The organism is Streptomyces sp. SX-6, from assembly GCF_059089585.1.
Window position 1 is genome coordinate 1 of the sequence record NZ_JBTHHU010000031.1, and the last position, 57,671, is coordinate 57,671.

The following is a 57,671-nucleotide window of genomic DNA, read 5'->3' on the forward strand; positions in this document are numbered from 1 at the left end:
CGCTGAAGGAGGCCGTGCGCGGCGCGGACGTCTTCATCGGCGTCTCGGCCCCGAACGTGCTGGGCGCCGAGGACGTGGCCGCGATGGCCGACGGTGCGATCGTCTTCGCGCTGGCCAACCCGGACCCGGAGGTGGACCCGGCGATCGCCCGTCAGACGGCCGCGGTGGTGGCCACGGGGCGTTCGGACTTCCCCAACCAGATCAACAACGTGCTGGTCTTCCCGGGCGTCTTCCGCGGCCTGCTGGACGCCCAGTCCCGTACGGTGAACACCGAGATGATGCTGGCCGCGGCCAGCGCCCTCGCCGACGTGGTCACCGACGACGAGCTCAACGCGAACTACATCATCCCCAGCGTCTTCAACGACAAGGTGGCGGGTGCGGTCGCCGGAGCCGTCCGGGAGGCCGCGAAGGCCGCCGGAGCGGCTGTGACGGGCACCACGACCGTCTGATCACGGCGCGTCGCGTGGCGCGGGGCTCCGGCGCCCCCCATAAGGTGTCGGGCAGAAATCGGGCCGCAAAACGCGGCCGTATCCGAGGCTGTGGCGCTTTCCGTGTGACTCTCCAGGGTGCCGGATTGGCTTTCCCGCCACTGGTGGGGGCAGGATGCGTAACCGGGCGCGAGGGTCCGGCAACGGACCCGGGTCCGGGGACTGTCCGAGGGCCCTGGCAGCATCGGCTTCGATCTCACGCCTCATTGGCAAGAAGAACACGGGAGTACAACATGAACCGCAGTGAGCTGGTGGCCGCTCTGGCCGACCGCGCCGAGGTGACCCGCAAGGACGCCGACGCCGTTCTGGCCGCCTTCGCCGAGACCGTCGGCGAGATCGTCGCCAAGGGCGACGAGAAGGTGACCATCCCCGGCTTCCTGACCTTCGAGCGCACCCACCGTGCCGCTCGCACCGCCCGCAACCCGCAGACGGGTGAGCCGATCCAGATCGCTGCCGGTTACAGCGTGAAGGTCTCCGCGGGCTCCAAGCTCAAGGAAGCCGCGAAGGGCAAGTAAGCCTCCAGCGCATAAGGGCGGCCTCCCCGGGACGGGGGGCCGCCCTTCGCCGTTCCTACGGCCTGTCAGGGGCCGTGTCGGGGCGCCGGTGGATGCTTGCCCCTGCCCCGCCCTTTCACCGTTTCCTCTGGGGCTGCGCCCCAGGCCCCGAAACCGCGCTGTGCGCGGTTGTCCTCAAGCGCCGGACGGGCTGGATTTTCGCGCCCGGCCCGGCACTATCAAGCCCGTCCGGCGATTGAGGACGAGCGGCGGAGCCGCGACAGCGGGGTCTGGGGCGCAGCCCCAGGAAACGGCGAAAGGGCGGGACCGGGGCACCAACACCCCAACCCCGCCCCCACGGACGGACAGACGCGACGCGACGAAACGTCAGACCGCAGACGCCTCGCCCGGCAGCTCCACGTTCGCGCCCAGATCCTTCAGCTTCTGCATGAAGTTCTCGTAACCCCGGTTGATCAGGTCGATGCCGTGCACCCGGGACGTCCCGTCCGCCGCCAGCGCCGCGATCAGGTAGGAGAACCCGCCCCGCAGGTCCGGGATGACCAGATCCGCGCCCTGCAGCTTCGTGGGCCCGGAGACGACCGCCGAGTGCAGGAAGTTCCGCTGTCCGAAGCGGCACGCGGACCCGCCCAGGCACTCGCGGTACAGCTGGATGTGCGCACCCATCTGGTTCAGCGCGGAGGTGAAGCCGAGCCGCGACTCGTAGACCGTCTCGTGGACGATGGACAGGCCCGACGCCTGCGTCAGGGCGACGACGAGCGGCTGCTGCCAGTCCGTCTGGAAGCCCGGGTGGACGTCCGTCTCCAGCGCTATGGCGTTGAGCTCGCCGCCCGGGTGCCAGAAGCGGATGCCCTCGTCGTCGATCTCGAAGGCGCCGCCGACCTTGCGGTAGGTGTTGAGGAAGGTCATCATCTCGCGCTGGCTGGCGCCGCGGACGTAGATGTTGCCCTTGGTCGCGAGCGCCGCGCTCGCCCAGGAGGCGGACTCCAGGCGGTCGGGCAGCGCACGGTGGTTGTAGCCGCCGAGCGAGTCCACACCGGTGATGCGGATCGTGCGGTCGGTGTCCATGGAGATGATGGCGCCCATCTTCTGCAGCACGCAGATGAGGTCCTCGATCTCCGGCTCCACGGCCGCGTTGGACAGCACGGTGACGCCCTCGGCCAGGACGGCCGTCAGCAGCACCTGCTCGGTCGCGCCGACCGACGGGTACGGCAGCTGGATCTTGGTGCCGCGCAGCCGCTGCGGGGCCTCCAGGTACTGGCCGTCCGCCCGCTTCTCGATGGTCGCGCCGAACTGGCGCAGCACCTCGAAGTGGAAGTCGATCGGACGGCCGCCGATGTCACAGCCGCCCAGGCCCGGGATGAAGGCGTGGCCCAGCCGGTGCAGCAGCGGGCCGCAGAAGAGGATCGGGATGCGCGAGGAGCCGGCGTGCGCGTCGATGTCGGCGACGTTGGCGCTCTCCACGTGCGAGGGGTCGAGAACCAGCTCACCGGGCTCGTCACCGGGGCGCACCGTGACACCGTGCAGCTGCAGCAGGCCGCGTACGACGCGGACGTCCCGGATGTCGGGCACATTGCGCAGCCGGCTGGGACCGCTGCCGAGCAGCGCGGCGACCATGGCCTTCGGCACAAGGTTCTTCGCACCGCGGACACGGATCTCGCCCTCGAGCGGGGTACCGCCGTGGACAAGCAGGACATCGTCAGGGCCGGTCATGGATCTCGCGTTCCTGGAGTTGGGCCGGGGGCAAGAAGAAAGGGTAATGCGACCGGAGGCCCCCCGGGCCGCCACAAGGGGGCTTCCGGTACGTCATGGGTTTGTCACAACACGCTCCGCTATCGGAGTGGTCGCTACCGGTTATGTGCGGGACAGCTGCTTCCGTACGCCCCGCCCGCTCCTGCCCGATACCTTCACTTCCGCTCCCCGCTCGGCCCGGAAATGGGGGATCATGTCGCCATGACCGAGGTGTCATCGCTCACAGGGCGGCTGCTCGTCGCGACACCGGCGCTGGCCGACCCGAACTTCGACCGCGCGGTGGTGCTGCTGCTCGACCACGACGAGGACGGCTCGCTCGGCGTCGTCCTCAACCGTCCCACGCCGGTCGGTGTCGGCGACGTCCTCGAGTCCTGGGCCGCGCTGGCCGGGGAACCGGGCGTCGTCTTCCAGGGCGGCCCCGTCTCCCTGGACTCGGCCCTCGGCGTCGCGGTGGTGCCGGGCGAGGCGCCCGAGGAGGATGCCGCGCCGGACGGCGACCGCGCCCCGGGTGACAGGGCGCGTCCCGTCAGAGCGGACCCCATCGGTTGGCGCCGGGTGCACGGCGCGATCGGGCTCGTGGACCTGGAGGCCCCGCCCGAGCTGATCGGCGCCGCCGTCGGCTCGCTGCGGATCTTCGCCGGCTATGCCGGCTGGGGGCCGGGCCAGCTGGAGGAGGAGCTCGTCGAGGGCGCGTGGTACGTGGTCGAGTCCGAGCCCGGCGACGTCTCCTCCCCGGATCCCTCCCGGCTGTGGCGGGCCGTTCTGCGCCGCCAGCGCAACGAACTGGCGATGGTCGCCACCTACCCCGACGACCCGAGTCTCAACTGACGGGTCACGGTCCGTCCCCAGTACCCTTGGGGACCATGAGCACTCTTGAGCCCGAGCGCGGGGCAGGGACCGGCACCCTCGTAGAGCCGACGCCGCAGGTGTCGCACGGCGACGGCGACCACGAGCGCTATGCCCATTACGTCCAGAAGGACAAGATCATGGAGAGCGCGCTCTCCGGTTCCCCGGTGGTCGCCCTGTGCGGCAAGGTCTGGGTGCCGGGGCGCGACCCCAAGAAGTACCCGGTCTGTCCGATGTGCAAGGAGATCTTCGACGGCATGAGCGCCGGCGGAGACGACAAGGGTGGCGACAAGAACAAGAAGTAGCCCCTCCCGGCCCGCTTCCCCGTGACGAACGGCTTCCCGGCGCACTGCCCGCGCCCGGGGAGCCGTTCGCGTTCCGGCCCTCCCCGGCCCTTGCATCCCACCCGAACACGAACTTAGGCTTGCCTAACTTTCGCATCGGGGAGGGCTGTACGGCATGACCGAGAACGAAGACCGCGCCCGCGTCATCCAGTTGCTGTTCGGATCGATGGCCGCCCAAGTGCTCGCATCCGCCGTCCGGTTGGGGATGCTGGACCGGATCGGGGACGGGGAGCGCCGCGCGGACGAGCTCGCGGCGGAGTGCGGCACGCACCCGCAGGCCACCCTCCGGTTGCTGCGCGCGCTGACCGGGCTGGGCCTGCTCACCGAGACCGCGTCCGGCGAGTTCGCCGCGACGGCGACCGGCTCGGTACTGACGACCGGACACCCCGGCTCGCTGGCCGCCATGGCCGGGACGCTCACCGACCCGTCGATGCTGCGCAGCTGGGAGCACCTGGACAACAGCATCCGCACCGGCGAGGACTCCTTCGGCAAGACCTTCGGCACCGACTTCTTCACCTACATCAACAACAACCCCGCGCTGTCGGAGCGGTTCAACCGCGCGATGAGCCAGGGCAGTAGCGCCGCCGCCGAACTCCTGCCCGCCGCCGTCGACTTCGGCCGCTTCGGCACCGTCGCCGACGTCGGCGGAGGCGACGGCACGCTGCTCTTCGCCGTGCTCCGGGCGTACCCGGAGCTGCGCGGCATCGTCTTCGACACCGCCGAGGGGCTCGCCCAGGCCGGTGCCGCCCTCGAGCGGTCGGGGCTCGCCGGGCGCTGTGAGCTCGTCACCGGCGACTTCTTCGCCTCCGTGCCCGCGGGGGCCGACGCCTATCTGCTCAAGAGCGTCCTGCACGACTGGAACGACGACAAATGCGCCGTCATCCTCGGCCATTGCCGCGCCGCGCTGCCTCCGGACGGCCGGGTGCTGGTCGTCGAGCCGGTGCTCCCCGCTGTGGCGGACGACTGGGACGCGGGCCTGACGTACCTGAGCGACCTCAACATGCTGGTGAACCTGGGCGGCCGGGAACGCACCAGGGCCGACTTCACCGACCTGTTCGCCCGCGCGGGGCTGACACTCGTATCGGTCACGCCCCTCGCCCACGGCACCCCGTTCCACGTTCTGGAGGCATCCCGGTGATCCCCGCGCCCCGCAGCATCGACGGCCCCTCGCACGATGGCCCCTCGTCCGGCGCGTTCCGCCCCGGCGAGCGCACCGCACTGGTGACGGCCCCCGGCACCGAGGGCACGGGCAGGTGGCTGCGGGGCACTGTCGGCACGGCACTTGGGCTGCCGCTCCCGCCCGCCGCCGACGGCACGGACAACGCGATCGCGCTGTGCCTCGACAACTCCCTGGAGCCCGAGGGCTACAGGCTGAGCGTCTCGGACCCGGCCGGCGTACGGATCACGGGCGGCAGCCCGGCCGGTGTCTTCTGGGGCGCCCAGACACTGCGTCAACTCCTCGGCCCCGACGCCTTCCGCAGGGCGTGCCTGCGCCCCGGCGACCTGCCCGCCGTGCCCGCGCAGACCATCGAGGACGGCCCCCGCTTCGCCTGGCGCGGCGTACTCCTCGACGTGGCCCGGCACTTCATGCCCAAGGACGGTGTGCTGCGCTACCTCGACCTGCTCGCCGCGCACAAGCTCAACGTGCTGCACCTGCACCTCACCGACGACCAGGGCTGGCGCATCGAGATCGAGCGCTGTCCGAGGCTGACCGAGGTCGGCGCATGGCGTGCGCGGACGAAGCTCGGGCACCGGGCATCGCCCCTCTGGGACGAGCGCCCGCACGGTGGTTACTACACGAAGGACGATATTCGCGAGATCGTGGCATACGCCGCGGAACGGCACATCACCGTCGTGCCCGAGATCGACCTGCCCGGCCACTCGCAGGCCGCCATCGCCGCATACCCCGAACTGGGCAACACGGACGTCATCGACACCGCCTCCCTCACGGTCTGGGACACCTGGGGCATCAACCCGAACGTACTCGCCCCCACTGACAACACGCTTGCCTTCTACGAGAACGTGCTCACCGAGGTCCTCGAACTCTTCCCCTCGCCGTTCGTCCACATCGGCGGCGACGAGTGCCCCAAGGAGCAGTGGAAGGCGTCCCCCACCGCACAGGCCCGGATGGCGGCCGGGCAACTGGCCGACGAGGACGAGCTGCAGAGCTGGTTCATCCGCCACTTCGACCGCTGGCTCACCGGGCGCGGGCGCAGGCTCGTCGGCTGGGACGAGATCCTCGAGGGCGGCCTGGCGGAGGGCGCCGCCGTCTCCTCCTGGCGCGGCTACGCGGGCGGCATCGCCGCCGCACGGGCCGGACACGACGTCATCATGTGCCCGGAACAACACGTTTACCTCGACCACCGGCAGGCGCCCGGCGACGACGAGCCCGTCCCGATCGGCCGCGTCCGCACCCTCGAGGACGTCTACCGCTTCGAGCCCGTACCGTCCGGCCTCACGGGCGAGGAGGCCCGGCACGTCCTCGGCGCCCAGGCCAATCTCTGGACCGAGGTCATGGAGAACCAACAGCGCGTCGACTACCAGGCGTTCCCGCGCCTCGCCGCCTTCGCCGAGACCGTCTGGTCCGTCCTGCCCGCCCCCGCCGAACGCGACTGGACGGCGTTCGAACGCCGGATGACCGCTCATTACGCCCGTCTCGACGCCCTGGGCGTGGACTACCGCCCGCCCTCCGGCCCCCGCCCCTGGCAGCGCCGTCCGGGCATCCTCGGACGCCCGATCGAGGGGCCGCCCCCGATCGTGTGAGGCACGCCGGAAGGTGACGGCCCATGCGCCGCACCCCTGGCACGGTGGACCTCCACACACCGCCGTAAGTCGTACAAGGAATCCCCAACGATGGCAATACGCCCCACAGCGGAGAAGGCACCGGATCCCGGGCCGCCGTCCGGCCGGGGTCCGAAGCCGGCCGGCGACCGGCGGTTCGCGGACCCTCGCGACGGCGGAGGCGGAAGATGTGCCAGAGTTGCCACGTCCAGGCCGTCAGCACGTACCGTACGGCGGGAACGGCCGGGATCACCGGGGAAGGGGCAGCTGGGTTGACCACGCACGCACCGCAGGCGGCGCACACCGTGACGTTGCCGGGCTCGCTCGACGAGGCCGTGGCGGCACTGGCCGCCATGCCCGCTGCCGTGCCGGTCGCGGGCGGCACCGATCTGATGGCCGCCGTCAACTCCGGCCTGCTGCGCCCCGCCGCGCTAGTCGGCCTCGGCCGCATCAGCGAGATCCGCGGCTGGCAGTACCAGGACGGGCACGCCATCCTCGGCGCCGGACTCACCCACGCCCGCATGGGACGGCCCGACTTCGCCGCCCTCATCCCGGCCCTCGCCGCCGCCGCCCGCGTCGCGGGACCGCCGCAGATCCGCAACGCCGGCACCCTCGGCGGCAACATCGTCTCCGCCGCGCCCTCGGGCGACGCCCTGCCCGTGCTCGCCGCCCTCGAGGCCTCCCTCGTCATCGCCGGCCCCGGCGGCGCCCGCCGCGAGATCCCGGTCGGCCGGCTGCTCGCCGGCATCGAGATGCTGGCCCCCGGCGAACTCATCGGCTTCGTACGCGTGCCCCTGCTGCACGCCCCGCAGACCTTCCTCAAGGCCACCGGCCGCACCGGCCCCGGCCGGGCCACCGCCTCCGCGGCCGTCGTCCTCGACCCGGCCCGGCGCATGGTGCGCTGCGCCGTCGGCGCGGTCGCGCCCATGCCGCTGCGCCCGTACGAGGCCGAGCACTGGGTCGCCTCGCTCATCGACTGGGACGGCGAACGCACGCTCGCCCCCGAGGCGTGCAGCGCGTTCGGCGATTACGTCGCCGCCTCCTGCATTCCCGACCCCGCGCCTGTCCAGGAGGACGGCGGCGGGGGCACCGCCCATGCCGTTCAGGCGACGGGGGAGGGTACCCTGCCGCCGGCCGTTCTGCATCTTCGGCGTACGGTGGCCACTCTGGCCCGCCGAGCACTGGGGAGGGCACTCGCGTGAGTGACGATCAGAAGCGACAGGCGCAGGCAACCGGACCGGGCGCCTGGCAGCCGATTCCGCGTGGCGCGGAGCTCGACTCGGAGGGCACGGCGTTCGTGCAGCTCCCGCCCGAGCTGCTCGACCGGCCCGGCAACAGCGGCAGCTGGGCCCCGCTGGCGGCACCCGGCACGGGCTACACCCCGCCCGCGCCCGCCTCCTGGCACCAGCCGCAGCACCCGACGCCCCATCAGCACCAGTCGGCCCACCATCCCGCCGGGCCCGCCGCACCCGTCCCGCCTCCGGTCGACGACTGGCCCGCGGCCGCGTACACGACCGGCGCCACCGCGGAGTGGGCCGCCGTACCGGCCGACACCTACGACCCGGCGCACGGCCACGCCCCCGACGGCGGCGCCGACCCGCACGCCACCGCGCAGTGGTCCTTCCCCGCCGCCGCGGACACGGGCTCGACCGGCCAGTGGAACGTCCCGGCCGCCGGTGACGACCCGGTCGACGAGTCCGGTGAGTACGCCCTGCGCGGCCACGCCGCCCCCGCCGACGACCCGCAGGCGACCGCCGAGTGGCCCGCGCCCTCGGCCGGGGACACCGGAACCGGCGCCTGGCACCGTCCCGCCCCGTCCCAGTCCCCGCCCGCTCCGGCGGGTCAGTGGACCGTCCCGGCCGCGCAGGACGACACGCCCGACGAGTCCGGGGAGTACGTGCTCTCCGCGCAGCCCGCCGCGGACGTCACCGGCGTCATCGGCGTCACCGGTACGGGCGACAAGCAGGCCGACACCTGGACGCCCGTCACCGACGAGCCCGCGCCGGAACCCGCCGCACCGGAACCCGCCGCACCGGAACCCGCCGCACCGGAACCCGCCGCGCCGGCGGAGGAGTCGGAGCCCGAAACACCTGCCGAGGACGAAGCCGGCGCAGTCGGCGCGGCCGAGGACGGCGAACCCGGACAGGACGACGAACTCCCCCCGCACACCGAGCACCCCTGCGCCTCGTACGTCCTGCGCGTCAACGGCACCGACCGGCCCGTCACCGACGCGTGGATCGGCGAGTCCCTGCTCTACGTGCTGCGCGAGCGCCTCGGCCTCGCGGGCGCCAAGGACGGCTGCTCGCAGGGCGAATGCGGTGCCTGCTCCGTCCAGGTCGACGGACGGCTCGTCGCCTCCTGCCTCGTACCGGCCGCGACCACCGCCGGCTGCGAGGTGCGCACGGTCGAGGGCCTGGCCGTCGACGGACAGCCCTCGGACGTCCAGCGGGCACTCGCCGAGTGCGGCGCCGTCCAGTGCGGATTCTGTGTGCCCGGCATGGCCATGACCGTGCACGATCTCCTCGAGGGCAACCACACCCCGACCGAGCTCGAGACCCGGCAGGCGCTCTGCGGCAACCTCTGCCGCTGTTCCGGCTACCGCGGCGCCCTGTCGGCGGTCCGTCAGGTCGTCCAGGAGCGCGTCGAGCGCGCGGAGGCCGCCGCCGCACACGACGAGGCGGCCCAGCAGCCCGGGACGGAAACGGCACGCATCCCGCACCAGGCGGGCCCGCACCACGGCGGCAGCGGCGGCGGAAAGGCAACGGCATGACGGGAATGGGCGGAAATGCCGGGATGGGCGGACAGGGAGGCGCCGACGGCGGCGTCAGCAGTGTGCCCTCCTCCCTCGTCGGCACCCCCGTGGCCGCCGAGCCCCCGCCCCCGCACGGCCTCGGTGTCTCCCTCCCCGCCGTCGACGCGGAGGCCAAGGCCCAGGGCACGTTCCCGTACGCGGCCGACCTGTGGGCCGAGGGCCTGCTGTGGGCGGCCGTCCTGCGGTCCCCGCACCCCCACGCCCGTATCGTCTCGATCGACACCCGTGCGGCCGCCGCCATGCCGGGCGTCCACGCCGTCGTCACGCACGCGGACGTACCGGGCGCCACCGCCCACGGCCGCCGCGTCGCCGACCGGCCCGTCTTCGCGTCCGAGATCGTCCGCCACCACGGCGAGCCGATCGCCGCCGTCGCCGCCGACCACCCCGACACGGCACGGCTGGCCGCCGCGGCCATCGCCGTCGAGTACGAGGTCCTGGAACCCGTCACCGACCCCGAACAGGCCTTCGCCGCCGAACCGTTGCACCCCGACGGCAACCTCATCCGCCACATCCCGCTGCGCTTCGGCGACCCCGAGGTCACCGGCGAGGTCGTGGTCGAGGGCCTCTACCGCATCGGCCGCCAGGACCCCGCCCCCATCGGCGCCGAGGCCGGACTCGCCGTCCCCCGCCCCGACGGCGGCGTCGAGATCTACACCGCCTCCACCGACCCGCACGCCGACCGCGCCCTCGCCGCCGCCAGCTTCGCCCTGGAACCCGAGCGCGTGAAGATCGTCGTCACCGGTGTGCCCGGCGCCATGGGCGACCGCGAGGACTCGGGCGTCCAACTCCCGCTCGGCCTCCTCGCCTTGCGTACCGGCCACCCGGTCAAACTGGCCGCCACCCGCGAGGAATCCTTCCTCAGTCACGCCCACCGCCACCCGACCCTGCTGCGCTACCGCCATCACGCGGACGCGGAGGGCAGGCTGGTCAAGGTGGAGGCCCAGATCCTCATGGACGCGGGCGCGTACGCCGACTCCTCCTCCGACGCCCTGGCCGCAGCCGTCGCGTTCGCCTGCGGCCCGTACGTCGTCCCGCACGCCTTCGTCGAGGGCTGGGCCGTACGCACCAACAACCCGCCCTCCGGCCATGTCCGCGGCGAGGGCGCGCTCCAGGTGTGCGCCGCGTACGAGGGCCAGATGGACAAGCTCGCGGCCAAGCTGGGCCTGGACCCGGCCGAGCTGCGCATGCGCAACGTCATGGCCACCGGCGACATCCTCCCCACCGGCCAGACCGTCACCTGCCCCGCCCCGGTCGCCGAACTCCTCGCCGCCGTACGCGACTTCCCCCTGCCGGCCCTCCCCAAGGACGACCCCGAGGGCGGCTGGCTCCTCCCCGGCGGCCCTGACGGCGCCGGCGAACCGGGCGCCGTCCGGCGCGGCGTCGGCTACGGCCTCGGCATGGTCCACATGCTCGGCGCCGAGGGCGCGGACGAGGTCTCGACGGCCACGGTCAAGGTCAGCGGCTCAGTAGCCACCGTCATCTGCGCCGCCGTCGAAACGGGCCAGGGCTTCTCCACCCTCGCCCGCCAGATCGTCCAGGAGATCCTCGGCATCGAGGACGTCCACATCGCCCCCGTCGACACCGACCAACCCCCCTGCGGCCCCGCCTCCCACAGCCGCCACACCTGGGTCTCGGGCGGCGCCGTGGAACGCGCGGCCCGCATGGTCCGCACCCAGCTCCTCCAGCCCCTGGCCGCCCAATTCGGCATGTCCACCGAGCTGTTGACCATCGCCGACGGCAAGATCACCTCCTACGACGGCGTCCTCAGCACCACCGTCGCCGAGGCCCTCGACGGCAAGGAACTCTGGGCCACCGCCCAGTGCCGCCCCCACCCCACCGAGCCCCTCGACGAGAACGGCCAGGGCGACGCCTTCGTCGGCCTCGCCTTCTGCGCCATCCGCGCCGTCGTCGACGTCGACATCGAGCTCGGCTCCATCCGCGTCGTCGAACTCGCCGCCGCCCAGGACGTCGGCCGCATCCTCAACCCCGCCCAGGCCCACGCCCGCATCGAGGCCGGCCTCACCCAGGGCCTCGGCGCGGCACTGACGGAAAACCTCCGCACCTCGGGCGGCTTCGTCCGCCGCCCCGACCTGACGGGCTACGCCCTCCCGACCGCCCTCGACACGCCGGACATCCACATCGTCAAGCTGGTGGAGGAACGGGACGTCGTCGCGCCGTTCGGCGCGAAGGCCATCAGCGCGGTACCGGTGGTCACTTCACCGGCCGCCATCGCCGCGGCGGTACGGGCGGCGACGGGGCGGCCGGTGAACCGGCTGCCGATCCGGCCGTCTACGGCTGCCGCGGTGGCGTCGTAGGACGCCTGTCCATCCGCGCTTGTACTCATGTGAGTTGAGTAATCCGACGAGGTGCTTGTCAGGGCCAGTCGGTAGGCTGGGTGCGCTTGTTGCAGGACTCACGGGGTTGACTGAGGGGTGGGGTGGACGTGGCTGCGCCTGCTGCGGACGAAACACGCGCGCGGTTGGAGACGCTCAAGACGTTCAAAGGGCACGTCGACGAGGTGCTGAAAGACCTCGGAGGCGACGGAGCACCTTCGACGCACATTGCCGACGCGGCACTTGCCTCGGAGAACCTGGGCAAAGACTTCAATGCGGCGGGTGCCCTGTATTCGGCGTACAACGTCGTGCACTCGGACCTGACTGCGCTCTCGAAGCTGCTGAACGACCAGATCGAAGCACTGAGCCTTGCGGTCCAGCACTCGCACAACGGCTACGAGGGCACGGACTTGGACCAGCGCGACAAGATGTGGGCAGTTCAGAACGAGCTCACGCAGCACTACATCCAGCCGAAGACGCAACAGTCCGGGGACAAGCCCGGTGGCGGCAAGGTGGGTATGTGATGGCAATTCGCTTTATCGCAGCAGCGAGGGGGAACGACTGACATGGCTGACACTGCGAAGGGCAGCGGTCCGAAGGACCCGCGTCCTGGTTTTGCCTTCGCCTTCATCACCCAGGACTTCCACGCCATCCCTCATGAGCAGCTGCAGGCCATGATTGAGCATGCCGACGCGGGCAAGGTCAATGCTGCCGCACGAAAGCTGACGGAAGCCGCCGGGAAGATCAAGAAGGCCGGTGAGGACCTCAAGCGGGACATGGGCCACGTCGATTGGGGCGGCGAAGGCGGCGAGGCGTTCAACAAGTGGGGGTCGGACATGGCTCTCGCCGTGCTTCGGCTGGCCCATTACGGCGAGACCGCAGGCAAGTGGATGGACCAGGCCTCGGTCACACTTGTCGAGGCACAGAACATGCCCAGAGTCTCGAAGGAGGCCAAGGCGACGCTGACCTCGTACCTGAGCAAGCACCCGGGTCCGATCCAGCCGGCTCTTGAGGTTCCCCAGGCGTCCAAGGACATGCCCTTGGTGCTGAACGGTCCGACTCAGGGGCAGGCCTACGCCGCTCAGCAGAAGCTGGAGCAGGACCACAAGCACGCTGCCGAGCTGATGAAGAAGCTCGCCGAGTCGTACAACATGTCCGGGTATCAGATCTCGTACGCGGAGCGGCCGAACTTTCCGCCGATGCCGATGTCGATACTGCCGCCGCAAAGGGTCGAAGGCGTGGAGTACGTACCCGCTCCAGGTGCGCCCGCACATGACGGCTCTGCGACAGGACAAGGGGCCGGGGGAGGAGATGCACGGTCGTCCGTCGGCGAAATTCAGCAGACCTCTCACACGCCGGAGTCGACCGACACCCGCAACCCGTCGCATGCAGACACAGGGCCGAACAGCACGGACAGCACTGTGCCAACCGGGCACACTGAGCAGCCTCCTGCGCACACGCGGGTCGACAGCACTGTGACGCACCCTCCGGCCACGCCGTCTGTCCCGACGCTGCCGCACGGAGGACCGACACAGCCGTCTCACCCAGGAACTCCGAATGGGCTGCCGATTCCGCCGGTGCCGACGCTTCCCCGAAGTGAGGTTCCTAGCCGTGGTCCGGTAAAGCCCGGTCGATTCGAGCCGGGCCGAGTGGGACCCGGCAATACCGGAATTCCGCGGCAGGAGAACGTACCCGGCCTCCCGTCTCAAGGTCCCATCGGCACGGGCAGAGTTGGCGTACCCGTGCCCGGTGTACCCAGCGACGGCGTTGTCGGTGGTCGGCCGATACCGCGCCCGACGGGACAGACATCCCCTACCCAGGTGCCCCGGGGCACGGTCATTGGTACCGAGCCTGGCCAAGGCCAAGCGCGCGGCCCTATGGCTTATGGCCCAGGCGCTGGCGGGGTGTCGCGGGGTGGTACGGCTGGCGGGCGAAGTGTTGGTGGAGCTGCTGGCCGGCGTCTCGCATCTGAATCCGGCGGAGTCGTCGGCGGCCGTCCGTCCCAGCGCTCGGCAGCTGGGGACCGTCCCTTCACGCCCGGTGGCGCTGGCCTGGTACGCGGCTCCGCAGAGCAGAAGCACAAGCAAGACCGCAAGACTGCTCAGCAAGGCACCCGTCCTGACTATCTGGTTGAGGATGAGGAGACCTGGGCGCAGGGCGAGCGACGGGCCGTGCCTCCCGTCATCGACTGATGGCAGCAGAAGGAAGAGGACAACGCATGCATCGCAACAAGGACTGTGCGCGCGGATGGGCCAGCGCGCTCTGTGCTGCTGCGGCCCTCTTCCTTCTGATGGCCACGCCTGGATCAGCGCAGGCGGAAACGATCCGTTCCCAGCAGTGGTATCTGGACTCGATGCACGCTGACGAAATGTGGGAGACGAGTACCGGGTCCGGTGTGACTGTGGCTGTCATTGACACCGGAGTAGAAGCAGATCTTCCTGACCTTCGAGGCCAAGTTCTCCCGGCCAAAGACTTCTCAGGTGTCGCAGGAGACGCCAACTCGGACTATGACGGCCATGGGACGAGGATGTCCGTCATGATTGCCGGAACTGGCAAGGCATTTGGAGGCCAGGGATCGAAGGGGCTCGCACCTGGAGCCAAGATTCTGCCGCTGCGAGTCGTCAGTGATGGGGCTCCCAAGACCCTGGTAACCCCCGACGGATCTCTGACGAGAGCCATCCGGTTCGCGGCCGACTCCGATGCCCGGATCATCAACATCTCCTTGGCTTCCATCGGGGAATCCGAAGAAGAAGCAAAGGCAGTGGACTATGCCCTCTCTAAAGGAAAGCTGATCTTTGCTGGCGCTGGCAACTCTGCCCAGAAGGGCAACCCTGTCATCTACCCGGCTGCACACCCGGGAGTGGTCGGTATCGGGGCCATCAACAAGGACGCCGAGGTAACGGCCGAGTCTGAGCGTGGGCCGTTCGTAACCCTCGTTGCCCCAGGTGAAAACGTAGTGACAACATGCAAGGGCGGGACGGGAGTTTGTACTGGACACGGCACAAGTGACGCCACCGCTCTCGCCTCTGCGTCTGCAGCTCTCCTCTGGTCCAAGCATCCCGACTGGACGGCCAACCAGGTCCTTCGCGTTCTCATCAACACCGCTGGCCGTCCGGAGAGTGGCGAGAAGCGCAACGACAAGGTCGGCTACGGCGCTGTCCGCCCCCGCATTGCCCTGACCGACCCCAGCGACCCCGGCCCGGCCAACATCAGTCCTCTGACGGGCAAGGACATCTCCGGCGCACCCAACTCCCCGTCTCCGGAGCCTTCGCAGAGCAAGGCGGTGGGTGCCAATGAACCCGCACCGAAATCCGCGAGCCAGGACAGTGGCACCGACAGCACCACCATGTGGGTGACCGTGGGGCTCGGGGCAGCGGCCTCTGTCGCCGCAGCAGTGGCCGTGCCCGTCGTCATCGCACGCCGCCGCCGGACCAGGGTTGAAGGATTCGGTCCTCGGCCCTCCGCATACGAACCGTACGACTCTCGGCGCAACTGACCCGGCCGGGCGTTGAGTCGTTGCCGTGTCCGGGGCGGCATCGGCCACCCTCGATCGGGGTATATCAAGATCCGGCAACCTCGTCGGCGAGGATGACGTCGTGGACGATGCACAGACAACTCGCCAGACATATCAACGCAGTTGCAGCGTGAGACCGCTCGCGGCTCAGGTCATCAGCACCAGGCGGCTGGACCTGCTGCCGCTGCACGTCGAGCACGCCGAGGAGATGGCCGCGGCGCTGTCCGATCCGGCCCTGCACACCTTCATCGGCGGTACTCCGGACACCCCGCAAGCCCTGCGGTCGCGCTACCAGCGCATAACCGCAGGTTCTCCCGATCCGGCCGTCTCCTGGCTGAACTGGGTGATCCGGCTTCGCGAGGAGTCCTGCCTGACGGGCACGGTCCAGGCGACGGTCGGTCCGTCCGGCCGTGGTTCCTGCGCCGAGATCGCCTGGGTGGTGGGGACACCGTGGCAGGGAAGAGGCATCGCTACCGAGGCGGCCCGAGGACTCGTCGACTGGCTGAGCCGGCAGCCGGTGCGTACCCTCATCGCCCACATTCACCCCGAACATCGGGCGTCTGTCGCTGTTGCCGCTGCCGTTGGGCTCGTGGCTACCGACGAATGGCACGAGGGTGAGATCCGTTGGCACCGGCGCATCGGGTGAATGACTCCGACGATGGTCCCTGGCAGGTCGGCGTGGGCGCTGGCCCCCGGTGCCCGGCGTCCGGGAATCGCCTGTGGATGTGGGTGGTTGCAGCTGGTTGTGCGGACAGTTGGCCGAGACGGGGTGGCGCGCGTGAAGATCGGTGACATCGAAGTTCTTCCGGTGTGGGACGGGGTGGGGGTCGAGGTCGCGGCGGACATCCTGTCGCGCCCTGGTGTGGACGACCCGTGGGCCTGCCACGGTGGGCACTTGGAAGTCGATGGCAGCCTGCGGTTGCCTCTCGGTGGTTTCTGTGTGCGCACCGGTGACCGGACAGTACTGGTCGATGCCGGCGTGGGCGCATTCGATGACGGCAAGTACACCGGTGGAGATCTGCTTTCGTCCCTGGCCGCCTATGGAATCGGCCCGGCGGAGGTGACCGACGTGGTGTTCACACACCTGCACTTCGACCACATCGGCTGGGCCACGCACAATGGCGCTGTCGTGTTCCCCAAGGCCACCTACCGTGCGCACCGGGCGGACTGGGAGTATTTCGTCACCGGTGAGAACGCATCGCCCGGGGCGGTGGACAAACTCACGCCGCTGGACACGCATCTTGAGCTGTTCGACGCCGACTTCACGGTGGCGCCCGGCATCGATGCCCGCCATGTGCCCGGCCATACGCCTGGCTCCACGATGTACGTGGTCTCCTCCGGCGACCGCCGCGCCATGCTGCTGGGTGACGTGGTGCACTCGGTGGTCCAGTTCAGCGAGCGGGACTGGGAGGTGATCTGGGACGTCGACCCCGCCGCTGCCTCGGCCGTACGCAACCGCATCGCGGACGAGGCCGCCGTCACCGGCGATTTGCTCGTTGCCGCGCACTTCCCGGGCATGCGCTTCGGTCGGATCATCACGGATGGTGGAAACCGCCGTTTCGTCGCGGGAGGGGCCAGTTAGGGTCTGTGCCATGTCTGCTGTCACTGAGCCCGCGCCTGCTTATGCCTTGCGCCCCGCGACCCGTGCCGACCTGCCTGCGGTACTGGCTCTGCTCGCTGACGAGGAGCAGGTGGTGGACCCGGCGACGGTTGTGGTGACGGAGGCGTATGAGCGCGCCTTCGTGGCGATCGACACGGACCCGCGCAACGAAATGCTGGTCCTGGTGGATGACGGCGGCACGGTGGTGGGGTGTCTGCAGGCGACTTACATCCCGGGGCTTGGCAAGGGCGGCGCCGAGCGCGCGCTGGTCGAGGCTGTGCGGATCCGTGCGGACCGGCGTGGGGATGGGCTCGGCCGGACCCTGATGGCGCACGCGATCACAAGGGCACGCTCGCGCGGCTGCGTGCTGCTGCAGTTGACCAGCAACAAGCAGCGCGAGGACGCACACCGCTTCTATGCCGCACTGGGCTTCGCACGCAGCCACGAAGGGTTCAAGCTCGCGCTTTAGTTCGTCAACACCGACGCCGCTCTGTCCCGGAGTTCGAACCAGACGCGTTTGCCGACCAGTTGGAGTCCGTCCCAGACGCAGGTCACTCCGGAGTCGTGTGAGAGGCTGCTCACGAGCAGTATGCCGCGGCCGCGCTCGTCGTCGTGGCGAGGGCGTCGGGGCCACGGTAGTTTGCGCGGGTTGTCGTCGTGCACAGCCACGACAACGCCGGTCGGGTCCGATGTGAGCTCGATGCGCAGAGTGTGTGCCCCGGCGTGCTGCACGGCGTTCGTGACGACGTCGGACACGCAGACGCACGCGTCATCAATCAGGGCGGGGTGGCCGGATGCCTCCAGGGCGCCGATGACGAACCGACGGGCCATGCGTGGGGCTGATGCGGTTGCTGGGGCGATCAACTCGTAGGAATCGGGTGGCTGTTCTCCTGAGGCTGGGCTGGGGCTGTCGAGCATGGTTGTACTCACGGGTGTCTCCGGGTGGGGTCTGTAGGGTGACCTGGCCTTCGCGGGGCACCTCAGGGGCAGCCCAACTATTGTGCGAATAGCTGTACTTGGCGGTCGGGCCGACCGGGCGCCGCGTCGCTGGCAGGACGGTAGGGCACGCCGACAAGGTGGCGCAATGGTGGTACGAGGGTCCCACTCTTGTGGGTGGACCCATGGCGCGGTGACGCGAGACACTCAACACCGTCACAGTGAGGGAGGATCATGCCGCCGAGGAATCATCCGACTGCGCGACAAGCACGGCTGGGTGCCGAACTTCGTAAGCTCCGCGAGAAGGCCGGCATGACTGGTGCCCAACTCGCCGCCCACCTTGGCGGCGAGCGTGCCCAGGTCAGCCACTTGGAGTCCGGTCGGTACGGCGTCAGCCCGGAGCGGGTGCGGCGGTTGGCCGCGTACTGTTCGGCCACCGACAAGCATCTGGTCGATGCGCTGGCGCAGATGGCGGAGGAGCGCCACAAGGGGTGGTGGGAGGAGTACCGGGGCGTTCTCTCCCCGGGCTTTCTGGACATCGCCGAGCTGGAGCGCTACGCGACATACCTGCGATCGATCGAGATGTCGCACATCCCCGGCATCTTCCAGACCGCGGATTACGCTCGCGAACTGATTGGCGGCGGGGTAACTCTCTTGCCGGACACCGAGACGGCCGCAAGAGTCGAGTACCGCATGCGACGTCGCCAGATCTTCGATCGACCGACACCGCCACCATTCTTCGCCTTCGTCCATGAGGCAGCGCTTCGCATGCTGTACTGCCGACGCGACACCATGCGTGCGCAACTCGACTTCCTGGTCGAGGTTTCACACTGGCCAAGTGTGAGTGTCTGCGTCATCCCCTTCGATGCACGGATCGCGAGTTCCGTCCACTCGGCCCTCTATGCGGGTGGCCCCATTCCACAGCTGGACACGGTCCACATTGACACCACGTTCGATGGGTGCTTTCTGGACGCGGAGGCTCAACTCGCAAAGTATCGACTGCTGCTTGACTCGATCGAAGAGATTGCCCTCGACGCTCCGGATTCGCGCAAGTTCATCCAAAGTATCGCACAAGAAATGTGAGCCGATCAGTCATGCCCCGAATAGCCTGGCAGAAGTCATCATTCTCGGGACCGGATGACAACCAGCACTGTATAGAGTTGGCGGACATCGCCGACGTCATCCTTATTCGAGAGAGTGACGACCCCAAAATGACTCTTTCCGTTACTCCAAACCAGATCCATGGCCTCATAAGTGGTGTCAAGCAAGGCGAGTTCGAGTTCGAAAGATCGGCCTGAGCGCTTACGAACGCTTCAGGTTCGTGTTGCGAGAGCCCCGGAGCCGAGAGTAGTGAAACTAGCAGCCCTTCACAGCGTGTACGGATACAGCTCAATGCTTGCAGTTGTAAAGGTAATGCAGTCTCCCTCTGAGGGCTTCTTGGCGCCCGCTTCAAGCTCTATCAGTAAAATTTCCGACTGGACCCTCAGTGGCAGTACAGAGTCATTATCGGTCCGGTCCGCGACGACCCCAGCAATTGACACGTGTCGAGAACCGGATGATACCGTCTCCTCAATCTTTCCCGTAGATACCGGAGCAGGTTCCCATGAGGCAACTTTCTCCGAGATCTCAAATTCAACGTGATAGCTGCCGGTGTGCGGCTCGCCAGAGCCCCTCCAGATCCCCTGAGCCTTTCCTGCGGGGCAGCTAAATTCCACCTTCTCGGCGGCACGATCCAGGACTCGCGTAACAATGATCTCCATTAATCAAAATTAAACGAGAACGCCGGAAGTCGTTGGCATACACTGGTCACGGCCACTCAGCTTGCTCCCACATCTCTTCGAACTCTGCAGGAGAGATGAAAGTTGCCGAAAATTCTGGTTGTGCTGCAACATCTTCGAGAGAGCCAACCGGGATCTCGCCCAAGCCGATCATGCGACCTTCGTGAAATTCGTCAGCCTTGAGCAGCTTGCCGTTGCGGAATTCTGCAACTTTTCGAACCTCATAGCCATCCCGCCCGATTTCGCTGAACAAGGTAATAGGTTCTTCGGTGTAGTCGTGATGCCAGATGACTTTCCAGTATTCCATGTTAACCCTTTCCGTGACTTGCTATTCTTCCGGTCAAGTCTAGCGGACCCTCGTTGTGGATTACGTAGACGTCCGGACGCTCCACGGAACGCATTACCTCCAAGCCTCTGACGTCGACCTCGATGAAGTGGGAGAATTTTCGACCGGCCCACGGTACCCGCATGAACGCGTATGACAATTTTCCCGGGCTCAGAGTTCCGGGTTTTATGTCAGAAAGGTATTGCCCGTCGCCGAACCTGGCATCCTTTGGGTTATGTGCCTTGATGGAAGCTCTCAGCTCGTTGCTTTCTAGTATGCTGTTGTGTCCTGCTTCATTGGTGTAGTGGTAGAGAGTGCTCAATTCGTCGTCAGGGACTCGCTCGACGTCATATTCCGGAGCCAGGCCCAGAGGGTCTATCCAAGTGTGCGGGTTGTGGACGTAGGTCGCTGGATTCGGTGCCGGGTCGAGCCCTAGGGGATCCGGAGACGTGTACCGGGCAGTTTCGGGGTCGTAGTGGCGGTGGAAGTTGTAGTGGAGGCCGGTTTCGGGGTCGAAGTATTGGCCTGGGAAGCGGAGTGGGGTGTAGGCGGTGCTGTCCGTGGACCAGGCCGTGGTGCCCCAGAGGGTGGTGCGGGTGTGCCAGGCTGTGGTGCCGGACTCGTCGATGAGTTCGGTGGGGGTGCCGACGAGGTCGGTGATGATGGCGAAGAAGCGGCGGTCGATTTCGCGTTGGGAGGCATCCGACGCTGATATTCGCTCGGTCTGGGCTATGGGGTGGAGGCCGTTGTGGTCCCAGGTGAGGGTGATGGGGTGGGGGAGAGCTGCGGTTGTGGTGGTTTGTTCGGTGAGCGTGGGGCCGTCCCAGGTGAAGTTGACCTGTTCGGCCATCTCGCCAGTGGCGGTGAGGCGTTGCTTGGCTATGCGGCGGCCTAGGGGGTCGTAGAGATAGCGCCAGCGGGTGCCGTCCGGGGTGACGACCGAGGTTAGGCGGTCCTCGGCGTCCCATTCGTAGCGCCAGATGTCCGGCTTGCGGGACAGGCGGATCTTCTGGCGCAGGACTATGCGGCCTTGGGCGTCGTGTTCGTAACGGATGGTGCCCGCGCGGGATATTCGGGTGCCCGCGTACGCGCGGATGCCTTGGGCTTCGGCGCCAGGATGCTCGATGGGCCAAGACGCCGCGGTTTGGTTACCAGCTGCGTCATAGACGTAACGTTCCTGCCAGTTGGATGCATGTACGGCCGTGACGCGGCCGGTCACGTCGAGGTCGAAGGTGCGGGTGCCTGTTGTCGCGTCGTCGATGCCGGTGAGGTAGCCGTCGCGGCGGTAGGTGTATGCGCGGTTGAGCAGTGGGGAGTTGGCGGGTCCGGTGAGGGATTGGGCGGTCAGTCGGCCCGTGGGGTCCCAGGTGTGGGTGAGGGTGATGTCGTTGCCGAAGTGGCGGGCTACTTCGCGACCTGCTTCGTCGTGTTCCAGGTCGAAGGTGTGGCCTGAGGCGTTCAGGGAGGTGCGGCGGCCTGCTGCGTCGTAGGTGTACGTGGTCGTGGCGCCGCTGGGGGTGATGCGGCGGGTGCGGCGGCCCAGTTCGTCGTATGTGAGGGTGAGCGTCCGGCCGTTGGTGGTTTCGGACTTGATCCGACCCAGGCGGTCGCGGTGGTAGATCAGGGTCGCGTCGGGGCTGGTGGCCTCCAGGAGGCGGCCCGCCGGGTCGTAGGTGTAGGTCGTTGTGGTGTCGGTGGTGGTCTTTCTGGCGATGCGGCCGAGCTCGTCGTGCTCGTAGGTCGTTGTTTCGCCCAGGGCGTTGGCGCGGGTGGTGAGTTGGCCGGCTGCGTCGTGGGCGTACGTGAGGGTGCGGGCGTCGAAGTCCGTTTCCGACAGCAGGCGGCCCGCCGGGTCGTAGTCGTAGGACCACGTCAGGCCTTGGGGGTTGGTGACCTTGCGGAGCTGGAGCTGGGTGTCGTGCGTGAACTCGTGGCGGACGCCGTCCGGGCCGGTTTGGGCGGTGAGGAGGTCGAAGTGCGTGTACTCGTAGGTAGTTACGCCGCCCAGGGCGTCCACGTACCTCGTGCAGTTGCCCTCGCCGTCGTACGTCCAGGTCTCCTCCGCGCCGTCCGCGGCGATGCGGCGGGCCAGCTTGCCCTCGATCGTCCAGGACAGGCGGGTCGTGGCGCCCGTCGGGTCGACGATGGTGGTGATGCGGCCGAAGGGGTCGCGGCGGTAGGTGGTGACGTTGCCGAGAGGGTCGGTGATCTCTACCGGGAGGCCTGCGCGGTTGCAGGTGATGTGTGTGGTGTTGCCCAGGGCGTTGGTGATCGCGGTCGGGTGGCCGTAGTCGTCGTACGTGTAGCGGGTCTCGGCGCCTGTGGGGTCGGTGACGGACGTGCGGTCGCCCGAGGCGTTGTAGGTCTGGTGCCACGTCGTGCCGTCCGGGCCGGTGACCGCTGCCGGGCGGCCCTGGGGGCCGTAGGTGGCGGTGAGTCGGCGGCCGTCGGGGCGGGTGATCTCCGTCAGGTGGCCGCGGTCGGTGTAGCGGAATTCCGTTGTCCGGCCCAGGGGGTCGGTGCGGGAGAGGAGGTGGTCGTAGCGGTCCCACTGGGACAGGGTTGTGGCGCCTGTGGGGTCGGATTCCGCTATCAGCTGGCCGTGGCTGTTGAAGGTGTAAGTGGTGGCGTGGCCCAGGGAGTCCGTGACCTTGGTGACGGTCAGGCCCGTGTCCGGGTTCGGGCGGCCGTATTCGAGGGTGCAGCGCATGTGGCCCTCGGAGCCGGACTCGTGGATGCAGCGGTCCTGGTCGTCGTAGGCGTAGCTGTAGCTGCGGTTGTTGCGGTCCGTCCAGGACGTGACGCGGGCGTGCTCGTCGTAGGCGAAGAGGAGCGGGAGGCCCGAGGAGTTGATGACCTCGGTGAGGTTGCCGTCCGTGTAGCCGTAGCGGATGACCTCGGTGTCCCCGAGGTGAAGGGCGGTGATCCGGCCCTCGGCGGTGGTGATGCGGATGCGGTGGCCCGCGCTGTGGGCGATGGCGAGTGGGGTGCCGTCAGCGTCGTACTCGAAGGTGATGCGGTGGCCGTGGCGGTCGGTGATCTGCTCGAGCAGGGCCGTGCCCGTGCCGTACGGGGCGAAGTGCCAGGTGAGGCCGGTCTCGTCGGGATCGGTGAGCGTGTACGTGCCGTCCGGGGAGGACTCGAGCGGGCGGCGGGGGCCCTTGGCGGGCAGCGTCGGCACGCCGGGAGCCGGGTGCGGGTACGCCAGCAGACGGCCGTGTTCGTCGACGAAGATCACGCCTTCGGCGTCGATCTCCAGTCGCTGGTCGGCCGTGCTCGACCATGACGGGCCGAACCAACGGCCGCACGTGTAGCCGGACTTCACGCGGCGGTGGAAGAGCAGCGGGAGCGAGCCGGGTAGCCTCAGGTCGATCTGCGGCAGGAACATTCGTCCCGTCGCCAGGTCGACCGGGTCGGTGCTGCCCTTGACCTCCTCGCCGGGGCGCGGGGCGGGTTCGGTGGGGCGTGCCCCGAGTTCCTTGCGCGCCGCGCTGATCGCCGCGTCCTCCGCGCCGTCCTTCGCCACCGTGATGGCCGTGCGTTCCGCGACCGACGCGCCCGCGCTGCCGCCGCCCGTGGCGACGCCGATGAGGATGTTGCCCAGGAGTTTGCCGGAGGCCTCGCTCGGGTCGCTTCCCCAGCCGGTGCCCAGCAGGGTGGCGGGGAGGCGTTCGGGGTGGGAGGCCAGGGAGAGCAGACCCGCGGCCGTGGTGCTCACGCCGTCCAGGTACTCCGCCGGGTGCGTCATGTTGTACACGTCGGTCGGGTTGAGCGTGCGGGCGAACTTCACCAGGTCCGTGCCCGCGGTGTAGATACCGCCGGCCACGTGGGTCAGCTCGACCTCGCTGCTCTTGACCGTGTCGTCGAAGTCCTCGGCGAGCTCGTTGTGGAACTTCGGCTTCGGCGGGGCGTGTTCGGTCGCCGCGGCCATCTTCGCCTGCGCCTCGCCCGCGGCCGTGTTGCGTTGCTTACGGGCCTCCTCGAGGAGGTGCTTGGCCTTGGCCCGGTCCTCCTCCCCCGGGTCGTGGAACTCGCCCGGTCTGGGGCCCGGGTCCTGGCCCGCGTGGAGTTTGGCGTTGTAGGCCTTGGCCTTGGCGTTGTAGTCCTCGACTGCCTTCTTACTTGCCTCCTGGCCCTTCTTCCACAGGCTGATCGCTTCCCGCGCCTGGCCCTGCGCCCATGACACCGTGTGCGCGTACGCCTCCAGGGCCTGCGCCGCCTTCTCGCACGCGTCCGCCGCGTGCGCCCACTTCGTGGGCTCCGGGGCGAAGTTCGCGTCGAAGGCCTTGGCACCGTCGCCCTTCCACTCGCCCGAGCGGACTCGCTGAAGACCTGAGTGGGCCGAGTTGAAGGCGGCGTGGAAGGAGCGCAGGTGCTTGGCCGAGGACTGGAGCTTCTTCAGGTCGCCATGGACGAGGTCCTTCGGGTCATCGCTCTGGCCGAGCTGGTGCTCGCCGATCTCCGCGCCCAGGTCGGATGCGGCCTTCTCGCCCCAGTGCTCGACCGTCTTGGCGGCATCATGGGCGCCGATGGCGTCCAGGCCGTCGCTGACCTTCTCGGTCGTCCAGTGCACACCCTTGCCGACGGCCTTCTCGCCCTTGTGCAGGAGCTTCTTGCCCCCGTCGCCGAGGTCGTCGAGCCAGTCCATGGGGCCGCTCATCGCTCACCGCCCATGTGGTCGCGGTAGACGCGATAGAGCATGCCGTTCGGGCCGCCCGTCTTGGCGCTGTCCAGCAGGTCGTCGCCCGTCTTCTTCCACACCTGCTTGGCGTGCTCGCCCGTCTTCTCGAAGGAAGCGGCGCTGTAGTCCGGGTGCATGATCTGGTTAAGGGGGTTGTTGTGCAGGGTCTGTTTCAAGGACTGTTTCTCGACCATCTCGTCGCTCATGTGGGGGTTGCCCATGGCGGCGTTGATGCCGACCTTGATCTTGCCCTTGATGTAGTGGTCGGTCTCGTAGTACGTACCGGCCGCCAGGCCGACGCGCCTCGCGAACTGGCTGCCGTCGTGGACGAGGGCGCGTACGCCGCGGTCCCAGCGGGAGCAGAAGGTCTTGAAGGACGAGGCGAGCCCCTCGTTGCCCATCTCCAGACCGCTCAGCGACAGCTCGTCGAAGCCGCGGCCGATCGTCGCATCCCCCACGCTCGCGATGCTCTTGAGCTCGCCGATGGCCTTGTTGATGCCGTTGGCTATGGACGTCAACGCGTCCGAATTTGCGGCGAGTTCGTCGCTCATGCGGTGCCCCCCTCGGCGTCGATCGCGTACGCGTCCGGCACGATGCCGCGCACCGGCGGGAAGAGCATCGGACGTGAACTGCCGATGTCCAGGGCCACGCCGGTCGGCCCTTCCACCGCCGGGACCACGACGTCCAGCAGGCGGGCGCCGAGGACGCTGCGGTATTCCCAGTCCTCGTCCGAGCCGCGTGCGTGCGCGAAGCGGGCCAGGGCCGCTTCGTCGGTGAAGGTGTAGATCCAGCGCAGGCCGCCGAACTCCGACGACCACAGGCCGCCGTGGTCGTCGAGTGGTACGAGCACTGCTGACCGGCGGAACTCCCCGATCAGCGCGGCCGGACGGCCCCGCTCCGCATACAGCTCCACCAGCTCATCCCGTAACGCCATCACACACGCCTCCACGGCCCCGCACAGTACAGAGCGGTACTGACAGGACGCTACACGTAGTTATATCCGGGCCAGAGGCTGGTGGGTGAGTTGGGAGATTTCGGCTATTACGGTCGGGTTGTGGGGCGACGGCCGGCGTTCTCGCAGAGGCCTTTCCGCTTGTCCTTCGTGATGCTGAGTTGACGGTCGCAACGCACTGTCCCAACCGGATCTGGGTGATCCGGTTGGTTGTGCCGCCCGGCGGGTCAGAGAGCTATGGTCTTGCCCAGCGCGAAGTCGGTGCCCTTCTGGCCGTAGATGGTGACCTTGTACGACGACGACGTGACGTGCTCGCCCATGGCGAAGAGCTTGAACGTGTTGGCGTCCTGGCTGAAGTAGAAGAGCGTGACGCTCTTCTGTCCGTTGCCCGAGCTGGCGTGCAGGACCGGGTGGTTCTGGAACTTGTACTTGCCCGTGGGCTTGCCCTTCCTGTCGAACACGTCGTTCAGGGCCTGCTTGAGGTTGGACTCCCTGTCGCCCATCCCCGCTTCCTTGATGACGTTGATCAGGTAGCTCTGGGCCCGGTCCTGGGGCATGGGGCCGGTCTCGCCGCTCCCGTCCTTCTTGATGACAACCAGCTGGGTGACTGCGGCGGTTGACGTCATGGTCGCGTCCTCTCGGTCGGGTGGATATGACGTGATCACTCTGCCGCAACGTCAAGTTCTGCCGTTACAAGGTGAATCAGCCAAAGATCAGCGCTGTCCTCCGGTGATATGGAGGACGATCATCCACGTAGCCGCGAGCATCGCCACCGCCGTGGTCCAGGCGTATCGCGCGAGTTCGCGCCGCGAGAGCAGACCCCATGTGCCGAAGGCAGTGGCAAGGGGTGCGGTGATGGCCGGTATCCAGACGGCGAGTTGCTGGCCGGAGGCCGAGCAGATCAGGCGCGGATCGCCCTGGTCGCAGTTGTCGCTCGCCATTGCGGAGAAGGGGAGGAGGAAGAAAGTGGCGGCCGCGAAGAGCCAGAGGCCGGCTCCGCCCAGGAATTTGAGCAGGCCTGTGATCAAGGTGTCGGTACAGCTGGTGGGTGGCGTGGTCGCGGTCATGACGTGAACGTAAGACGGGCAATGGTGGGCCGGTATCCGTACGCGTACTCATTCCGATGGCGGGATACCTAGGCAGTGCTTCAACTGCCCTGATACCGGCCGTAACTGGCGACTCTGCCAGTGGATGTCGCTTCTTGCCTGAAGGGGTGGTTACCGGATGTAACGTCCGGATCGGTGAGGTATGTGATGTGGTGTGAGAGAGGTTATAGAGACTGGAGTTACACCTGAGACAGGAGCGATGTAGCGTGACGATCGGCCGTACGGTCGATCTTGGTGTGCTCGGTGTCATCGGCTTGAGCAGCAGGAACGTCAACTTAGGCAAGTGGGGGACATGCTGAAGTTTGCGCGGTTTTCGCGACCCTTGGGGACGTCATGATTCCGTTGTCGTTCGCGCAGCGGAGGCTGTGGTTCCTGTCGCGTCTGGAAGGCGCGGGCGGTGCGTACAACATGCCGATGCCGATGCGTTTGTCCGGGGTATTGGACCGTAATGCACTGAAGGCCGCATTGCGGGATGTCGTCGTACGGCACGAGAGTTTGCGGACCGTTGTCGGGGAGACCGACGGCGAGCCCTGTCAGGTCATCGTGGATGCGGACGCGGTCGAGCTGGATTACGCGGTGGTGCCGGTCGCTGGGGGCGAGGACGGGCTGGCGGAGCTTGTGGCCGCCGAAAGCGGTCGCGCTTTTGACGTGTCGGCCGATCTGCCTTTGCGAGCCCGCTTGTTCGTGTTGTCCGAGAACGAGCACATGCTGTTGCTCGTCGCGCATCACATCGCGTGTGACGGGTGGTCGCTTGATCCCCTGGTTCGCGATGTCTCGACCGCGTATGCGGCACGCTGTTCCGGCAGGGAGCCGGAGTGGGAAGAATTGCCCGTGCAGTACGCGGATTACGCGCTCTGGCAGCGGGAATTGCTCGGCGGCGAGGACGACCCGGACAGCGTCTCCAGCCAGCAGGTCGATTATTGGCGTTCTCAGCTTGACGGCTCTCCGGAGCTGCTGACGCTGCCCACGGACCGGCCGCGTCCTGCGACACCGAGCCACCGGGGCGACGTGATTCCGGTGCGGTTCGACCTGGCGACGCACCGGCGGCTGGCAGCGCTGGCCCGTGAGGCCGGCGTGAGCGTGTTCATGGTGGCGCAGGCGGCGTTCGCGGTGCTGATGAACCGGCTGGGCGCGGGTACGGACATTCCGGTGGGTGTGCCGGTCGCGGGGCGTACCGATGAGGGTCTTGATGACCTGGTGGGGTTCTTTGTCAATACGCTCGTGCTGCGGACGGATCTGTCGGGCGACCCGCGATTCCGGGATGTTCTGAATCAGGTCCGGGACACGAGTCTTGCGGCCCTGGAAAATCAGGACGTGCCGTTCGAGCGGCTCGTGGAGGTGCTCAATCCGGCACGTTCCGCGGCCTATCAGCCGCTGTTCCAGGTGATGTTGGCCTTCCAGAGCAGCCCGGTGGCGCATTTTCCGCTGCCGGGTCTGGACGTGAAGGTGCAGCCGGTGCCGAACGGCACGGCGAAGTTCGACCTGTGCCTGACGCTGGACGAGCGGTTCACGGACGATGGTGCCCAGCCGGCCGGGCTGGAGGGCGAACTCGAATTCGCCACCGATCTCTTCGACCGCGGTACCGCGGAGGCGATGGTCCGCTGGTTCGGGCGGATTCTGGACGCGGCGATCGCGGACCCGGGTGTGCGCCTCGGGGAGTTGGAGATCCTTTCTCCCGAGGAACGGCAGCAAGCCCTTGAGCTGCCCGGGGCCTTTGCCGCGTGGAGCCGGGGCCGGCACGACGTGACCGGTGACGAGCGGTTGTGCGTGCTCGATGAGAGCCTGCGGCCGGTACCGCCGGGTGTGGCCGGCGAGGTGTATGTGACGGGTGCCGACGGGCAGATGGCCCGTACCGGCGATCTCGCCCGCTGGCGTGCGGACGGGCGGTTCGAGCTGCTCGGCCGGGTCGCGGGGCGGCTCGTGATCGACGGCTACCGGATCGACCCCGACGAGGTCGAAGCCGTGCTGGCCCGGCACGCGTCGCTCGACGCGGTGGCCGTGATCGCCCGCGAGGGGCGGCTCGTGGCCTACGCCACGCCTGCCGACGGCGCGGCGGCTGTCGACCACGCTGCCGTGCTTCGCTTCGTCGGTGAGTCCCTGCCGGAATTCATGGTGCCGTCCGCGCTGTTGGTGCTGGACGAGATGCCGGCGGACCGTGCGGCGCTTCCGGCTCTTTCGGCCCTTTCGGATGATGTGAGCGTGCCGGGCGACGACGAGGACGACGCCGAGAAGCGGACGGCCGCCCTGTGCAACATCTTCGCCGACGTCCTCGGCATGGACGAGATCGAGGACTGGGAGAACTTCTTCGACCTCGGCGGGCATTCCCTGCTCGCGATGCGCATCATCAGCCGCATTCGCGCCGAATTCGGCGTGGACGTGTCCATTCAGACGGTCTTCGAGGCGCCGACTCCTGCTGCGCTGGCCAAGCGCCTTGTGGAGAAGACCGCCGAGAATCCGTTGCGGCCGCTGCTCCCGCTGCGGGCCACCGGCAGCAGACTGCCGCTGTTCTGTGTCCACCCCGGCGCGGGAATCGGCTGGACCTACGCCGGAATGCTGCGGCACATCGACCCGGACCGTCCGGTCTACGCACTGCAGGCCCACGGTCTGGACGGAGAGCGGGAACTCGCCGCCACGATCGATGCCATGGCCGCGGACTACGTGCGCCACATCCGGGAGGTCCAGCCGCAGGGCCCGTACCACCTGCTCGGCTGGTCGTTCGGCGGAGTGGTGGCGCAGGCCATGGCCGTCCAGCTGGAAAAGGCGGGGGAAAAGGTCGCGACGCTGGCCGTGCTCGACGCCTATCCGGTCGAGCAGAACGGTGAGCCGGAGCGGGTCGAGATCGACGAGCAGGACGTTCTCGCCACGATCCTCGACTTCTTCGGGCACGACGCGTCGGAGTTCGACGGTCCGCTGACCCATCAGGCGGTGAGCGAGGTCCTGTCCGCCGAGAGCGCCGGATTCCCGGGCCTTTCCGAGCATCACGTGCCGGCCATCGCCGCCGTGCAGACGAACAATGTGAACCTGCTCAACGCCCATGTTCCGGGCCGCTTCCACGGGGACGTGGTGTTCTTCACCGCGGCGGACGACGACATCGGCACCGCGGCCGAATGGGAGCCCCATGTGGGCGGGCACCTCCACAACCACGATGTCCCGTGCCTGCACAAGGACATGATGCAGCCCGAACCGCTCGAGGCGATCGGCCGGACCATGGCGAAATGGCTCACGGGGCAGCCTTGATCAACGGAACGGGGGGACGGCGGGGGATCATGGGCGCACCGGTACGGGCGGGCAAGGCGTGGATGGCGGCCCACCACGGTGAATTTCTTCAGGGGGTGTTCGCCGAAGGGCGGTCGCTGAGGCGGGGATTGGTGTCGGTTCCCTGCAGTCTTCATTTCTCGCAGGCGACTTTCGTAGCGTCGGATGTCGTGTCGGACGAGCCGTCCGTCACCGTGGAGCCGTCCTGGAAGACCAAGGCCCGGCGCGCGGCCGTCCTGGCCCTGCGGGAGCTGGGGCGACCGGCCATGGGCGGGCGGCTGCTGATCCGCGAGGACATTCCGTCCGGCCGTGGATTCGGTTCGTCCACCAGCGATGTGCTCGCCGCGATCGGGGCCGTGCAGGACGCCGTCGGCGCCGTGCTCCCGCCGTCCGTGGTCGCGAAACTGGCGGTGGACGCCGAAACGGCCTCGGACGCGCTGATGTTCGGGGACCGGGTCGTGCTGTTCGCGCACCGCGAGGGCGAGGTCATCGAGGAATTCGACGGAGCACTCGTGCCGTTGGGGGTCGTCGGATTCGGCACCAGTTCCGACGGCCTCGGCGTGGACACCCTCGGCCTGCCGCCCGCCCGCTACTCGTCCTGGGAGATCGAGGCGTTCCGGATGCTGCGCACCATGCTGCGCAACGCGGTCCGGGACAGGGACCCGGAATTGCTCGGCCGCGTGGCCACCGAGAGCGCACGGATCAATCAACGGCACCTGCCGGTCAAGGACTTCGACACGCTCGAGGACTTCGCGCGGCAGGCCGGTGGGGTCGGGGTGCAAGTGGCCCACAGCGGAGATGTGGCCGGTCTGCTCTTTCACGCCGAGGACCCGGATGTGGAAGCGCGGATGGACGCGGCCGGCGAATTGCTGACACGCCACGGCGTCACCGCGCAGTGGCGTTTCCGTACCGACAAGTGACAGCGACAGCGACACCGACAAGTGACACGGTTCTTCGGGGGAGAAGCACCATGCTGTACCAATCAATCGTCGAAGCAACCGAATTGCCGCGCATCATCCAGCTCGAACGGAACGTGTACGGCGCGGTGTTCAGCCTGATGAAACTGCTGCCGGCCCGCTTCATGCTCGACCGGGCCGAGGACAGCGGCGCACTGACTCCGCGGACGACCGTCATCGAGACGTCGTCCGGGACTTTCGCCCTGGGGCTCGCGATGGTGTGCCGGATGCGCGATTACCGCCTGAAGATCGTGGGCGATCCGGCGATCGACAAGAATCTGCGCGCCCGCCTCCGTGGCCTCGGCGCCGACGTGGAGATCGTGGAAAAGGCCGGTGCGCAGGGCGGATACCAGCGCGCCCGGCTGGACCGCGTGGCGGAGCTGTGCGAGCGGCACCCGGATCACTTCGTCCCGGGACAGTACGAGAACAAGGACAACCCCACCGCCTACGGCAAAGCGGCCGAACTGATCAGCTCCACCCTGGGCGGTGTCGACTGCCTGGTCGGCCCGGTCGGTTCCGGCGGCTCGACCGGCGGTATGGCGTCGTTCCTGCGGCTCACCGAACCGGACATGCGGCTCATCGGCGTCGACACGCACGGCAGCGTCCTCTTCGGCATGCAGGACGAGCACAGGATCGTCCGGGGTCTCGGCAACAGCCTCATGCCGGGGAATGTGCGGCACGACGCGTACGACGAAGTGCACTGGGTGAATGCGGGGGACACCTTCCGCGCCACCCGTGAACTCCACGAAACCAGAAGCCTGTTCATGGGGCCGACGAGCGGAGCGGCGTACCTGGTCGCGAAATGGTGGGCGGCCCGCCACCCCGACGCCAAGGTCGTCGTGATGCTCCCGGACGAGGGATACCGCTACCAGGACTCGGTCTATTCCGACGAATGGCTGCGGGAGAACGGCGTATGGCAGGACGCGCTTCCCGCCGAACCGGACACGGTCACCGGTCCCGGTGCCGCCGGTACCGGCTGGGCGCGCATGGAGTGGGGCAGACGGACACTCGCGCAGGTGCTGTCGGGGAGTTCCGAGGGAGCGGCGATATGAGCGGCGATATGGGCAGTGACATGAACGACATGCTGTTGTTGGTCGAGAGCAACACCACCGGGACCGGGCGTGAATTCGCCCGGCGCGCCGCCGAGTTCGGTGTCGTCCCCGTGCTGGTGACCACCGACCCCGAGCGCTATCCCTACATCCGCGAGGACGGGCTGCGGCACGTCGTCGCCGACACCTCGGACACCGAGGCGGTCCTGCGGGTCGCCCGCGAACTGGCGCGCGACGGCGGCACCGTGCGGGGCGTGACTTCCAGCTCCGAGTACTACGTGCCGACGGCCGCCGCCGCCGCCCGGGCCCTGGGCCTGCCCGGCCCGGACCCGGAGCTCGTGGCCCGGTGCCGCAACAAGGGCGAGCAGCGCCGTGTGCTGCACGAGGCCGGGGTGCCGGTGCCCGCGTTCGCGGTCGTGACGTCGCGGGACGAGGCGGCAGCGGCGGCGGTACGGCTCGGCCCGCCCGTCGTCGTCAAGCCCGTGCTGGGCTCGGGGAGCCTCGGCGTACGGCTGTGCGCGGACGGGCCGACGGCGGCCTCGCACGCCGCGGAGCTGTTGGCCGACACGACGAACGAGCGCGGCATGAGCCTCCCGGGCGAGGTGCTCGTGGAGTCGTACCTCAGCGGCGACGAGTTCTCCGTCGAGACGTTCGGCATGGACGTGGTCACGGTCGTCCGCAAACACGTCGGCCCCCTGCCGCAGTTCGTCGAGATCGGGCACGACGTCCCCGCCGGGATCGACCCCGCGCTGCGGTACGAGCTGGGCGCGATCGCGCAGCAGGCGGTGAAGGCGCTCGGGCTCGGCTGGGGAGCGGCCCACACCGAGATCCGGCTGCACGAGGGCCGCGGCCACGTGGTGGAGGTCAACCCCCGGCTCGCCGGCGGGCGCATCCCCGACCTGATCGGCCTCGCCCACGGTGCCGAGCTCGTACGGGCGCAGGTCATGGCGGCACTGGGCGAGACGGTGCCGCTCGGCCACCGGCGGCAGCGCCACGCCGCGATCCGGTTCCTCACCGCGGACGCGCCCTGCACCGTCGGCCCCGTGGACGGGGCCGTCCGCGGCGCCCGCGCGGTGCCCGGCGTCACCGACGCGTCCCTGTACCGCGCGGAGGGCGCGGCGGCGGGCACGCCCGTCGACTTCCGGGACCGGCTGGGCCACGTCGTCGCGGCGGCGGACGACCCAACGGCAGCCCGCGAAGCGGCCGAAGCCGGTCTCACCCGGCTCAAGGAGACCCTGCAGAACGTAAACCCGTCCGAGGTCGACACGGGCAGGCTCAAGACGCCGCTGCACGCGACCGCTCGGCGCATCCTCTTCACCGGCGAGTCCGCCGAGGAGTTCGGCCCCAGCCCGGAGCTGGACGCCATCACGGAGGTGGACCGCGCCCACCTGCTCATGCTGGCGCAGCAGGGCATCGCGGACATCGCCACGGTCCGGCTGCTGCTCGGCGAGATCGAGGCGCTGCGGGCCAGCGGCTTCGCCGAGGTGCTGGGCCGACCGGCGCCCCGCGGGCTGTACATGAGCTACGAGTCGTACCTCATCGAGAAGCTCGGCGCCGACGTCGGCGGCGTCCTGCACACCGGCCGGTCGCGCAACGACCTCAACGCGACCACGATCCGGCTGCGCATGCGGCGCCCGTACGGGGCGCTGCTGACGGAGACCGAGCAGCTCGCCTCCGTACTGGCGGAGCGGGCGGCCGAGTTCCGGGACGTGGTCATGCCCGCCTACACCCACCGGCAGCCGGCCGTGCCCATCACCTACGGCCACTACCTGACGGGCCTCGGCACTGCCGTGCTGCGCGGGCTGGACGGAGTGCTCCACGCCGGCGAGGAGATGGAGGTCAACCCGCTCGGCGCCGGTGCGGTCGGCGGGACCTCGGTGGCGGTCGACCAGGACCGCACCACCAGGCTCCTCGGCTTCGAGGCACCGGCCATGAATTCGGTGCACGCCGTGGCGTCCCGGGACTTCGTGCTGCGGTTGCTGTCGGCCCTCGGGGTGCTCGGGGTGACGGTGGCGAGGGCGGCGCAGGACTTCTCCGTGTGGACCACGGAGGAGGCCGGGCTGCTGCACGTCCCGGACGACCTGGTCGGGGCGAGCTCGATGATGCCGCAGAAGCGCAACCCCTTCGTGCTGGAGCACATCCAGGGCAAGGCGTCGGCACCGATCGGCGGATTCGTCGGCGCCGCCACGTCGATGCTGACCGCCGGCTACACGAACGCGATCGCGGTGGGCACCGAGGCGGTGTCCCACCTGTGGCCCGCACTGCGCGGCGGCACCGAAATGATGGTGCTGATGCGGCTGTTCACGGACGGCGTCCGGCCGGTGCCGGAGCGCATGACGGAGCGCGCCACCGCCGGATACACCGCCGCGACCCGCCTCGCGGAGCACCTGGTCGCCGGAGGCATGCCGTTCCGGGCCGCGCACCACGAGGTGGGCAGGCTCGTGCTCGAGGGGCTGTCCGCCGGGAAGCCACTGGACGACGTGGCGCGCGGCTACGTCGCCGGGCATCCCGAGCACGCGGACCTGCGTCCCGGCGCGCTCGCCCCCGATGCCGTGGTCGAGGCCGCGGAGTACGGCGGCGGGCCCGGCCCGGAGGCGACGCGGCGCGCACGGGAGGCGCTCGAGGCCGAACTGGCCCGGCTGAAGCGGCGTTCCGCCGACCGGCAGCAGCGCTGGGCGTCGGCCGCCGGGGAACTGCAAGCATCGGTCGAAGGGGTGCTGCGGGGATGACCGGGCAACTCACCTGGGCGCAGCAGGACTTGACGGAGGTCGCGGCTCACCACATCCGCCAGGACCGCTACCGGCTCGACGGCGCCTTCGACGCCGAAGCGTTCGCGGGCGCCTGGCGGCGCGTGGCCGCACGCCACGGCGTGCCGCATCTCGCCGAGACGCCGGTCGTCCTGGTGGACGCGCAGGGCGGCTCGGAGTCGGAGGAGGAGCGCCTGCTGGCCGGGCAGCGCGCGCTGGTGAGCGGCACCGCTCCGCTCGCCATCGCGGTCGTCCGCCTCGGCCCGGAGTCCCACCAACTCTGCTGGACCTACCAGCAGCTGCGGCTGGACCCGTGGAGCGTCAACCTCCTGCTCCACGAGGTGCTGACCTGCCTGGCCGGGTGGCCCCTCGCCGAGCCGGTGTCCTGCGAGGCGCTCCTGGAGTGGGAGCGGCAGCAGGACCTCGAGGCCGCGGGCCGCTACTGGCGGCAGCGCCTGGCAGGCGTCGAGACGCCCACCGAGACGCGCCTGGCCGGCGGCAGCGCGGCGGCGGGCGGCACCGCCGCCGTACAGCTCGCCCTTCCCGGCGAGTTGACCGCCGGGCTGACGCCGGTGCTCGCGGAGGCGGCATGGGCCTTCCTGCTGAGCCTGTACGCCGACACCGACGACGTCGTCTTCGGCGCCGTCCGCAGCCGCCGCGCACTGGACGTGCCGGGCGTGCGGGCCATGGTCGGATCGCTCGCGGGCACGGTTCCGGTGCGTACGCGCGTGGCGCCGGACGTCCTGCTCGGCGACTGGCTGCGGGAGTTCGCGGAGCAGACGGCGGGGGAGCAGCCCGCACCACTGTCGTCCCTCGATGCCGGACAGCCGCTGTTCGACTCGGTGGTGGAGTGTGTCGACGTCCCCGTGGAGCTGTTCCCTGCGGAGGTCACGCTGCTCGGCGCGGAGGCGGCACGTACCGCGTGCACGCTGAGCCTCGCGGTGCGCTGCGGCCGCGAGTTCCACGGCGAACTGCGGTACGACCCCTCCGCCGTCTCCGGCGAAGCCGCCGGGCAGCTGGCGCGCCAGTACGCGCACCTGCTGGGCGTACTGGCCGACGAGAGCAACCACGCCACTCCGCTCGGGGCGCTCGACCTGCTCGACGAGGCCGAACGCGAGCGTCTCGTACGGCGGTTCAACGACACCGCGGCCGACTACGACCGCACCGCCACCGTGCTGCACCGCTTCGCCGCGTGGGTGCGTGAGCAGCCCGATGCCGTCGCCGTCGAGGACGGTGCGCTGACGCTCACCTACGCCGAGCTGGACGAGAAGTCGTCCGCTCTCGCCGCCGTGCTCGTGGAGCGCGGCATCGCGGCGGACCACAGCGTGGGCACCTGCTTCGAGCGCTCGGCAGCGCTGGTCGTGGCCATGCTCGCGGTGGCCAAGGCAGGCGGCTGCTACCTCCCGCTGGACCCCGCCTACCCCGCATCGCGGCTCCGGCTGATGCTGGGCGATACGCGGACCCGGCTCGTCCTGGCCGACCGGCGCAGCGCCGGGCAGCTGTCGCTCGAGGAGCAGCAGTCGCTGATCGTCCTGGAGCAGGACGGTGAATGCAGCCTGGCCGCAGCAGAGTTGGGGCCGGAGATACGGGCGCTGCCCGACAGCACGGCGTACATCGTCTACACCTCGGGGTCGACCGGCACGCCCAAGGGCGTGGTCGTCCCGCACGCGGCCCTGACCTGGTTCGTGGCCAACGTGGACTACATCCGGCCCGGCCCGGGAGATGTGGTGGCGCTGGCGTCGAGCCCCGCGTTCGACGCGCTGACCTTCGACTGCTGGGTGGCGCTGAGCCATGGCGCCCGGCTGGCGGTGATCCCCAAGGAGGTCCTGCTGTCGTCGGCGGATCTCGCCCGCGCCCTGCGGACCTCCGGCGTGACGCTCATGTACATGACCGCAGCGCTGCTGGAGCAACTGTCACTGGAGGTACCGGACTTCGCGTCCGGGCTGCGCGTGCTGCTGTTCGGCGGACAGCAGGCCAACGTCGACGCGGTCGCGCTCGTACGGGAGAAGTCCGCGCCCGCCCGGCTGATGCAGGTCTACGGCCCCACGGAAACCACCGTGTGGAATGCCGTCCAGGTGGTGCCGGACGACATCACCGACGGCGTGATCCCGCTCGGGACACCGATCGAGAACTCCACGGAATACCTGCTCGACGAGCAACTGCGCCCTGTACCGGCCGGAGTTCCGGGAGAAGTCTTCATCGGCGGCGACGGCGTCACCCGCGGATATCTGGGCCGGCCCGAACTGACCGAGTCGCGCTTCCTGCCCAACCCCTTCGGCCCGGGCCGCCTTTACCGCACCGGCGACCTCGCGCGGTTCCGCGAGGACGGCTCGCTCGAATTCCTCGGCAGGGTCGACCATCAGGTGAAGATCCGCGGTTTCCGTATCGAGCTCGGCGAGGTCGAGTCGGCCCTGCGCGCCCACCACGCCGTCAGCGCGGCACTGGTGGTGGCACAGGAGATCGCCGGAAGCGGGCCGCAGCTCATCGCCTACCTGGTGCCCGACGAAGGCGCCGATCCGCTCACGCCGAGCGACGTCCGCACCTTCCTCGCCGACAAGCTGCCCGGATACATGATCCCGGCCGTCGTCATTCCGCTCGAGCGCATTCCGCTCACGCCGACCGGAAAAGTGGACCGCAAAGCGCTTCCGCTTCCGCTGACGCCCGATGGCCGCCTTGACCGGCGGAAGTTGGCGCAGATGTCCAGAAACCCTCGCAACTCCTGAACTCATCACTCCTGAAAGGGAGCAGTAATGAAGAGCCTGTTGTCCATCACCGACCTCGACGCCGGGACGCTCGCCGGTCTGGTCGACCGCGCGGTCGAGCTGGGGGCGACGGCGCGGCCGGAGCAGACGCTCGCGGGCAAGTCCGTCGGCATCTACTTCCGGCGCTCGTCCACGCGCACGCGCACCGCGTTCTGGTCGGCGGCGGCGCGTCTGGGCGCCCACACGATCTGCTACGGCCCGGACGACCTCCAGCTCGTGACCGGTGAATCGCTCGAGGACACCGGCCGGGTGCTCGGCAACTACCTGGACATCCTGGTGGCCCGCACCAACGACGACGTCGAGGAGATGCGGCGCCTCGCCTCGAGCGGCGAGCTGAGCATCGTCAACGCGCTGAGCACCTACGAGCACCCCACCCAGGCGCTGGCCGATCTCGCCATGCTCACCGAGGAGTTCGGCAGCCTCGCCGGCCGCGAGCTGCTGTACGTCGGCGAGGGCAACAGCACGGCCGCCGCCCTTGCCCTGGCCACCGCTCTGGTGCCCGACTTCCGTCTGACCATCGTGACGCCGCCCGCCTACGGCGTTCCCGACGAGGTCCTCACCCTCGCGGACAAGCTCGGCAACGGTGCGGCGGGCGTCGAGCAGCTGCACGACCTCGCCGCCGTCGACCGCACGGTGGACGCCGTCTACACGGCGCGCTGGAAGACCATGGGCGTGACCCACGACGACCCGAACTGGATCGACGCCTTCCGGCCCTACCAGGTCTCGTCCGAACTGATGGACCGCCTCAGCGCACCGCACACGATCTTCATGCACGACCTGCCCGCCATGCGCGGCGAGGATGTCGTCGACGAGGTCCTGGACGGCCCCCGCAGCCGCGCCTGGCGCCAGGCGTTCCACAAGATGACCGCCGCCATGGCGGTCCTCGAATGGTGCGCGGCCGAATAGCCGGGACGGCGTTACGCGGTAAGTCGCGGACGCATTCACATAGTTGATCAGTAATTCGACGGGGGACGTCATCGTCATGACAGAACAGCTCAATCCGGCCGCCCTGCCATTGTCGGCCGCACAGATGGGAGTCTGGCTCGCCCAGCAGCTGACTCCGGAAGACCACGGCTTCAACGTCTGCTACGAGCTGGATGTCCATGGTCCGCTTGACGTCCCGCTGCTCGAGCGGGCCGTGCACCGGGCGCTCCGGGAAACCGAGAACGGCTGCTGCGCCCTGGTCGAGGGAGACAACGGCCCGCTGCAAATCGTCAAGGATCTGGCCGAGTTCGTTCTGCCGGTGACGGATGTCAGTGGCGAGGAATCGCCCGAGCAGGCCGCACGGGATCTGACGGAGGCCATGCGCGTCCAGCCGGTCGACCTCGCGAACAGCATTCCGCGGGCGACGTTGTTCCGGCTGGCGGACGACCGGCATGCGCTGACCCTGCACAGCCACCACCTCTTCGGTGACGGATTCAGTGCCCCGCTGGTCATCGCGCGCATCGCCGAGATCTACGCGGCCCTGTGCAAGGGCGAGGAGCCGGGGCCGACCCCGTTCTTCCCGCTGAAGGCCGTCCTCGACGAGGACACGGCCTACCGGGAGAGCGAACAGTTCGGGGAAGACCGGGAGTTCTGGTCGCGGCGGCTCGCCGACGCACCCGCGCCGGTCACCGTCTCCGGGAAGATCGGCCGGAGCAGCAACGGTGACATCCACCAGTCGACGGGCTATCTGTCGCAGGAGGATTTCCAGCGGCTCTCCGTTTCGGCGCGTGCCGCGCGGTCCACGTGGTCGGGTGTGCTCACCGCCGCCTATGCGGCCTACATCCACCGTCTGACGGGATCCTCCACCGTCACCGTCGAATTCCCGGTGCCGGCCCGTACCGGTGTCGTGAACCGGCGTACCCCCGGCATGTTGTCCAACGTGCTGCCGCTCGTCGTGACCGTCGACCCCGCGGCGACCGTGCACGATTTCGTGCGCACCGTGTCCGGGGAAGTACGGCAGCTGCTTCGCCACCAGCGGTACCGCCCCGAGGACATCCGCCGGGATCTGCGGAGTTCCCGGCAGGACTGGCAGGCGAGTGCCCCGCGCATCAACATCATGCCGTTCGCCGGGAACATTCCGTTCGGCAATTGCGAGGGCGCGCTGGTGCCCGTGTTCTCCGGACCCGTTCCGGACCTGTCGGTCGATGTGACCGTCCTGCCCGACGAAGGCGGCCTGCGTTTCGACGTCAAGGGCGACCGGGCCGGATACAGCGCCGAGGACGTGGCCGGACACCAGCGCCGCTTCCTCGGTTTCCTCAACCGTTTCGCGGCGGACCTGGAGTGCCCGGTCGGGCAGACCGAACTCCTCTCCGCCGAGGAACAGCACCAGGTCCTCTCGGTGTGGAGCGGTGCCGAGAACCGGAAGACTTCTGGTGACAGCCGCACCATCACCGAGATGTTCGAGGCCCAGGCCGCACGGACGCCCGACGCGATCGCGCTGACCTTCGGGGACACCCGGCTGACGTACCGCGAACTCGACGAGCGGGCCAATCAGTTGGCGCATCGCCTCGTCGAGCACGGTGCGGGACCGGAGCGATTCGTCGCCCTGTGTCTTTCGCGCTCGGCCGAGCTGGTCGTCGCGGTGCTGGCCGTCCTCAAATCGGGTGCGGCGTACCTTCCGGTCGACCAGGACTATCCCGCCGACCGTATCGTCGGAATGCTGGCGGACACCGACCCGGTCCTGATGCTGGCCGACGGATACACGGCACCCCGGCTCCCGGAATCCGTGACACCGCTCCGCCTGGACGACGACGCCGTAAAGGCCGACATCGCCCGCCGCCCGGTCACGCGGCCGGACAGCGCGCTCTCCCTCTCCCCGGGCCACGCCGCGTACGTCATCTACACTTCCGGCTCCACCGGCCGCCCCAAGGGCGTCGTCATTCCGCACCGGAACGTCATCCGCCTGCTGGAATCCACGGACCACTGGTTCGGCTTCGGCCCGGACGACGTATGGACGCTGTTCCACTCCTACGCCTTCGACTTCTCGGTGTGGGAAATCTGGGGCGCGCTCCTCAAGGGCGGACGGCTCGTCGTGGTGCCCTATGACACGAGCCGTTCCCCGGCCGATTTCGTCGGTCTGCTGGCCGCGGAGCGCGTCACGGTCCTCAATCAGACCCCGTCCGCCTTCTACCAGCTCATGCAGGCCGAACAGGACCGGCCCGATCTCGAACTCGCCCTGCGTTACGTGGTTTTCGGCGGTGAGGCCCTCGAGCCCGCGAAGCTGGCCGCGTGGTACGAGCGGCACGCTGATGACGCGCCGACGTTGGTCAACATGTACGGCATCACCGAGACGACCGTGCACGTGACCTACCGCCCGCTCGACCGGAATTCCGTCACCGCCAACCAGGGCAGCGTGATCGGCGCCGGAATTCCCGACCTCCAGCTGTACGTACTGGACGCGGGGCTGCGTCCGGTGCCGGTCGGTGTCGTGGGCGAGCTGTATGTGGCCGGTGCCGGGCTGGCGCGCGGATACCTGGGACGGCCGGGGCTGTCCGCGGAGCGGTTCGTCGTCGACCCGTTCGGTGGTGCCGGCGAGCGGATGTACCGCACCGGTGACCTGGTGCGCTGGTCGGGTGCGGGCGAGCTCGAGTTCATGGGGCGCGCGGACGACCAGGTGAAGGTGCGCGGTTTCCGTATCGAACTGGGTGAGATCGAGGCGGTGTTGTCTCGTGCCGCTGATGTTGCCCAGGTTGCGGTGGTGGTACGCGAGGACCGTCCCGGTGACCGGCGTCTGGTGGCGTATGTGGTGCCGTCGGGCGGTGCGGTGGATACGGCGGAGCTGCGCGGGTTTGTGGCGGAGGCGTTGCCGGAGTTCATGGTGCCGTCGACGTTCGTGGTGCTGGACGCACTTCCGCTGACCGGTAACGGGAAGCTGGACCGGCGGGCGCTGCCGGTGCCGGATTACGCGGGTGCGGTGGACGGTGGTCGTGGTCCGCGTAATTCGCGCGAGGAGATTCTCTGCGGTCTGTTCGCCGAGATCCTCGGTGTGCCGAGTGTGGGAATCGACGACGACTTCTTCGCGCTGGGCGGGCATTCGCTGCTGGCGACGCGGGTGATCAGCCGTATCCGTGCCGTCTTCGGCGTCGACCTGCCGGTGCGGGCGCTGTTCCTGTCGCCGACGGTCGCGGGGTTGTCGCCGCTGATTGATGCGGGTGTGGGCGGTCGTCCGGCGCTCGTGGCGGCCGAGTCGCGGCCGGAGGCGCTGCCGGTCTCGTTCGCACAGCAGCGGCTGTGGTTCCTCAACCGTCTCGAAGGCGTGAGTGGCACCTACAACCTGCCGATTCCGCTCCGTCTTTCCGGAACCGTCGACCATGAAGCGGTGAAGGCCGCGCTGCGTGATGTGATGGCGCGGCACGAAAGCCTGCGCACCCTGGTCGTCGAGGGCACCGACGGCGAACCGCGCCAGCAGGTGGTGGACGCGGCCGAGGCGGAGCTGGACTACGCCCTGCTGCCGGTCGCCGATGAGGACGAGCTCGCCGAGCGGACGGCCGCCGAGGGCAATCGCGGATTCGAGCTCGCGACGGAATTGCCATTGCGTGCGCGGGTGTTCGCGCTGTCGGAGTCGGAGCATGTGCTGTTGCTGGTCGTGCATCACATCGCGTGTGACGGCTGGTCGCTGGCGCCGCTGGTGCGGGACGTCTCCGTGGCGTACGCCGCGCATTGCTCGGGGGAGTCCCCGGAATGGGACGCCCTGCCGGTGCAGTACGCGGATTACGCGCTGTGGCAGCGGGAGTTGCTGGGCAGCGAGGGCGATGCGGAGAGCGTCTCCAGCCGTCAGCTCGCGTACTGGCGTGATCAGCTGGCCGGTATTCCGGACCAGCTGACGCTCCCCACCGACCGCCCACGCCCCGCCACCCCCAGCCACAAGGGTGGTGTGGTGCCGGTGCGCCTGGACGTGGAGACGCACGAGCAGGTCATCGCGCTGGCCCGCGAGGCCGGGGTGAGCGTCTTCATGCTGATGCAGGCCGCATTCGCCGCCCTGTTGAACCGTCTGGGCGCGGGGACGGACATTCCGGTGGGTGTGCCGGTGGCCGGTCGTACGGACGAGGCGCTCAACGATCTGGTCGGCTTCTTCGTCAACACGCTGGTGCTGCGTACGGACGTGTCGGGCGACCCCCGCTTCCGCGATGTGCTGGCGCGGGTGCGTGACACGAGCCTGGCGGCTTTCGAGCACCAGGACGTGCCGTTCGAGCGGCTTGTCGAGGTACTCAACCCGGTGCGTTCGGCGGCGTATCAGCCCCTGTTCCAAGTCATGCTCGCCTTCCAGAGCAACCCGGTCGCGGACTTCCCGCTGCCCGGCCTGGACGTGAGCGTCCAGCCCGTTCCCAACGGCACGGCGAAGTTCGACCTGACCCTGACCGTGGACGAGCGGTTCACGGACGGCGACGGCAGCCCGGCCGGTTTCGAGGGCGAGCTGGAATTCGCCACCGATCTCTTCGACCGCGAGACCGCCGAGGCGATCGTGCGGCGGTTCGAGCGGTTGTTGTCGGTGGTGCTGGCGGATCCGGATGTGCGTCTGGGTTCGGTGGATGTGCTGGGCGAGGAGGAGCGGCGCCGGGTCCTGGTCGAGTGGAACGACACGGGCGTGGACCGTCAGCGGTTGAGCGTCCCGGAGTTGTTCGAGGCGCAGGTGGCGCGTACTCCGCAGGCGGATGCGGTGGTGTGTGCGGGGTCGGCGGTGAGTTTCGCGGAGCTGAACGCGCGGGCGAACCGTCTGGCGCGTCATCTGCTCGAACTCGGTGTGGGTGCCGAGCAGTTCGTCGCCTTGGCGCTGCCGCGCAGCACGGAGTTCGTGGTGGCGGTGCTGGCGGTGTTGAAGGCGGGTGCGGCATATCTGCCCGTCGACCCGGACTATCCGGCGGACCGCATCGCGTACATGCTCGAGGACGCGCAGCCCACCCTCGTGCTCACCACGCGCGACGACGCTCTCCCCGGTGACGTCCGGCAGGTCGTCCTCGACGACCCCGAGACGGCTGACCTCATCGCGTCCCGCCCGGACGACAACCCGGCGCTTCCGCTCCGGCCCGAGAGCCCCGCCTACCTCATCTACACCTCCGGCTCGACGGGCCGCCCCAAGGGCGTCGTGGTCGAGCACCGGGGCCTCGCCAACCTGGCCCAGGTCTACAGCGGCGAATCGGCCCTCTTCACGACCGCCCTCACTCGCCTCGGCGACCGCAGGCTCCGCGTCGCGCACACCGCGTCCTGGTCCTTCGACGCCTCGTGGGACCCGATGCTGTGGATGATCGACGGCCACGAACTGCACATCATCGAGGACGAGGTCCGGCTGGACGCCGAAACCTTCGTGCGCTACGTCCGGGACCACCGGATTGACTACGTGGACGGAACGCCCACCTACCTCCAGCAGCTCATGTCCTTCGGCCTACTGGATGTTGGAGGCCATGTCCCGCTGATGCTCGTCGTGGGCGGCGAGGCCATCCCGCAGGCGATGTGGGACGAGCTCGCGGCCGGCCAGGACACCGTTGCCTACAACACCTACGGGCCGACGGAGTGCACGGTCGACTCCGTCGACGGCGAGATCACCGCCGACAGCCCGCAGCCGGTGATCGGACGGCCGATCTCCCGGGCGCGGACCTATGTGCTGGACGCGGGGCTGCGTCCGGTGCCGGTCGGTGTCGTGGGCGAGCTGTATGTGGCCGGTGCCGGTCTGGGCCGGGGCTACCTGGGACGGCCGGGGCTGACGGCGGAGCGGTTCGTCGCCGATCCGTTCGGTGGTGCCGGCGAGCGGATGTACCGCACCGGTGACCTGGTGCGCTGGACCCGCACCGGCGAGCTCGAGTTCCTCGGCCGCGCCGACGACCAGGTGAAGATCCGGGGCTTCCGTATCGAACTGGGCGAGATCGAGGCGGTGTTGTCCCGCTCGGCAGAGGTCGCCCAGGTTGCGGTGGTGGTGCGCGAGGACCGCCCCGGTGACCGGCGTCTGGTGGCGTACGTAGTGCCGTCGGGCAGCTCGGTCGATGCGGCGGAGCTGCGCGGGTTTGTGGCGGAGGCGCTGCCGGAGTTCATGGTGCCGTCGGCGTTCGTGGTGCTGGACGCGCTGCCGTTGACCGGTAACGGGAAGCTGGACCGCCGGGCGCTGCCGATGCCGGATTACGCGGGTGCGGTGGAAGGCCGCGGACCGCGCAATCCGCGCGAGGAGACCCTCTGCGGCCTGTTCGCCGAGATCCTCGGCGTGCCGGGCGTGGGAATCGACGACGACTTCTTCGCCCTGGGCGGGCATTCGCTGCTGGCGACGCGGGTGATCAGCCGTATCCGTGCCGTCTTCGGCGTCGACCTGCCGGTGCGGGCGCTGTTCCAGTCGCCGACCGTTGCCGGGCTGTCCGCACTGGTCGTCGAGGGTGCGGGCGGTCGTCCGGCGCTCGTGGCGGCCGAGTCGCGGCCGGAGGCGCTGCCGGTCTCGTTCGCGCAGCAGCGGCTGTGGTTCCTCAACCGCTTCGAAGGCGCCACCGGCACCTACAACATGGCCATGCCCCTGCGGCTGTCCGGTCCCTTGGACCGTGACGCGCTGAAGGCAGCCCTGCGCGATGTCGCCGTCCGGCACGAGATCCTGCGGACCACCGTCGTCGAGACGGACGGTGGCGCACCCTGCCAGCGCATCGTCGCACCTGAGGCGATGGAGCTGGACTACGCGGTCGTGCCGGTCTCCGGTGAGGACGAGCTGACGGCGCTGGTGACGGCCGAAGGCGGCCGAGGCTTCGACCTTTCGGTCGATTTGCCGTTGCGTGCGCGGGTGTTCGCACTGTCGGAGTCGGAGCATGTGCTGTTGCTCGTCGTGCATCACATCGCGTGTGACGGCTGGTCGCTGGCGCCGCTGGTGCGGGACGTCTCCGTGGCGTACGCCGCGCATTGCTCGGGCGAGTCTCCGGAATGGGACGCCCTGCCGGTGCAGTACGCGGATTACGCGCTGTGGCAGCGGGAGTTGCTGGGCAGTGAGGACGACCTGGAGAGCGTCTCCAGTCGCCAGCTCGCGTACTGGCGTGATCAGCTGGCCGGAATTCCGGACCAGCTGACGCTCCCCACCGACCGCCCGCGCCCCGCCACCCCCAGCCACCGAGGCGAGCGGATCACCTTCTCCCTCGCCCCCGAGGTGCACGACAACCTCGGCACGCTGGCCCGCGAATCCGGGGTGAGCGTGTTCATGGTTCTCCAGGCAGCGTTCGCCGCCCTGTTGAACCGTCTGGGCGCGGGGACGGATATTCCGGTGGGTGTGCCGGTGGCCGGTCGTACGGACGAGGCGCTCAACGACCTGGTCGGCTTCTTCGTCAACACGCTCGTGCTGCGTACGGACGTGTCGGGCGACCCCCGCTTCCGGGACGTCGTGGCGCGGGTGCGTGACACGAGCCTGGCGGCTTTCGAGCACCAGGACATCCCGTTCGAGCGGCTCGTCGAGGTGCTCAACCCGACGCGCTCGACGGCGTACCAGCCCCTGTTCCAGGTCATGCTGGCGCTGCAGAACAACGCCGAGGAATCGGTCGAGTTGGCGGGGCTCCGGGTCCAGGAGCAGATGCTGGACGTGGGCACCTCCAAGTTCGACATGTCGTGGAGCCTGACCGAGCGCTTCACCGAGGACGGACGCGGTGCGGGCGTCGACGGTGACGTCGAGTACGCCACGGACCTCTTCGACCGCGACACCGTGGCGGCCATGGTCCGACGGTTCGAGCGGTTGTTGTCGGTGGTGCTGGCGGATCCGGATGTGCGTCTGGGTTCGGTGGATGTGCTGGGTGAGGAGGAGCGGCGCCGGGTCCTGGTCGAGTGGAACGACACAGGTGCGGACCGTCAGTGGGTGAGCGTCCCGGAGCTGTTCGAGGCGCAGGTGGCGCGTACTCCGCAGGCGGATGCGGTGGTGTGTGCGGGTTCGGTGGTGAGCTTCGCCGAGCTGAACGCGCGAGCGAACCGTCTGGCGCGTCACCTGCTCGAACTCGGTGTGGGTGCCGAGCAGTTCGTGGCTTTGGCGCTGCCGCGCAGCACGGAGTTCGTGGTGGCGGTGCTGGCGGTGCTGAAGGCGGGTGCGGCATATCTGCCCGTCGACCCGGACTATCCGGCGGACCGCATCGCGTACATGCTCGAGGACGCGCAGCCCACCCTCGTGCTCACCACGCGCGACCACGCTCTCCCCGGCGACGTCCGGCAGGTCGTCCTCGACGACCCGGACACCGCCGGCGAGTTGGCCGCGCGGCCCGCGGACGACGTGGACGTTCCGCAGCGGACCGCGTCGTCGGCGTACGTCATCTACACCTCCGGCTCGACGGGACGCCCCAAGGGCGTCGTCGTGCCGCAGAGCAGCCTCGTCAACTTCCTCGCGGCCATGCAGGAGAGGTTCGGGCTCGGCGCCGGCGACCGGCTGCTGGCGGTCACGACGTTCGGGTTCGACATCGCGGGCCTGGAGGTCTTCCTGCCGCTGCTGAACGGCGCCGCCGTCGTGTTGGCCGGCCGGGACGCGGTACGCGACACCGCCGCGCTGCGCGAGCTCGTCACCGGCTCCGGCATCACGGTGATGCAGGCGACGCCGAGCCTGTGGCGCGTGGCGGTCGCCGACGGCATCCCGCTGGACGGGGTGCGCGTCCTGGTCGGCGGCGAGCCGCTGCCGGAGGACCTGGCGAAGTCCCTGGTGGCGGCGGCCCGTTCGGTGACGAACATGTACGGGCCGACGGAGACGACGATCTGGTCGACCGCCTCCGCCCTGGACGAGCGGTCGGCCGCCGCGCCCGGGATCGGCCGTCCGATCGCCAACACGCAGGTGTACGTGCTGGACGCACAGCTGCGCCCCGTGCCGGCGGGCGTCGCCGGCGAGCTCTACATCGCCGGTGAGGGCGTGGTCCGGGGCTACCGGGGTCGGCCCGGGCTGACGGCCGAGCGCTTCGTCCCCGACCCGTTCGCCTCCACCGGCTCCGGGGCCCGGATGTACCGCACCGGCGACCTGGCCCGCTGGTCCCGCACCGGCGAGCTGGAGTTCATCGGCCGCGCCGACGACCAGGTCAAGGTGCGCGGCTTCCGGATCGAGCTCGGGGAGATCGAGTCCGTCCTGGCCCAGCACCCCCGGGTCGGCTCGGTCGCGGTGACCGTGCGCGAGGACCGCCCCGGTGACAAGCGGCTCGTGGCCTATGTGGTGCCCGGCACCGCGGAGGACGTCCGGGACGAGGCCGACGACGAGCACCGGGTCGGCGAGTGGCAGAACATCTACGACAACGTCTATGCCGAGGCGGGGTCGGCCGAGTTCGGCGAGGACTTCGGGCTGTGGGTGAGCAGTTACGACGGTGAGAGGATCCCGCTCGCCCAGATGCACCAGTGGCGGGACGCGGCCGTCGCGCGCGTTCGCGACTACGCACCCCGCCGCATTCTGGAGATAGGCGTCGGCAGCGGACTCCTGCTGTCCCGGCTGGCCCGGGACTGCGAGTCCTACTGGGGAACGGACTTCTCCGGACCGGTGATCGATGCGCTGCGCACCCAGGTGGCACGCATTCCGGAACTGGCGGACAAGGTGGAGCTGCGGCAGCAGCCGGCCCATGTGGCGGACGGCCTGCCGACGGAATTCTTCGACGCCGTCGTGGTGAACTCGGTCGTCCAGTACTTCCCCGGTGCCGATTACCTGGCCGAGGTCATCGGCAGGGTGACGCAACTGCTCGCACCGGGCGGTGTGATCGTCGTGGGTGACGTCAGAAACCTGCGACTGCTCGACGCTTTCCACACCGACGTACAGTCCCACCGGGCGGAAGAGGGCGACGGCCCCGAGGAGTTGCGCCAGAAGGCGGAGCGGGCCGCGCTCATGGAGAAGGAACTGCTCATCGAGCCGGAGTTCTTCATGGCGATGGCCGACACGATTCCCGGACTCGGCGGTGCGGACATCCGCATCAAGCGCGGTGAACACCACAACGAACTGACCCGTTACCGCTATGAGGCCGTCCTGCACAAGAAGCCCGCGGAATCGCTGGTTTCGCTGCGCGACGCGGAAATCCTGGAGTGGCGTGCGGACGCCGACGAACTCGATGCCGTCGCCGACTATGTGGCGCGGAAGCGTCCGGCCCGGCTGCGGGTCAAGGGAGTTCCCAACGGGCGTGTGATACGGGAGGGGGCATCGCGCGGCGTGGACCCGGAAACCTTCTGTGCCATGGGCGAGCGGCTCGGCTACCAGGTCGCTGCCACCTGGTCCGGTGCGGGGCACGACGCCTTCGACGTACTCTTCGTCGACCCGGCCGAGGCCGGGGCCGAGGCGCCGATGACCGCGCTCACGGACCTCTATCTGCCGTCCGCCGCGACGGGGGAGCCCGGTTCTCATACCAATGTGCCGGCGACCGATTTCGAAGGCCCGGCAGTGGCTGCGGAGTTGCGCCGTTATGCGTCGGCAATGCTGCCGGATTACATGATGCCTGCGGCGTACGTCACTCTCGAGGCACTTCCGCTGACTCCCAACGGTAAGTTGGACCGGCGAGCTCTGCCGGCGCCCGACTTCGTCGCGAAGCCGGGGGGACGTGCCGCGAGAACGGCACAGGAGGAGGCATTGTGCGGGCTGTTCGCGGAAGTTCTCGGCGTGCCGTCGGTCGGCATCGACGATGACTTCTTCGACATGGGCGGGCATTCGATTCTGGTGACACGGCTCATCGGCCGGGTCCGTGCGGTCATGGGCGTCGAGTTGGGCATTCGGAGCGTCTTCGAAACCCCGACCGTGGCAGGCCTCGCCGAACACCTCGAGCGTGCGGAGAAGAGCGCGGAGAAGAACGCGGAGAAGAGCCGGAAACAGCGTCCCGCACTGCGCCGGATGCGCCCGGCAGGGCAGTAGGAAACAGCAGGAAAGGTGGCTCAGTTGAGGACTGTTACCGGGTTCGATCGGCAGGTCGTGTGGTGAAGGCGAAGTGGGGAGGATTCTCCCCTGCGTACTGGTGGGTCTGGGTCGGCAGTCTGGTCAATCACGCCGGTTCGTTCGTCGTCCCGTTCTTCGCCTACTACTTGACCAGCAAGCATGGTTTCAGCCCTCTGCAGGTCGGCTTCGTCGCCACCCTCTACGGGGCCGGCGGAGTGGTGTCGACGGTGGTGGCTGGCGTCGCCGCGGACCGGGTGGGCCGTCGGCCCACCCTGCTGGTGTCCCAACTGGGCGCCGCCGCCGCGATGCTGGGACTGGGCTTCGTCGACCAGACGTCGCTGATCTCCGTCCTCGCGTTCGTCCTGGGCTTCACGTCGTACGCGGCCGGCCCCGTCTTCTCCGCGATCATCGCCGACGTGGTGCCCCCGGACGACCGCAAGCGGGCGTACGCCATCCACTACTGGGCGGTCAACCTCGGCTTCGCCGTCGCCCCCGTGCTAGCCGGTGTCATGGCCGAGCGCAGCTACGAGTGGCTCTTCGCCGGTGACGCGGCGACCACCCTGCTCTGTGCCGTGGTGATCGCGGCCCGGGTACCGGAGCACCGGCCGGAGAAGAGCGCGGACGAGCCCGGCGCCGAGGACACTTCCGGGCAGGGCCTGGGCAGCGTGCTGAGGGACCGGGTGTTCATGACCCTGCTGCTGATCGTGGTCGGCATCGTCGCGGTCTACGCGCAGTTCCAGGTGACGCAGCCCATCGCGATGCAGGACACCGGCCTGTCCCCGACGACGTACGGACTGGTCAGTGCCGTCAACGGCGCGCTGGTCGTGGTGATCCAGCTCCCGATCACCCGGATCGTCGAGCGCTACGACGACAGCAGACTGCTCGCGGTGGGAGCGCTCTTCCTGGGCGTGGGCATGAGCCTGTCCGCCTTCGCCCACAGCGCCGGTCTGTTCGCCGTCTCGATCGCGGTGTGGACGATCGGCGAGGCGATAGCCATGCCGACCGGCAACACGATCGCGTCCAAGCTCGCACCCGCGCATCTGCAGGGCCGCTACCAGGGCATGTACGGCATGGCCTACGCCCTCGCGGCAGTGGTCGGCCCGCTGGGCGGTGGCTGGGTGTTCGGCCACTACGGTGGCGCGCCGGTCTGGACGTCCTGTCTGGTGGTCGGCGTGCTGTGCGCCGGCGGGGCGCTGGCCATCGGCCGCGGTGTCCGCCGGCGTGACACGGCGACCGCGGCAGAGGAACCCGTGGCCGCCGCCAGGTGACCACGACAACAACCTGAACGTGTACGAGGAAAGGACAAAGAGGTGAGCAACCCCTTCGAGGACGACAACGCGGAGTACCGGGTGCTGGTCAACGACGAGGGCCAGCACTCGCTGTGGCCGGTGTTCGCGGAGATACCCGCCGGGTGGACCGCGGCTCATGGCCCCGCGGCGCGGCAGGAGTGCCTCGACTATGTCGAGCGGAACTGGACCGACATGCGCCCGAAGAGCCTCGTGGAGGCGATGGGGCGGTAGCCGGTAAATAGCAGTAGCCGGTAAATAACTGGAGGCCGTGACCGGAATCGAACCGGCGTAACTCGCTTTGCAGGCGAGTCCCTCAACCACTCGGGCACACGGCCGTGTTGTGCCTTCCCCGTCGACCTTAGGGCGTGCGGGGAAGGGGGACAACGGTTCCACGGGGCGTGCCATGGGAATGACACGCCCCGTTCACGTGCCCACCGGTGGTGCGGTGAGGAACTCCTCCACCAGGGGCCGGAACATCTCCGGCTCGTCCACCCACGGGTAGTGGCCGACCTCGAACAGCGGCTGCACCTGGGTCTGCGCGCCGGGGAAGGACGCGGCGACGAGCTCGCCCGCGCGCATGCCGGCGACCGAGTCCAGGCTGCCGGTCACGACGAGGACGGGGCACGTCACGTCCCGGAGCCGCTCGAGGACCGCCTGGCGGGCCGGGTCGTCGACGCCCTGCCAGAAGCCCGCGCGGGGGACCGGCCGCAGCTGGTCGGGCTCGGCGGCCGCGTGCGTGCGCTGCGGGGCGTCCCAGCGGCCGTAGGCCATGGGTGCCGCGCGCAGGGTCAGGGCGCGGACCTCGGCGAGGTCGAGGGCCTCGGGGAGGGAGTGCGCGGCGACATAGGCGTCGACCCACCAGTCCTCCGTGGCGCGGGACTCGAAGATCTCCTCGGCGTCGCCGGGGAGTTCGCCCTGGAGGCGGGAGTCCGGGGCGACCAGGACCAGATGGCTCAGCCGGTGCGGGTACGAGGCCGCGTACGCCTGCGCGGTGGTGCAGGCGGCGTCGTGGGCGAGCAGGGGGAAGCTCTCGAGGCCGAGGTGGGCCCGGAGGGACTCGAGGTCCTCGGCGAGCGCGGGGAAGGCGTAGCCGAGCGGGTCGGGGGCGGGCGGGGAGGAGCCGGTGCCGCGGCTGTCGGGGACGACGAGGGTGTGCCGGGCGTCGAGGCCGCCCAGGTCGCCGAGGTAGGCGGCGTCACGGCCGGGGCCGCCGGCGAGGCAGACGAGGGGAGTGGCCGGGGCGGGGGCGCCGCGGGAGGTGAGGGTGCGGTAGAAGAGTTCCGCTGTGTCGTAGGACGCATAGGAATGTGGCATAAGCCCAGATTGATTGATGTGGGGGAGGGGGATCCAGAAGCAGGCCCCGTACCATCGCCCCTCTGCCTTAAATTGCACTTATGATTGCGCCGTGTTCGACTCCCGGCACATCAAGACATTCCACGCGGTGGTCAAGGCCGGGTCCTACTCGGCCGCCGCTCGCGCGCTCGGCTACACACAGCCCGCGATCACCCAGCAGATGAAGGCCCTCGAACGGTCCGTCGGCACGCCGCTGTTCACCCGTGTGGGCCGCGGGATGCGGCTGACCGAGGCCGGCGAGGCGCTGGCACGCCACGCGGAGACGATCCTCGATACGCTCACCGTCGCACAGCAGCAAATGACTTCGCTGACGCGACTGCGCACGGGGCGGGTGCGGGTGTGCGCCTTTCCCAGCGCGGGCGCGACGCTCATACCCGAGGCGCTGGCACGGCTCGCGGCCGACCACCCGGGGGTGCGGGTCGAACTGCTCGAGGACGAGCCGCCGGAGTCGCTGCGGCGGCTGGTGCGCGGGGAATGCGACATCACGCTCGCGTTCACCTACCCCGGGCTGCACGAGGAAGTCCCGGACGAACTGGCCGAAATCCGGCTGATGGAGGATCAGCTGACCGTGCTGCTGCCGGCCGGCCATCCGCTGGCGCGCCGCCGGGCCGTGCAACTGGCGGACCTGGCGGGGGAGCGCTGGATAGCGGGCTGTCTGCGCTGCCGCACCAACTTCCTTCACGAATGCGCACAAGTGGGCTTCGCGCCGGACATCGCCTTCACCACCGACGACAATCTGGTGGTGCAGTCGCTCGTCGCCGAGGGGCTGGGAGCGGCGATGATGCCGGGGCTGGTGCTGTCGTTCCTGCGGCACGACAGGATCACCGGACGGGCGCTGGACCCCGCGTCGCGGCGCCAGATCTCGGCGTACGTCCTGCGCGAGCACCTGCGCGTGCCGGCCACCGCGCTGGTCCTCGACGAGCTGAAGACGGCGGCCGCCCGGCGCGTGGGTTGCTGAGACGGTGACGGCGCCTTCGCGCGATCCATAAGCAGAGCCTGGCGGACGGTCAACAGACTGTCGTTGGACGTGATGGATCCGGGCCCTGACGCTGCACGTATGACCACCCCCACCGCACCCCCCGCGACGACCGCGACGGCGCGTCTCGGCCGGCTCGTCGACGAGGTCCGGGACGCCGTCGGCCGCGGCCTCGCCCCGGACACGACGGCGTACCTGGTCGGCGAGCGGCTCGCCGCCCACCTCGGCGCCGCCGACCTGCTCACCGAGGAACAGCGCGAGGGCGACCCCGAGCGCTACCGGCAGCACATCCTGCACGCCGAGCCCGACGGCAGCTTCTCGGTCGTCGCCCTCGTCTGGCTGCCCGGCCAGGAGACCTGCATCCACGACCACGTGTCCTGGTGCGTGACCGGAGTGCACCAGGGCGCGGAGAGCGAGCGCCGCTACCGGCTCGTGCCCGACGGCACGACCGCGCGGCTCGTCGCCACCGAGGACGTGGTCAACGCGCAGGGCGAGGTGTGCGGGTTCGCGCCGCCCGGCGACATCCACCGGGTGCGCAACTCCTGTTCGTCCACGGCCATTTCGCTGCACATCTACGGTGCCGACGTGTCGCGCCTGGGGTCGAGCGTGCGGCGGGTCTACGACCTTCCCGCCGACGAGCTGTGACGGGTACGCAGGCCACCGCCGCCGAGTCGGAGGCCGTGGCCCCGGCCGCGGCTCCGGCTCCTGCGGCGGCCCGGCCGGGCAAGGTGCCCGGGCTCGCCATGGCCGCGGCCGGGGTCGGGCTGGCCTGGGCGGTGCACTGGCTCGTACCGGCCGTGCCCCTGCTCACCGCCGCCGTGGTGCTCGGCATCGGCGCCGCGCACCTGCCGGGCGTACGGGCGTGGGTGCGCGGTCCCGGGCGGCCCGGACTGACGCTGGCCGGGAAGCGGCTGATGCGCGTCGGCATCGTGCTGCTCGGGCTCAAGCTCAGCCTGCACGACGTGCTCGGGCTGGGCTGGGCGACGGTCGTCATGGTGCTCGCGGTCGTCGCGGCCACCTTCTTCGGGACGCTGTGGCTCGGGCGGAAGCTCGGGCTGCGCGGGGACCAGCCGCTGCTGATCGCCACCGGCTACGCGATCTGCGGGGCCTCCGCGATCGGCGCCGTCGGCGAGGTGTCGGACAGCGACGAGGAGGACATCGCGACGTCCGTCGCGCTCGTCACGCTGTGCGGCACGCTCGCGATCGCCGTGCTCCCGCTGCTGCACCACCCGCTGGGGCTCGACGACGGGCAGTTCGGCCGCTGGGTCGGGGCGAGCGTGCACGACGTGGGGCAGGTCGTGGCCACCGCGCAGACCGCCGGTCCCTCGGCGCTCGGCCAGGCGGTCCTGGTCAAGCTGATGCGGGTGGCCATGCTGGCCCCGCTCGTGGCGGCCGTCGCCGTCACCCTGCGGCGCCGCCGGGGTGCGCCCAGCGGCAAGCGGCCGGCGCTCGTGCCGCTGTTCGTCCTCGGCTTCCTCGCCATGGTCGCCGTCCGCAGCACCGGGTGGGTGCCGGGTGCGGCGCTGGACGGCGCCCAGCACGCGCAGGAACTGCTGCTCGCCGCCGCGCTGTTCGGGCTGGGCAGTGCGGTGCACCTGCCGTCGCTGATGCGTACGGGCGGGCGGGTCGCGGCGCTCGGGCTGTGCTCGTGGGTGGTGATCGCGGGTGCGTCGTACGCGGGAGTGCTGCTGACGACGGGCTGACGACAGCCTGACCTACGGTCTGGCCTACGACCTAGGACGGATGGATGAGCGCATTCCGGACCCGCGCCAGACGCGCCGGAGCCGCCCGGATCCCTAGGGTCCCGGGCATGACCACCACCGATCCGATACCCCCCACCGCCGCCGTCGGGACGGACCTCGAGGGCGGCGGTGTGCTGGGGCGCCGCCACCGGGCCCTGACGCTCGGCATCATCACCGTCGTCTCGCTGATCGCCTTCGAGGCGAGCGCGATCACCACCGCCATGCCGGTCGCCGCGCGTGCGCTCGACGGCCTGGCCCTGTACGCCTTCGCGTTCTCCGCGTACTTCACGGCGAGCCTGTTCTCCATGGCTCTGTCGGGGGAGTGGAGCGACCGGGCGGGCCCGCTGCCGCCGCTCTTCACCGGCATCGTGACCTTCGGCGCGGGGCTGATCCTGGCGGGCTCGTCGCAGCAGATGTGGATGCTCGTCGCCTCGCGCGCGGTGCAGGGACTCGGCGGAGGACTGGTCGTCGTCGCCCTGTACGTCGTCGTGGGGCGGGCCTACCCGGAGCGGCTGCGCGCGAAGATCCTCGCCTCGTTCTCGGCGGCGTGGGTCGTGCCGGTGCTGGTGGGGCCCGTGGTCGCGGGCACGGTGGCCGAGCAGCTGAACTGGCGCTGGGTGTTCCTCGCGATCCCGGTGCTGATCGTTCCGCCGCTCGTGGTGATGCTGCCGGCGCTGCGGAAGCTTCCGGCCGTGGAGGGGAAGGCCGCGCTCGACCGGCGCCGGATCGTGCTCGCGCTGGTCGTCGCGGCCGGTGCCGGGCTGTTGCAGTACGCGGGGCAGGACCGTGACTGGTTCTCGCTGGTGCCGGCGGTTGCGGGGCTTGCGTTGCTGGCACCGTCGATCGTGCGGCTGCTGCCGCGGGGTACGTTCCGTGCGGCTCGGGGGCTGCCTGCCGTGATCTTGCTGCGGGGGCTTGCGGCCGGGTCGTTCCTCGCCTCGGAGTCCTTTATTCCGCTGATGCTGGTGACCGAGCGCCATCTGTCCACGGCGATGGCCGGTCTTTCGCTCACGGGTGGTGGGTTGAGCTGGTCGCTCGGCTCGTTCACGCAGAGCCGGACTCGGCTGGAGCCGTACAGGCGGCAGCTGATGGGGGTGGGGCTGGTGCTGATGGCCGTGGCCATGGCGCTGCTGACCACTGTCCTGATCGACGGGGTCCCCGTGTGGATCCTGGCCGTCTCGTGGGTCATCGGCGGCTACGGGATGGGGCTGAACATCGGCAGCACGAGTGTGCTCACGCTGGGGTTGTCGGGGGTTGGTGAGGAGGGTGCGAATTCCGCTGCGCTCCAGGTTTCGGATGCGCTGGGCAACATCGTGCTGGTGGGGGTGGCCGGTGTGTTGTTCGGGGCGTTCGGGGGCGGTGCGGCTGTTGCGGCGGACGGGGCTGTGGGGGGTGCGGCTGCGCCGCGGGCGGCGTTTGCGGTGGTGTTCGGGGTGATGGCGGGGGTGGCGTTGGTGGCGGCGTGCGTCAGCACGCGGTTGCGGCCGCGGGGGTAGGAGGGTGCCCCGGTCCCGCCCTTTCACCGTTTCCTCCGGGGCTCCGCCCCGGCCCCCGAAACCGCGCTCCGCGCGGTTGTCCTCAAACGCCGGACGGGCTGGATTTGCCCGGCACTATCAAGCCCGTCCGGCGATTGAGGACGAGCGGCGGAGCCGCGACAAGCGGGGTCTGGGGCGCAGCCCCAGGGCACCGCGCGGAGCGCGGTTCGGGGTCCGGGGGGCTTGCCCCCGGGAAACGGGGAAAGGGCGGGACCGGGGCGGCTCCCCTCCGGACCCCGGTAGGCTGACGCGGTTGCCGACCCGACCGCCGACCCGCCGACGGAGACCGTGACTACCACCACCACCGCCGCCAGCCACCACCTCTCGCCCGCCTTCCCCGGCCGGGCCCCCTGGGGTACCGCCAACAAGCTGCGCGCCTGGCAGCAGGGTGCGATGGACAGGTACATCCAGACGCAGCCCCGCGACTTCCTCGCCGTCGCGACGCCGGGCGCGGGGAAGACCACCTTCGCGCTCACCCTCGCCTCCTGGCTGCTGCACCACCACGTGGTCCAGCAGGTGACCGTGGTGGCCCCCACCGAGCACCTGAAGAAGCAGTGGGCGGAGGCCGCGGCCCGGGTCGGGATCAAGCTCGACCCGGAGTACAGCGCGGGCCCGCTGGGCCGCGAGTACCACGGCGTCGCCGTGACCTACGCGGGCGTCGGCGTCCGGCCGATGCTCCACCGCAACCGCTGCGAGCAGCGCAAGACGCTCGTCATCCTGGACGAGATCCACCACGCCGGCGACTCCCGCTCCTGGGGCGACGCCTGCCTCGAGGCCTTCGACCCGGCCACGCGCCGGCTGTGCCTGACCGGTACGCCCTTCCGGTCCGACACCAACCCCATCCCCTTCGTCACGTACGAGGAGGGGAACGACGGAATCCGCCGTTCCGCCGCCGACTACACGTACGGCTACGGGAACGCGCTCTCCGACGGCGTCGTCCGGCCCGTCATCTTCCTCTCCTACAGCGGCAACATGCGCTGGCGCACCAAGGCGGGCGACGAGCTCTCCGCCCGCCTCGGCGAGCCGATGACCAAGGACGCGATCTCGCAGGCGTGGCGCACCGCCCTCGACCCGCGCGGCGACTGGATGCCGAACGTGCTGCGCGCCGCCGACCGGCGGCTGACCGAAGTGCGGAAGGCGATCCCGGACGCGGGCGCGCTCGTGATCGCCTCCGACCAGGACTCGGCGCGCGCGTACGCGAAGCTGATCCGGGAGATCACCGGCGAGGGCCCGACGGTCGTCCTCTCCGACGACTCCGGCGCCTCGCAGCGCATCGACGACTTCTCGGACGGCGACTCGCGCTGGATGGTCGCCGTCCGCATGGTGTCCGAGGGCGTCGACGTGCCCCGCCTCGCGGTCGGCGTGTACGCGACGACGATCTCCACGCCGCTGTTCTTCGCCCAGGCGGTCGGCCGCTTCGTGCGGTCGAGGCGGCGCGGCGAGACGGCGT

The 57,671-nt window shown here is 69.5% G+C and carries 41 protein-coding genes and 1 tRNA gene (1 of these 42 running past the window's edge); 31 read left to right on the forward strand and 11 right to left on the reverse strand.

The annotated features are described in order from the left end of the window. Both ACV530_RS28595 and ACV530_RS28600 read left to right on the forward strand, forming a co-directional pair. Window positions 1-449 (forward strand): malic enzyme-like NAD(P)-binding protein (locus ACV530_RS28595; protein ID WP_494335530.1); only part of this gene is annotated, 449 nt, incomplete at its 5' end. Between the two features lie 272 nt (window positions 450-721). Next, a complete protein-coding gene (locus ACV530_RS28600; protein WP_018542329.1) occupies window positions 722-1,003 on the forward strand; it encodes an HU family DNA-binding protein in 282 nt (93 codons plus the stop codon). 366 nt (window positions 1,004-1,369) lie between these two features. Here the strand turns inward: ACV530_RS28600 and murA are convergent, their stop codons facing one another. Further along, on the reverse strand, window positions 1,370-2,713 hold the full coding sequence (gene murA / locus ACV530_RS28605; RefSeq protein WP_494335531.1) for a UDP-N-acetylglucosamine 1-carboxyvinyltransferase: 1,344 nt from the start codon (window positions 2,711-2,713) through the stop codon (window positions 1,370-1,372). Between the two features lie 240 nt (window positions 2,714-2,953). On the opposite strand from murA, the gene ACV530_RS28610 reads away from it, so the two are divergent. The 13 genes from ACV530_RS28610 (at window position 2,954) to ACV530_RS28670 (ending at window position 17,451) form a co-directional block, all read left to right on the forward strand. Continuing rightward, complete coding sequence (locus tag ACV530_RS28610; protein ID WP_494335532.1) at window positions 2,954-3,580, forward strand: YqgE/AlgH family protein; 627 nt, start codon at window positions 2,954-2,956, stop codon at window positions 3,578-3,580. A gap of 35 nt (window positions 3,581-3,615) precedes the next feature. Further along, on the forward strand, window positions 3,616-3,903 hold the full coding sequence (locus ACV530_RS28615) for a DUF3039 domain-containing protein (protein ID WP_494335533.1): 288 nt from the start codon (window positions 3,616-3,618) through the stop codon (window positions 3,901-3,903). A 154-nt stretch (window positions 3,904-4,057) separates the two neighbouring features. Beyond that, complete coding sequence (locus tag ACV530_RS28620; protein ID WP_494335534.1) at window positions 4,058-5,080, forward strand: methyltransferase; 1,023 nt, start codon at window positions 4,058-4,060, stop codon at window positions 5,078-5,080. Beyond that, a complete protein-coding gene (locus tag ACV530_RS28625; RefSeq protein ID WP_494335535.1) occupies window positions 5,077-6,705 on the forward strand; it encodes a beta-N-acetylhexosaminidase in 1,629 nt (542 codons plus the stop codon). The genes ACV530_RS28620 and ACV530_RS28625 overlap by 4 nt, the downstream gene beginning before the upstream one ends. Before the next feature lie 290 nt (window positions 6,706-6,995). Further along, window positions 6,996-7,925 carry an FAD binding domain-containing protein gene (locus ACV530_RS28630; protein WP_494335536.1) on the forward strand — a complete coding sequence of 310 codons (930 nt, stop codon included), beginning with the start codon at window positions 6,996-6,998 and terminating at the stop codon, window positions 7,923-7,925. Further along, window positions 7,922-9,493 carry a (2Fe-2S)-binding protein gene (locus ACV530_RS28635; protein WP_494335537.1) on the forward strand — a complete coding sequence of 524 codons (1,572 nt, stop codon included), beginning with the start codon at window positions 7,922-7,924 and terminating at the stop codon, window positions 9,491-9,493. Before ACV530_RS28630 ends, ACV530_RS28635 begins: the two co-directional genes overlap by 4 nt. A gap of 5 nt (window positions 9,494-9,498) precedes the next feature. Further along, window positions 9,499-11,850, forward strand: a complete 2,352-nt coding sequence (locus tag ACV530_RS28640) for a xanthine dehydrogenase family protein molybdopterin-binding subunit (RefSeq protein WP_494335602.1) — start codon at window positions 9,499-9,501, stop codon at window positions 11,848-11,850. 128 nt (window positions 11,851-11,978) lie between these two features. Further along, on the forward strand, window positions 11,979-12,392 hold the full coding sequence (locus tag ACV530_RS28645; protein ID WP_494335538.1) for a DUF2563 family protein: 414 nt from the start codon (window positions 11,979-11,981) through the stop codon (window positions 12,390-12,392). A gap of 42 nt (window positions 12,393-12,434) precedes the next feature. Continuing rightward, window positions 12,435-14,060: a WXG100 family type VII secretion target gene (locus ACV530_RS28650; protein WP_494335539.1), complete on the forward strand. Its 1,626-nt coding sequence runs from the start codon at window positions 12,435-12,437 to the stop codon at window positions 14,058-14,060. Window positions 14,061-14,086: 26 nt separating this feature from the next. After that, the gene (gene mycP / locus ACV530_RS28655) at window positions 14,087-15,364 is read left to right on the forward strand and encodes a type VII secretion-associated serine protease mycosin (protein ID WP_494335540.1); all 1,278 of its coding nucleotides are present in this window, start codon (window positions 14,087-14,089) and stop codon (window positions 15,362-15,364) included. 148 nt (window positions 15,365-15,512) lie between these two features. After that, complete coding sequence (locus ACV530_RS28660; RefSeq protein WP_494335541.1) at window positions 15,513-16,028, forward strand: GNAT family N-acetyltransferase; 516 nt, start codon at window positions 15,513-15,515, stop codon at window positions 16,026-16,028. A 132-nt stretch (window positions 16,029-16,160) separates the two neighbouring features. After that, on the forward strand, window positions 16,161-16,964 hold the full coding sequence (locus ACV530_RS28665) for an MBL fold metallo-hydrolase (RefSeq protein ID WP_494335542.1): 804 nt from the start codon (window positions 16,161-16,163) through the stop codon (window positions 16,962-16,964). A gap of 10 nt (window positions 16,965-16,974) precedes the next feature. Continuing rightward, window positions 16,975-17,451, forward strand: coding sequence for a GNAT family N-acetyltransferase (locus ACV530_RS28670; RefSeq protein WP_494335543.1), 477 nt, complete (start codon window positions 16,975-16,977; stop codon window positions 17,449-17,451). Here ACV530_RS28670 and ACV530_RS28675 read toward each other — a convergent pair. After that, window positions 17,448-17,900, reverse strand: coding sequence for an ATP-binding protein (locus tag ACV530_RS28675; protein ID WP_494335603.1), 453 nt, complete (start codon window positions 17,898-17,900; stop codon window positions 17,448-17,450). The two genes, ACV530_RS28670 and ACV530_RS28675, sit on opposite strands and share 4 nt — an antisense overlap. A gap of 252 nt (window positions 17,901-18,152) precedes the next feature. Between ACV530_RS28675 and ACV530_RS28680 the strand changes: the two genes are divergently transcribed. Together ACV530_RS28680 and ACV530_RS28685 are read left to right on the forward strand one after the other, a co-directional pair. Next, on the forward strand, window positions 18,153-19,001 hold the full coding sequence (locus ACV530_RS28680; protein ID WP_494335544.1) for a helix-turn-helix domain-containing protein: 849 nt from the start codon (window positions 18,153-18,155) through the stop codon (window positions 18,999-19,001). A gap of 11 nt (window positions 19,002-19,012) precedes the next feature. Further along, window positions 19,013-19,216 (forward strand): DUF397 domain-containing protein, encoded by a 204-nt coding sequence (locus tag ACV530_RS28685; protein WP_494335545.1) that lies wholly within the window; start codon window positions 19,013-19,015, stop codon window positions 19,214-19,216. A 69-nt stretch (window positions 19,217-19,285) separates the two neighbouring features. On the opposite strand, the gene ACV530_RS28690 is transcribed toward ACV530_RS28685, so the two are convergent. The 7 genes from ACV530_RS28690 to ACV530_RS28720 all read right to left on the reverse strand — a co-directional run bounded on the left by ACV530_RS28690 (window position 19,286) and on the right by ACV530_RS28720 (window position 26,721). Continuing rightward, a complete protein-coding gene (locus ACV530_RS28690) occupies window positions 19,286-19,678 on the reverse strand; it encodes a hypothetical protein (protein WP_494335546.1) in 393 nt (130 codons plus the stop codon). Between the two features lie 46 nt (window positions 19,679-19,724). Continuing rightward, on the reverse strand, window positions 19,725-20,003 hold the full coding sequence (locus ACV530_RS28695; RefSeq protein ID WP_494335547.1) for a DUF6881 domain-containing protein: 279 nt from the start codon (window positions 20,001-20,003) through the stop codon (window positions 19,725-19,727). A gap of 1 nt (window position 20,004) precedes the next feature. Beyond that, entirely contained in the window at window positions 20,005-24,669 is a 4,665-nt protein-coding gene (locus tag ACV530_RS28700; protein WP_494335548.1) for a putative T7SS-secreted protein, read from the reverse strand. Window positions 24,670-24,677: 8 nt separating this feature from the next. Next, the gene (locus ACV530_RS28705; RefSeq protein ID WP_494335549.1) at window positions 24,678-25,253 is read right to left on the reverse strand and encodes a hypothetical protein; all 576 of its coding nucleotides are present in this window, start codon (window positions 25,251-25,253) and stop codon (window positions 24,678-24,680) included. Next, window positions 25,250-25,636 (reverse strand): SseB family protein, encoded by a 387-nt coding sequence (locus ACV530_RS28710; RefSeq protein WP_494335550.1) that lies wholly within the window; start codon window positions 25,634-25,636, stop codon window positions 25,250-25,252. The genes ACV530_RS28705 and ACV530_RS28710 overlap by 4 nt, the downstream gene beginning before the upstream one ends. A 245-nt stretch (window positions 25,637-25,881) precedes the next feature. After that, on the reverse strand, window positions 25,882-26,280 hold the full coding sequence (locus ACV530_RS28715; RefSeq protein ID WP_494335551.1) for a hypothetical protein: 399 nt from the start codon (window positions 26,278-26,280) through the stop codon (window positions 25,882-25,884). 87 nt (window positions 26,281-26,367) lie between these two features. Beyond that, on the reverse strand, window positions 26,368-26,721 hold the full coding sequence (locus tag ACV530_RS28720; RefSeq protein ID WP_494335552.1) for a hypothetical protein: 354 nt from the start codon (window positions 26,719-26,721) through the stop codon (window positions 26,368-26,370). Between the two features lie 372 nt (window positions 26,722-27,093). Here ACV530_RS28720 and ACV530_RS28725 point away from each other — a divergent pair, with 372 nt between their 5' ends. From ACV530_RS28725 to ACV530_RS28765, 9 genes are all read left to right on the forward strand, one after another. Beyond that, the gene (locus ACV530_RS28725) at window positions 27,094-29,997 is read left to right on the forward strand and encodes a condensation domain-containing protein (protein ID WP_494335553.1); all 2,904 of its coding nucleotides are present in this window, start codon (window positions 27,094-27,096) and stop codon (window positions 29,995-29,997) included. Between the two features lie 188 nt (window positions 29,998-30,185). Continuing rightward, window positions 30,186-30,935, forward strand: a complete 750-nt coding sequence (locus ACV530_RS28730; protein ID WP_494335554.1) for a GHMP family kinase ATP-binding protein — start codon at window positions 30,186-30,188, stop codon at window positions 30,933-30,935. 50 nt (window positions 30,936-30,985) lie between these two features. Further along, entirely contained in the window at window positions 30,986-32,023 is a 1,038-nt protein-coding gene (locus tag ACV530_RS28735) for a cysteine synthase family protein (RefSeq protein ID WP_494335555.1), read from the forward strand. Next, window positions 32,020-34,749 carry an argininosuccinate lyase gene (gene argH / locus ACV530_RS28740; protein WP_494335556.1) on the forward strand — a complete coding sequence of 910 codons (2,730 nt, stop codon included), beginning with the start codon at window positions 32,020-32,022 and terminating at the stop codon, window positions 34,747-34,749. The genes ACV530_RS28735 and argH overlap by 4 nt, the downstream gene beginning before the upstream one ends. Beyond that, complete coding sequence (locus tag ACV530_RS28745) at window positions 34,746-37,490, forward strand: non-ribosomal peptide synthetase (RefSeq protein ID WP_494335557.1); 2,745 nt, start codon at window positions 34,746-34,748, stop codon at window positions 37,488-37,490. The genes argH and ACV530_RS28745 overlap by 4 nt, the downstream gene beginning before the upstream one ends. 27 nt (window positions 37,491-37,517) lie before the next feature. Then, entirely contained in the window at window positions 37,518-38,435 is a 918-nt protein-coding gene (locus ACV530_RS28750) for an ornithine carbamoyltransferase (protein ID WP_494335558.1), read from the forward strand. A 76-nt stretch (window positions 38,436-38,511) separates the two neighbouring features. Then, window positions 38,512-49,305 carry an amino acid adenylation domain-containing protein gene (locus ACV530_RS28755; protein WP_494335559.1) on the forward strand — a complete coding sequence of 3,598 codons (10,794 nt, stop codon included), beginning with the start codon at window positions 38,512-38,514 and terminating at the stop codon, window positions 49,303-49,305. Window positions 49,306-49,367: 62 nt separating this feature from the next. After that, window positions 49,368-50,594, forward strand: coding sequence for an MDR family MFS transporter (locus ACV530_RS28760; protein WP_494335560.1), 1,227 nt, complete (start codon window positions 49,368-49,370; stop codon window positions 50,592-50,594). 42 nt (window positions 50,595-50,636) lie between these two features. Beyond that, complete coding sequence (locus ACV530_RS28765; RefSeq protein WP_494335561.1) at window positions 50,637-50,846, forward strand: MbtH family protein; 210 nt, start codon at window positions 50,637-50,639, stop codon at window positions 50,844-50,846. Window positions 50,847-50,875: 29 nt separating this feature from the next. Here ACV530_RS28765 and ACV530_RS28770 read toward each other — a convergent pair. Beyond that, window positions 50,876-50,950: transfer RNA gene (locus ACV530_RS28770), tRNA-Cys, on the reverse strand. 88 nt (window positions 50,951-51,038) lie between these two features. After that, a complete protein-coding gene (locus ACV530_RS28775) occupies window positions 51,039-51,929 on the reverse strand; it encodes an alpha/beta fold hydrolase (protein ID WP_494335562.1) in 891 nt (296 codons plus the stop codon). 91 nt (window positions 51,930-52,020) lie between these two features. Between ACV530_RS28775 and ACV530_RS28780 the strand changes: the two genes are divergently transcribed. The 5 genes from ACV530_RS28780 to ACV530_RS28800 all read left to right on the forward strand — a co-directional run. After that, window positions 52,021-52,926, forward strand: coding sequence for a LysR family transcriptional regulator (locus ACV530_RS28780; protein WP_494335563.1), 906 nt, complete (start codon window positions 52,021-52,023; stop codon window positions 52,924-52,926). Between the two features lie 99 nt (window positions 52,927-53,025). Then, window positions 53,026-53,589 (forward strand): cysteine dioxygenase family protein, encoded by a 564-nt coding sequence (locus tag ACV530_RS28785; protein ID WP_494335564.1) that lies wholly within the window; start codon window positions 53,026-53,028, stop codon window positions 53,587-53,589. A gap of 98 nt (window positions 53,590-53,687) precedes the next feature. After that, window positions 53,688-54,647 carry a YeiH family protein gene (locus tag ACV530_RS28790; protein WP_494335604.1) on the forward strand — a complete coding sequence of 320 codons (960 nt, stop codon included), beginning with the start codon at window positions 53,688-53,690 and terminating at the stop codon, window positions 54,645-54,647. 107 nt (window positions 54,648-54,754) lie between these two features. Continuing rightward, on the forward strand, window positions 54,755-56,182 hold the full coding sequence (locus ACV530_RS28795; protein WP_494335565.1) for an MFS transporter: 1,428 nt from the start codon (window positions 54,755-54,757) through the stop codon (window positions 56,180-56,182). A gap of 327 nt (window positions 56,183-56,509) precedes the next feature. Beyond that, window positions 56,510-57,671 carry the 5' portion of a DEAD/DEAH box helicase gene (locus tag ACV530_RS28800; RefSeq protein ID WP_494335566.1) on the forward strand. Its footprint extends 641 nt past the window's final position, so the window shows 1,162 of its 1,803 coding nt (coding positions 1-1,162); the start codon lies at window positions 56,510-56,512; the stop codon falls past the right edge of the window.

What these genes read in the sequence shown, in the direction of transcription:
- ACV530_RS28615 (WP_494335533.1), top strand. Translation starts at nt 3,616, where the DNA reads ATGAGCACTCTTGAGCCCGAGCGCGGGGCAGGGACCGGCACCCTCGTA.
- murA (WP_494335531.1), bottom strand. Translation starts at nt 2,713, where the DNA reads ATGACCGGCCCTGACGATGTCCTGCTTGTCCACGGCGGTACCCCGCTC.
- ACV530_RS28685 (WP_494335545.1), top strand. Translation starts at nt 19,013, where the DNA reads ATGCCCCGAATAGCCTGGCAGAAGTCATCATTCTCGGGACCGGATGAC.
- ACV530_RS28705 (WP_494335549.1), bottom strand. Translation starts at nt 25,253, where the DNA reads ATGAGCGACGAACTCGCCGCAAATTCGGACGCGTTGACGTCCATAGCC.
- ACV530_RS28720 (WP_494335552.1), bottom strand. Translation starts at nt 26,721, where the DNA reads ATGACCGCGACCACGCCACCCACCAGCTGTACCGACACCTTGATCACA.
- ACV530_RS28775 (WP_494335562.1), bottom strand. Translation starts at nt 51,929, where the DNA reads ATGCCACATTCCTATGCGTCCTACGACACAGCGGAACTCTTCTACCGC.
- ACV530_RS28735 (WP_494335555.1), top strand. Translation starts at nt 30,986, where the DNA reads ATGCTGTACCAATCAATCGTCGAAGCAACCGAATTGCCGCGCATCATC.
- ACV530_RS28790 (WP_494335604.1), top strand. Translation starts at nt 53,688, where the DNA reads ATGGCCGCGGCCGGGGTCGGGCTGGCCTGGGCGGTGCACTGGCTCGTA.
- ACV530_RS28600 (WP_018542329.1), top strand. Translation starts at nt 722, where the DNA reads ATGAACCGCAGTGAGCTGGTGGCCGCTCTGGCCGACCGCGCCGAGGTG.
- ACV530_RS28690 (WP_494335546.1), bottom strand. Translation starts at nt 19,678, where the DNA reads ATGGAGATCATTGTTACGCGAGTCCTGGATCGTGCCGCCGAGAAGGTG.
- ACV530_RS28610 (WP_494335532.1), top strand. Translation starts at nt 2,954, where the DNA reads ATGACCGAGGTGTCATCGCTCACAGGGCGGCTGCTCGTCGCGACACCG.
- ACV530_RS28640 (WP_494335602.1), top strand. Translation starts at nt 9,499, where the DNA reads ATGGGCGGAAATGCCGGGATGGGCGGACAGGGAGGCGCCGACGGCGGC.
- mycP (WP_494335540.1), top strand. Translation starts at nt 14,087, where the DNA reads ATGCATCGCAACAAGGACTGTGCGCGCGGATGGGCCAGCGCGCTCTGT.
- ACV530_RS28675 (WP_494335603.1), bottom strand. Translation starts at nt 17,900, where the DNA reads ATGCTCGACAGCCCCAGCCCAGCCTCAGGAGAACAGCCACCCGATTCC.
- ACV530_RS28755 (WP_494335559.1), top strand. Translation starts at nt 38,512, where the DNA reads ATGACAGAACAGCTCAATCCGGCCGCCCTGCCATTGTCGGCCGCACAG.
- ACV530_RS28650 (WP_494335539.1), top strand. Translation starts at nt 12,435, where the DNA reads ATGGCTGACACTGCGAAGGGCAGCGGTCCGAAGGACCCGCGTCCTGGT.
- ACV530_RS28795 (WP_494335565.1), top strand. Translation starts at nt 54,755, where the DNA reads ATGACCACCACCGATCCGATACCCCCCACCGCCGCCGTCGGGACGGAC.
- ACV530_RS28715 (WP_494335551.1), bottom strand. Translation starts at nt 26,280, where the DNA reads ATGACGTCAACCGCCGCAGTCACCCAGCTGGTTGTCATCAAGAAGGAC.
- ACV530_RS28750 (WP_494335558.1), top strand. Translation starts at nt 37,518, where the DNA reads ATGAAGAGCCTGTTGTCCATCACCGACCTCGACGCCGGGACGCTCGCC.
- ACV530_RS28670 (WP_494335543.1), top strand. Translation starts at nt 16,975, where the DNA reads ATGTCTGCTGTCACTGAGCCCGCGCCTGCTTATGCCTTGCGCCCCGCG.
- ACV530_RS28700 (WP_494335548.1), bottom strand. Translation starts at nt 24,669, where the DNA reads ATGGACTGGCTCGACGACCTCGGCGACGGGGGCAAGAAGCTCCTGCAC.
- ACV530_RS28785 (WP_494335564.1), top strand. Translation starts at nt 53,026, where the DNA reads ATGACCACCCCCACCGCACCCCCCGCGACGACCGCGACGGCGCGTCTC.
- ACV530_RS28745 (WP_494335557.1), top strand. Translation starts at nt 34,746, where the DNA reads ATGACCGGGCAACTCACCTGGGCGCAGCAGGACTTGACGGAGGTCGCG.
- ACV530_RS28620 (WP_494335534.1), top strand. Translation starts at nt 4,058, where the DNA reads ATGACCGAGAACGAAGACCGCGCCCGCGTCATCCAGTTGCTGTTCGGA.
- argH (WP_494335556.1), top strand. Translation starts at nt 32,020, where the DNA reads ATGAGCGGCGATATGGGCAGTGACATGAACGACATGCTGTTGTTGGTC.
- ACV530_RS28695 (WP_494335547.1), bottom strand. Translation starts at nt 20,003, where the DNA reads ATGGAATACTGGAAAGTCATCTGGCATCACGACTACACCGAAGAACCT.
- ACV530_RS28680 (WP_494335544.1), top strand. Translation starts at nt 18,153, where the DNA reads ATGCCGCCGAGGAATCATCCGACTGCGCGACAAGCACGGCTGGGTGCC.
- ACV530_RS28710 (WP_494335550.1), bottom strand. Translation starts at nt 25,636, where the DNA reads ATGGCGTTACGGGATGAGCTGGTGGAGCTGTATGCGGAGCGGGGCCGT.
- ACV530_RS28725 (WP_494335553.1), top strand. Translation starts at nt 27,094, where the DNA reads ATGATTCCGTTGTCGTTCGCGCAGCGGAGGCTGTGGTTCCTGTCGCGT.